Raw genomic sequence first — 55794 nt, forward strand, 5'->3', positions numbered from 1 at the left:
GAAAGCCCGGTGGCAGGCGGATATCCAGGCCCTGGCCGATAAAAATGCTTCCCCGGAACAGCGGGTTTCCCGCGGCCGCCACGGCCTGAGCATCCTGGACAAGCCTGCCCGCTTCCTGCTGTTCGAAGTGCCGGCGCCAGTCTCAGCAACGCCCGCCGCGGCAGGCAGCACCGTATTTCCCAACCCCGCCGTCAGCACCGCCCAGCTGGAGTTTGCCGTTAAAAAGGCGGGCCCCGTGACGGTGGAAGTGCTCGACGGGCGCGGCACCGTGCTGCGGACCCTCGTGCAGAACGAGCCCCGGGAAAAAGGCCTGCATACGGTATCCACCAGCGTGGAGGAGCTGCCCGCGGGCACGTACTTCTACAAAATCACCACCCGCACGGGCGTCGAAACCCAGCGCTTCGTGCGGCAATAAACTGCGCGGCTCCGGCGTAGTAAGCCAGTCCCGCGGGGCTGGCTTTTTTGTTTTGGGCCCGTAGTAAAACCCGGCCGGCCGGTTCCCTTATCTTTACCGCCGTATGATGCGCACCTTGTTTCTCTGGATTTTACTTGTCGGCACGGCAGTGGCCGTGGCAGCCTGCTGCGGCAGCGTGGCCTGCGACTGCGACGACAGCGCCGCCGACGCCATTACGCTGCGCTTCGAGGTCGACTCGCTGGGCCAGCAGTACTTCCCCTCCGACGTAGACTCGGTGTATATCCGCCGTACTCCACTCCGGGTGGCGCAGCAGCAGCTCAAGCCCGACTCGGTGCTCCTCGTACGGACCCGCGCCAACGCTGCCCAGCCCATTGTCATCAACAACGCCCAGCCGCTGGCCGCCAACGGGACCCGCAAGCTCAACGCCTACCGCTACGACCTGCGCCTGGCCAGCAAGCTGCCCAACAAGGCCCGCCCCACCCTGCGCAAGTTTCCGCAGTACGTGCTCGACTCGGTGAGCCTGAGAGGCAACTTCCAGGGCGACGGCTGCTGCACCTGCTACCAGAACACGCGCAAGGTGGTGTTCTTCAACAACGCGACCTACGACCAGACGATTGCCGGGCAAAACGGGCTAGTTCTGCGCTTTAAATAGCCTTGGCCCCCGCGGCAGGCAGCCGCGCAGTGTCGGGCTTCGTATAGAGGAAATGACAACGCATTCTGCCTGAAATCAATTGGGCGGCGCGTCTGTTGTGCCAGCACCTATGTTGAAAGAACCCGTTGTCCGCCCCGTGTCGGTGGATTTCCCCTTTAAAAGTACTCTGAGCCTCGAGCCAATCATTGCGTATTGGCAGTCGCGGGAGCAGGACTCCAACCCGGGCCTGGCCCTGCTGGCGCGCTCCATCGGCGAGCAGGTGGAGGCCGCGCCCTGGTGCCGCGGCCCCATTGCCGACATGAGCGTGCTCGACTGTAGCTGCGACCTGGTCGAGACGCTGATGATGGCCGTGTTTCCGCCCGCTTCCTTTGCCTTCGATATCAGCGGGGCCGTGCCGCCGTTTCAGCGGGTGAGCTTCTACCAGACGCCCCGCTTCGCCGAGGTGCTGCTCAACGCCAACAAGGCCGTCAAGCAGCCCCTGAACTTCGACGCCCGCACCATGGACATCTACATGGCGCGCATGGTGTACCAGCTGATTCTGGAAAAAATCTACGGCGTGCACCTGCCTCTGCAGGGCACCATCATCTTCACCATTCCCGACTACAACATCGGCTCGTACCGGCACTACGGCGTGGCCTACAACTCGGCCTTCGTGGCCGTGCGCGTGATAGGCGAAAAGCCCCAGCTCACGGCCGAGCAGATCGAGCACCTGAGCCACAACCTGCACCGCGCCGATTTGTGGAAGGAATTGCTGCCCCCGGAGAAATTTGAGCTTGAGGGCTTCAACATTCTGCACCTGGTCGACGTGACGGAGCAGGAAATCCTCTCCGAGCTCAAGTACGACCTGCTGGAGCGCGACGTGCTGCAGGCCTCCGACCGACTCGAGCAGATTCAGGAAAAGCTGCGCGTGCTCTTCGGCCGGCCGTTTCTGCAGCTTGGCATTGCCGCCTACGACGAAAAGAAAAAGGCCTTTGTGGACTTTGGCCGCAAAATCAACCACAGCTTCCTGACCAAGCAGCTCAATAATCAGGATGCCACCTCGGGCTTCCGCCAGATCTACAACCAGCTGCTCCAGGACCGCCAGCCGCTGGTTATCAGCGACGTGGAAAAGGCCGACCTGCCCGAGGACCTGCGCCAGCAGATTCTGAGCCTGGGCATCCGCAGCACCATTCTGGCCCTGCTGCCTTATGGCGACGATACGGTAGGCCTGCTCGAGCTGGGCTCGCCCAACGTGGGCGACCTGGACGAGTTCAGCGTGGAGAAGGTGCGCGACTTTGTGCCCCTGTTCGCGGTGGCCGTCAAGCGCAACGCCGAGGAAATCCAGACCCGGGTGCAGGCCATTATCAAGGAGAAGTTCACGGCCATTCACCCCACCATGGAATGGCGCTTCACCGACGCGGCCCGCAACCTGCTCGAAAAGGTGGAGGACGGCAACAAGAACGCCGAGATGGAGGATATCGTCTTCCACGACGTGTACCCGCTGCACGGCGCCAGCGACATTCGCGGCAGCAGCGTGGCCCGCAACGAGGCCATTCAGGGCGACCTGATTGAGCACCTCACGCTGGCCAACAAGGTGCTCAAAAAAGCCTCTGACTACCAGGAGCTGCCGATTCTGGACGAGCTCAAGTTCTACGTCAACAAAAACCTCAAGCGCCTGCGCCAGGGCATCCTGACCGGCGACGAGGTCAGCATCTTCGAGTCGCTGCGGACCGAGGTGGAGCCACTGTTTGAATACCTGGGCGCCAACGCCCCCGAGCTGCGGCCGGTTATTGCCAAGTACTGGGCCAACATCGACCCCGAGCTGGGCATTGTGTACAAGCGGCGCAAGGCCTTCGAGGAAAGCGTGATGCTGCTCAACGACACGGTCAGCGACTACCTCGACGAGGAAGAGGAAAAAGCCCAGCAGATGTTTCCGCACTACTTCCAGCGCTTTAAAACCGACGGCGTGGAGCACAACATCTACGTGGGTGCCTCCCTGGTCGAGGACAAGCCCTTCGACCTGGTTTTCCTGAAAAACCTGCGCCTGTGGCAGCTGCTGGTGACGGTAGAAATTGCCCGCCGCACGGCCGCGCTGAAAAGCCGGCTGGCCGTACCGCTCGAAACCACCCAGCTGATTCTGATTCACGGCCAGTCCCTGAGCATCCGCTTCCGCCAGGATGAGCGCCAGTTCGACGTGGACGGAGCCTATAATATCCGCTACGAAATCATCAAGAAGCGCATCGACAAGGCCACAGTGCTCGGCACCGGGGAGCGGCTCACCCAGCCCGGCTATATTGCCCTGGTGTATGCCCAGGTCCGGGAAGCCGCCGAATACATGGAGTATATCGACTACCTCCAGGACCGGGAACTGCTCGAGCCCGAGGTAGAGGAACTCGAGCTAGAAGAACTGCAGGGCGTGAAAGGGCTGCTGGCGTTGCGGGTGAAAGTACGCCTGTAAATGTCCTCTTTACTGCCGGAAAGCCTCGCTGCACTCCTGCGGCGGGGCTTTTACATTTGTTCGGCTTACCCTTCCCGGTCAATAACCTGAGCTTCGCGCCACCACAGGCGCAGGGCCATCCGCAGCAGAATCAGCCAGCCCAGGCCCGCGGCAAAACCGGCCAGCACGTCGGTGGCGTAGTGCACGTGCAGGTAGATGCGGGTCAGGCCGATGAGCACGGCCCAGAGCAGCAGCAGGGCCGCCCAGGCCGGGTGCCGGCCGTGCCGCCACAGCAGCCAGGCCAGGCAGCCGTAGAGGGCCATACCAATCATGGCGTGCCCGCTGGGAAAGCTCAGCCCGAACTGCTGGAGCAGGGCCGACTCGGGCCGCAGGCGGTGAAAGTGCGTTTTCAGGGCTTGGTTCAGGAGGGAGGCGCCGGCCAGGGCGAGAAAAACTTCCTGGGCCTCCCGCTTGCGCCCGCGCCAGGCCAGGCCCGCGGGCAGCAGCACGGCGCTGCCTACCAGAAACGGAGCCGAGGCAAAGAACGTGACGACCTGCACGGCAGTGGTCAGGCCCGGCAAAGCCCCGCGCAGCGCGTCCATCTGCCGGAAAGCCCAGGTATCGAGCTCCACGGAGTGCTCCACAAACACGACCCGGGTCAGGTAGAAAAATCCGGCGAAGGCTCCCAGGAATACCACCAGCACCACGACCAGCTCGGCCGTCAGAAAGCTCAGGCGGTTGAGCAGCCGCGACCAGACCGTTTTCATAAGCGCGTAGTTTATCCCGCCCAAACGCAGCCCGTGCCACTTCGTTGCGCCCGGCCGGAACCGACGGAAAACAAAAAAGCCGGTCCAAATGGACCGGCTTTCGGGGTGCGCTCGGAGAGACTCGAACTCTCACACCTTGCGGAACTGCCGCCTGAAGACAGCGCGTCTACCAATTTCGCCACAAGCGCAACTCGTATCAAACTTCAACTACCCGAGTGGCGGTGTCGTTTTGATGATGCAAAGATACGGGGCACTTTCACTTTTCGGCAATGTTAAGGCGAAAAAAATTCCGAGAAAAAGCACCCAACACGCTATTCAGGCTGTTTTTCAGTTAATTGCGGCTCATATTTTATTCGTTTTTTTACGGCTTGCTCGATTTTCTGCAGCAGCGGAATGGCAATAACGAGCCAAACCAGGCCCGCCGCGAAGCCGGCCAGCACGTCGGAGGCGTAGTGCACGCGCAGGTAAACGCGCGTCAGGCCGATAAGCAGAATCAGCAGGCTCAGCGCAATGGTAAGTAGCCAGCGCAGGGTCTGGTGGCGACGCATATGGGTCTGGACCAGGTAAATCAGCAGGCCGTAGAACGAGGCGCTGATCATGGCGTGGCCGCTGGGAAAGCTCAACCCCGAGGCCGACACGAGCGGCAGCAGGGGCCGGGGCCGGTTAAACGTGCTTTTCAGCAGCAGATTCAGCGTGATGCTACCCAGCGCCACCACGGGTACCAGCAGCGTGTACCAGCGGTGGCGGCGCAGCACCAAGAAATAGCCAATCAGCACCAGCCCGAGGGCCGTAATCCAGTTGCGCGACGCCAGGAAGGTTACCGACTCCACCCAGTTGCCGGTATTCTCGCCCAGCAGCCGGTGGGTCCAGCGGAAGGCCTGGGCATCGAAGGCCGCCGCCGACTGGGCCAGCACGGCCCGGCCCAGGGCCAGAAAGGTCACGATGCCGAGCAGCCCCACAACCAGCGTAACGGCAAATTCGGCCGCAAAAAGAAGGAATCCGGCGACGAGGCGGCGCAGGTGGTTGGTCATGGGCGGGAGGTCTTTTATGAACAGCAAGTGAATTATCCGGCGGTTCGGGAAGTTACCAAGCGGCCTTTCTTCTCCCCGATAAGCTTGCTCCAAGCCCGTCAGGCGGAGCGGGGGCGCCGGAAAACGTATTTCTTTGCAGCATGCCTAATGCGCTGAGCTATGTCTGAGGGTGGATTTGACCGGGTAGCGGCTTTTTACGACCCTCTGTCCCGGCTGGTGTTTGGGCAAGCCCTGCAGCAGGCCCAGCAGCGGGCCCTGGATGCCCTGCCCCCGGGGCATCCGTACGTACTTATCATCGGCGGAGGTTCGGGCCGGGTGCTGCTCGAGCTGCTGGCCCGCCGCCCCAACGCCCGGGTGCTCTACGTGGAAGCCTCCCCCATGATGCTGGTCAAGTCCCGCGCGACCCTGCTCCAGCACGCCCCCCGGCACGCGGGGCAGGTGGAATTCCGGCTCGGCACCCAGGCCTCCCTGCAGCCCACGGAGTCCTTCGACGCCATTGTCACCTTTTTCTTTCTGGACCTGTTCGGCCCCGCCGAGCTGGCGGCGGTGCTGGCCCCGCTGGCTGCCGCCCGCCGCCCGGGCGCCCCCTGGCTGCTGGCCGACTTCCGCCCGGCCCGTCGGCTCTGGCAGCGCGCCCTGCTGGGGGCCATGTACGGCTTCTTTCGGCTGACTACCGGCATCAGTGCCTGGCAGCTGCCCCCGCTCCACGCCGAGTTGGCCCGCCTGGGCTTGTACCCGGCCCAGCAGACGCTTTTCTACGGGGAGATGGTGGAGGCTACCGTGTTTCGGGAAGCAGCGCCGCCGGCCGCCGGGCGGACCTAGCCCGGCCGCAACGGGAGATGCCGGCAAAAAACAATCCGGCGAAACGCGGGAACGGCGGGAAAGGGCTCTATTTTTAAGCGTCCTATTCCACTTCCCTCTCCCCTGCTTATGCGGAAATCCGCTGCTACTCTCCTGCTGGCCGCTGCCCTGCCGCTGGCGGCCCTGGCCCAGGCGCCGGTGCACTACTCCCTGGCGTTTCCCAACGCCGTCCACCACGAAGCCCGCGTCACGGTAAGTTTCTCCGAGGTGCCCGCCGGCCCGCTGCAGGTGCGCATGTCCCGCAGCTCTCCGGGCCGCTACGCCCTGCACGAGTTTGCCAAGAACGTGTACGACGTGCAGGCCACCGACTCCAAAGGCCAGGCCCTGGCCGTTTCCCGCCCCGACCCCTACGGCTGGGACGTGAGCGGGCACGACGGCACGGTGCGCTTCACCTACACGCTGTTTGGCGACCGGACCGACGGCACCTACGCCGGCATCGACGCCGTGCATGCTCACCTGAATATGCCCGCCACCCTGGCCTGGGCCCGCGGGCAGGAGCAGCGCCCGGCGGAGGTGAAGTTCGACCTGCCCGCCGGCTGGCAGGTGGCCACCCAGCTGCGCCCCGACGCGGCCAAGGGCACCTACTACGCCCCCCACCTGCAGTATCTGATGGACAGCCCGACCTCGCTCGGGGCCCAGAAAACCCGCTCCTGGCAGGAACTGGGCCGCACCATCGAAATCAACATGCTCTACAACGGCACCGACGCCGAGGTAGACGACTACACGGCCAAGACCAAGCGCATTGTGAAAGAGGCCGCCGCCGTGTTCGGGGGCCTGCCGTCCTACGACTTTGGCCGCTACACCTTCGTGGTCAACTATCTGCCCCAGACCAGCTCCGACGGCATGGAGCACCGCAACTCGACCTCGGTGACCAACAGCCGGCAGCTGCGCGGCGACGACGTGATGAACAACCTGGGCACGGTCTCGCACGAGTTTTTCCACAGCTGGAACGTGGAGCGCCTCCGCCCCCGCGACCTGGAGCCCTTCGACTTTGAGCGAGCCAACATGAGCAACTCGCTCTGGTTTGCCGAGGGCTTCACCCAGTACTACGGCGACCTGGTCATGCGCCGGGCCGGCATCTTCACCGACGACCAGTACTGCCAGTACACGCTCAGCGGGGTGGTGGGCGCTATGCTCAATTCCCCGGGCGCGGCCCGCTACTCCCCGGTGCAGATGAGCCAGCAGGCCCCCTTCGTGGACGCCGCCGCCGCCATCGACCCCAACAACCGCGGCAACACCTACCTGTCGTACTACTACATCGGCGCGGCCAACGCCCTGGCCCTCGACCTGATGCTGCGCCAGGAGCACAAAACCACCCTCGACGCCTACATGCGGGCCCTGTGGCAGCAGCACGGCGAGCCCCAGCAGAACTACGCCCCCGCCAAGCCCTACACCATCCCCGACTTGCAGCGCGTGCTCGGGGAGGTCAGCAAGGACACGGCCTTCGCGGGGCAGTTCTTCCGCCAGCACATTCTGGGGCATGAGCTGCCCAAGTTTGAACAATTGCTGGCCCCGGCCGGCCTGCTGGTGCGCCGGGCCCGCGCCGGGCAGGCCAGCCTGATGGCCCGCCCCGTCTACAACGCCGCCGACAGCACCGCCACGCTGGGCAGCACCCTCGTGGGCAGCCCCCTCTACCAGGCCGGCCTCGACCGGGAAGACGTGCTGCGCAAAGTCGATGGGCAGCGCCTGACCAGTGCCAAAACCCTGACCGAGCTGGTAGCCGCCCACAAGCCCGGCGACGTGGTGGCCGTGGAGTACCGCACCCGCGGCGGCATCCGCACCGCCCAGGTGACGCTGGCCGAAGACCCCAGCCTGGAAGTGGTGACCTACGAAGCCGCCAAGAAGCCCGTCACGAAAGCCATGAAGAAGTTCCGCACCGAGTGGCTGAGCGGCAAGGCCAAGTAGCCAAGCCCGGAGCCAAACAGAAAGGGGACGCCAGCAGCTGGCGTCCCCTTTCTGTTTGGCTTCACTTGGTGCGACTTACCGCCGGCGGCCGAAGATGCGCAGCAGGAACAGGAACAGGTTGATGAAGTCCAGGTAGAGCGAGAGGGCGCCCCAGACGGCCGTTTTACGGTCCAGGTCGTCGTTGCCCAGGCCCATAAAGGCCATCATCTTGATTTTCTGGGTGTCGTAGGCAATCAAAGCCACGAACAGCAACACGCCCACGAAGGTAGTAATCCAGTACAGCGTGGAGTTAAACCAGAACATGTTCACGACCGAGGCAATGACCAGCCCGATCAGGCCCATCAGCAGCAGGCTGCCCCAGCGGCTCAGGTCGGCGCCCGTGAAGAAGCCGTACAGACTCATCACCCCGAAGGTGGCCCCGGAAATAAAGAACGTGGAAGCAATGGACTCCTGGGTGTAAATCATGAAGATCAGGCCCAGGGTAATGCCGTTGAGCAGGGCGTAGCCCGTAAAGGCGCCCACGGCCTGATTGACGCTCATCTCCAGCAGGTTGCGCCCCAGGTAGCCCACCACCAGCAGCTCGGTGATGATAAGCCCCCAGAACACCAGGCGGTTGCCGAAAACCAGCTCCTGAATTTCGGGCGAGGCGCCCACTATCATGGCCACGCCGCCGGTCAGGGCCAGGGCCCCGGCCATCCAGCCGTAGACCTGGGTCATAAACCGCACCTGAATCTGGGCGGCCTCCTCGGGAGAAATCTGGAGCGCCTGCGGCTCTTCGGGTAAGAATTCGTTCATCGGAAAGGAAATAGGAAAGGTGAGAACAATAGGTTTCGGCCTAAAGTACTGGGTTGGCGCAATAAAGCCAATTCCGCGGCGGCTGTCCTCGCCCGCAATTGCGGCGTACCTTCGCCCCCGATGCCCCCCGACCGCCGCCTGCTGCTGATTTACACCATTATCCTGCTCGACGTCGTCGTGGGCGCGGCCATTGGGCCCAGCATGCCGGAGTTTGTGCGCGGCCTGCCCCAGCCCCAGCTCTGGCTGTCGGTGGGCACGGGGCTGTTTCTGGGCGTGCAGCTGTTTTCGGCCCCGGTACTGGGCCGCCTCTCCGACGGCTACGGACGCCGCCCCATCCTGATCCTGGCGGCCGTGGGCACGCTGCTGGCCAACCTGCTGCTGCTGCCCGTGCGGGCGGGCTTCCTGTTTGCCAACCGCGTCAGCGACGGCCTCACCAACGGCATGTACGCCACCATCCGCTCGGCCATCACCGACATCTCGCCCCGGGAGCAGCTGTTCAAGAACCTGGGCATCGAGGGCGCCATCATCTCCCTGGGCTTCGTGCTGGGGCCCATGACGGCGGGCCTGCTGCTGACCGTGCTGGCCGTGCCCCCGGGCCGGCAGGCCCACGCCATTGTGGCCCTGGCCGTGGCCCTGGCCGCCCTGAACGTGGTGCTGAGCCTACTGCTGCGCGAAACTCACCAGCAGCGCAACGGGGTGCGTGGGGCCGAGCTGCGCGCCGAGCTGAGCCGGGCCCTGAACGTGCTGACGCTCTGGTCGCGCCTGGCCGCCAAAGACACGCCCCGGCGCGGGCTGCGCACTATCGTGCTGATGCAGGTGGCCCTGACCCTGAGTACGGGCTACTACTTCTACTTCGTGGCCTTCGCCAGCCTGGGCCCCCTGCGCCTCGACGCGCGGATGCTGTCCTACTACTTCATGTTTTTTGGCTCGCTCAGCATCGGCATCAATTACGTGTTCTACACCTTCCTGGCCGATAAGATCAACCAGCAGAAAGCCATTTTCTGGCTGGCCCTGGTGGGCGTGCCGGTGCTGGCCGGCTACGGGCTGGTCGGCCACTCCCTGCTCCGCCTGGGTGTCCTGACCGTGCTCGACTGCTTCACGCTGTCCTTGATTCAGGGCCTGCTGGAGGGGCTGCTGGCCCAGCGCACCACCGACGAGGACCGGGGCGAAATCTTCGGCCTTAATCAGGCGTTGCAGGGGCTGGCCAGCTTCGCTACTACGCTGGTGTTCGGGGGCCTGTCGGTGCTGGACCTGCGCCTGCCCTTCGCCTGGTTTGCCCTCTGCCTGGGGGCGGTGGCCTGGCAGGCCCGGCGCGGCCTGCGCCCCGAGTAGCCTGCGCGCCGGCCCTCCCGGCCAGCTCCCCCGGCCGTAGCGCCCTTTCTTTCACGACCTAAGCCGCCCGCTGCCACTGCTCTCCCCCCGCCGGAAAATGGACATTTCCCATATCCTGGCTTCGTCTTGTCTTCGCGCTGCTTCCGGGTTTCCTTCGGGTTGCGTTCGGGTTGGCTTCGGGTTAGCGGGTAGTCAGGTAGCTTCTGGCGAAATAGCACGAATCAGAGAGTGACTTCCAGGTGGCCGGTATGCCCGGGGTAGTCGGTGGCGGTGGCCGTGATGCGCAGGCCGGACAGCACGGGCACGCGGGTAGTGGTGCAGTAGCACCACTGGGTTACGTCGGGGCCGGGCGCGGCGGGGCCTTCTTCCACCGCCCGGCCGGTGGCATCGGTCAGGCTGACGTGCACGCCGGCCACGCCGTAGTTGTCGGTGGCCGTGACGTAGAGCAACTGGCCGGGCTCCCCGGAGTAGCCCGTTAGGTCGAGGGCCTGCACGGTGGGCGGGCACAGGAAGTCGGCGACGAGCATGGTGTGCAGGCCACCGTGGGGCTTGTGGGGCCGGCCGGCGAAGCGGGCCTGGGTGGCGGGGTTGGCGGCCTGGGCCCGGGCGTAGCAGTTGGCTTCGGCAAACAGGGCCTGCCGGGCCAGCTGCCGGGGGCTCCGGGGCTTTTCGGACTTGGCCGGGGCCATGCTCACGATGGTATCATTGCCGACCTGCCGAAACGTGAGCTGCTTGCCGAGCGTGCCGCTCAGGCCCTGGAGCAGCAGGTTGTTACGAACTTTAGCCATAGGAATAAGAGTTAGCGGTACGGCAGCCAATATACCTATTGGCGGCTTCCGGCCGAGGCCCGCATTGCCGACACTTTGCGTACCTTGGTCAAAGCAAATCCGGTCTTTATTCTTCCTGGCTATGTTCCGAATCCCGCTTAGTCTGACGTTGTTGCTGGCCCTGGCCGGTACCGCCGCGGCCCAAACTACGGCCCTGCCTACCACCGCGCCCCCGGCCACTCCGGCCACTCCGGCCCTGGGCTTGTCGGCCCCGCGGGTGTCGTACAGCCTGAACGCGGGCTTTATCACGGCGGGCCGGTTCGGGTCGGCGTCGTACCTGACCCCGCTGGCTTCTTATCAGCTCACCAAGCGGGTGTCGGTATTTGCGGGCCTGACCTACCTGCATATTGCCCCCGGCCTGGGCATGGTCACGCCCGAGGCGGCCCGCACCCTGGGCACGGCGGGCCTGAACCGCTACGTAATCCAGATGGGCGGGGCCTACGCCCTCTCCCCGCGCACCACGCTGGTAGGCTCAGCTTGGAAAGACCTGACCCCGGCCTCGTTCGGGGCGGGCGTCAGCCCTTACGCGGGCTTCACCACCCAGGGCTCGGGCGTGAATATGCGGGCCGACTTCAAGGTCTCGGAGCACATGACCCTGTCGGGGGGGGTGCGGGTTTCCAACGGGGCCGCCCCGGGCTACTCGCCGTTTGCCATCGGGCCCTTCGGCTACTAGCCCTTTCTTGCCGCAGCTTTTTACCGGCCCCGGGACATTTCCGGGGCTTTGCTGTTTCTTTGGCCCCCGCACTTCTCCCCTTTTTCGCTCCCATGGCTCCCCGTATCACCTACGTCCGTAACGAAGCGCTTCGCACCGTCAAGGCCGGCGACCCGGGCAACAAGCGCTTCGGCCGCCAGTTTGCCAATGGCGAGGAGCTGTATACCCCGGAGCTGAGCAACGTCTTTCGCTGGAAGTTCCTGACCGAAAACCCGCAGAAGGCCGAGAAGAAGCAGGACACCTGGGCGCCGCCGGTGGTCGACTGCACCGCCTTTCTGCAGGGCCAGCAAGACGGGCTGGTGTGGCTGGGGCACGCCTCGTTTGTGCTGCGCTCGGGGGGCGTGACGCTGCTCTTCGACCCGGTGCTGTTCGATTCCACCTTCCTCAAGCGCCGCCACCCGCTGCCCTGCCGGCCCGAGGCCCTGACCAACATCGACTACCTGCTGCTCAGCCACGGGCACCGCGACCATCTCGATGAAGCTTCCTTTAAGCTGCTGGTCCGGCAAAATCCCACGATGCAGGTGCTCACGGGCCTGGGCATGACGCCGGTGCTGCACGGCATGGCCCCCGGGGTGCCCGTGCAGGAAGCGGGCTGGTGGCAGCAGTTCGACCTGCACCACGCCGCCCCGCTGGAAATCTACTTTCTGCCCGCCTCCCACTGGTACCGCCGGGGCCTCAACGACCTGAACCGGGTGCTCTGGGGCAGCTTTCTAGTCCGGGCCCAGGACAAGCTGCTCTACTTCGGGGCCGACTCGTCCTACGCCGGGCACTTCGAGGACATTGAGCGGCAGTTTGGTCCCGTGGATATCAGCTTCCTCGGCATCGGGGCCTACAAGCCCGCCTTTATGATGCAGCACAGCCATACCAACCCCCACGAGGCGGCCAAGGCGGCCAACGTGCTGCGCGCCGGCCACGTGGTGCCCATGCACTACGGCACTTTCGACCTCAGCGACGAGCCCGCCTCCGAGCCCATCCGGACCCTGCAGGACGTGGCCGCGGGCGGCATGCTGCGCGGGGAGCTGCACGTGCCCGCCGTGGGCGAGGTGCTCAACTGGCCGGCCTGGGAATAGCCTACCGGCCCTGGCGAGTCCGGCCGGGGGCCGTATCTTTACCCACCCATTTCGCCTTCTATGTCCCCGACCCTGGTTTTAAGCCTGATTGCCGGCTACTTCGTCATTCTGATCATCATTGCCCTGCTCACCTCGCGCAAAGCCACGAGTGAGAGCTTCTTCGTGGCCAACCGCAACGCGCCCTGGTACATGGTGGCCTTCGCCATGATCGGGACCTCGCTGTCGGGAGTCACCTTTATTTCGGTGCCGGGCATGGTCTACTCCCAGAGCTGGAGCTACATGGCCGTGGTGGCGGGCTACGTGGTGGGCTACCTCGTCATTGGCACGGTGCTCATGCCGCTCTACTACCGGCTGCGGCTGGTGAGCATCTACACTTACCTCGAGCAGCGGTTCGGGTTCTGGAGCTACAAGACCGGCGCCTTTTTCTTTCTGCTGAGCCGGGCCATCGGCGCCTCGTTCCGCCTGTTTTTGGTGGCCGGGGTGCTCCAGCTGGCCGTCTTCGACGGCATGGGCGTGCCGTTTTCGGTCACGGTGTCGGTAAGCATCCTGCTGATTTACCTCTACACCTTCCGCGGGGGCCTCAAAACGATTCTCTGGACCGACGCCTTCCAGACCATGGCTATGCTGCTGTGCGTGGGGGTGAGCATTTACCTGATTTCCTCGGAGCTGAACCTGGGCTTTAAGGAAATGGTGGCCACGGTGAAGAACTCGGAGATGTCGCGCATCTACTTCTCCGACCTCAAGGACGACAAGTTCTTCTGGAAGCAGTTTGCCTCCGGGGCCTTTATTACCATCGTCATGACCGGCCTCGACCAGGACCTGATGCAGAAGAACTTGAGCTGCCGCAACCTCGGCGAGGCCCAGAAAAACATGTTCTGGTTTACCATCGTGCTGGTGTTCGTCAACATCTTCTTCCTGACTTTGGGCGTGCTGCTCTACCAGTTTGCCGCCGCCAAGGGCATTGCCCTGCCCGTGGGGCCGACCGGCAAAGTCATCGGGGACAACGTGTTTCCGCTCCTGGCCACCGAGCACTTCACGCTCTTCGCCGGCATCGTGTTCATCCTGGGCATCATTGCCGTTACCTACGCCTCCGCCGACTCGGCCCTGACGGCCCTGACCACCTCGTTCTGCGTTGACTTCCTGGTTATCGGCCGGTTTCCGGAAAAGCGGCAGGCCACGCTGCGCAAGCTGGCCCACTTTGGCTTCTCCATCATCCTGATTATCATCATCCTGATTTTCAAGGCCATCAACGACCAGAGCGTTATCACGGCCGTCTTCAAGGCCGCCGGCTACACCTACGGGCCGCTGCTGGGCCTGTACTCGTTCGGGCTGTTTTTGCAGCGCGGCGTGCACGACCGGCTGGTGCCCTACGTGTGCGTGGCGGCCCCGCTGATTACCTATTTCATCAACATCAACTCCAAGGCCTGGTGGGGCTACGAGTTCGGCTTCGAGATTCTGATTCTGAACGGCGTGCTCACCTTTCTCGGGCTGCTGGCTATTTCGCGGCCCCGCAACCTGGAATTGAACCCGGTATAAGTCCCGGGATGTTAGAGCTCAGGCGGTAGGCACGGGGTTTCTGTGCGTACCTTTGCGCGTTCGTCAATGATGGCGCAGCGCGAACCTAGCTTCCCTTTGCCCGTGAAACATCTGTTTTTCATCTTGCCGGCCGTAGGTTTGGCCCTCGGGGCCCAGGCCCAGCAGCCGGCGCCGGCCAAAGCTCCCGTGGTGCTCAAGTCCGGCCACATGCAGGCCCAGCGCACTCCCGCCGCCAACCGCCCCGACGTGGCCCCGCAGTTTCCGGGCGGCGCCACGGCCCTGAGCGAGTTTTTTCAGCAGAATGTAAAGTATCCCGAGGCGGCCCGCGTCAACAAAGTGACGGGCAACGTGCTGACCCGGTTCACGGTCGAAGCCGACGGCCGGGTGAGCTCCCCGCTCGTGGTGCAGGGCCTGAGCCCGGAGTGCGACGCGGAAGCCCTGCGGGTGCTGGCGTTGCTGCCGGCCTGGCAGCCCGCCACCCGTAAGGGCCAGCCCGTGGCCATTCAGGTGCAGCTGCCCGTCCCGTTTGGCAACAGCGCAAATCTGCAAGTCGAGAAATCGAAGACGAAAGTGAAGTTTGAATAAAGGTTGTAGGACGTAAGGCGTGGAGGTTAGAGGTCATTCAATAGTACAGAGTGGTACAGAAATGATTGCTACACCCTGCGCCCCAAGGCCCTAAGCCCTAACGAAGAATATGGCCAGAAGTGGAATGAATACCAGCGGCACGACCCTTGATCCGGACGGGCCCAAGAAGAAGTTAACCAAGGAAAGTCTGCGCCAGGGCCTGCGGATTTTCCGCTTTACCCTGCCCTACCGTACCAAGTTTATCATCGGGCTGGTGCTGCTGACCCTGTCCAGCGCCACGACCATGACCTTTCCCTGGATTATCGGCAAGCTCGCCGATACGGCCAGCGGGCACCCGGTGGTATTGCCCACCGGCGCCGTGGTTAGCATCAACCAGATTGCGCTGGGCTTTTTCGTGCTGATTTTGCTCCAGGGCTCGTTCTCCTTCGGCCGCATCTGGCTCTTTACCCAGGTCAGCGAGTTCACCGTGCGCGACATTCGCCAGGGCCTGTACCGGAAGTTCGTCTCGCTGCCGATTCCCTACTTCGAGAAAAACCGCGTGGGCGCCATCACCTCCCGCATCACCTCCGACGTGGGCGTGATTCAGGACTCGTTTTCGCTGACCCTGGCCGAGCTGTTCCGGCAGGTGATGACGCTGGTAGCCGGCATCGTGTTTATCATGGTTGTGTCGGTGAAGCTCTCGTTGTTTATGCTGCTCACGTTTCCGCCCATCGTGGTGCTGGCCATGGTCTTTGGCAAGAAGATTCGGGTGCTGGCCAAAACCACCCAGGACGAGCTGGCCAAAACCAACGTTATCGTGGAGGAAACCCTGCAGGGCATCAACACGGTGAAAGCCTTCACCAACGAGCAGTTTGAAACCCAGCGCTACGGGGCCTCGCTCACCCGCACGGTGCAGGCGGCCCTGCGCAGCAACCTCTACCGCGGCGGCTTCGTGTCGTTTGTCATCATCGGCTTGTTCGGGGGTATCGTGCTGGTGCTCTGGCGGGCGGCCACGCTGGTGCAGGCCGGGCAGATGACCATCGGCGACCTAACCCAGTTTGCCCTCTACACTATGTTTATTGGGGCTTCCGTGGCCGGTTTGGGCGAGCTCTACGGCAAGGTGCAAAGCACGCTGGGCGCCTCGGAGCGCATCCTCGAAATCCTCGATGAGCCTTCCGAGCCCAGCCACCAGCCCCGGGTAGCCGGCACGGCGCCCCTGCAGGTACGCGGCGACATCGACTACCGTCACGTGGCCTTCTCCTACCCTACCCGTCCCGATTTGCCGGTGCTGCAGGACATCAGCTTCGACATTCAGGCCGGGGAAAAGATTGCGCTGGTCGGCCCCTCGGGCGCGGGCAAGAGCACCATTGTGCAGCTGCTGATGCAGTTCTACGAGCTCAGCGGCGGCAAAATCCTCATCGACGGCCGCGACGTGCGCCAGCTCGACCTGACCGAGCTACGGAGCCACATCGGCATCGTGCCCCAGGAAACGTTGCTCTTCGGCGGCACCATTCGGGAAAACATTGCCTACGGCAAGACCGACGCCACCGATGAGGAAATCATTTTGGCCGCGCGCAAGGCCAACGCCTGGCAGTTCATCTCCACCTTCCCCGAGGGCCTCGACACCATAGTCGGGGAACGGGGCGTGAAGCTCTCGGGCGGACAGCGCCAGCGCGTGGCCATTGCCCGGGCCATCCTGAAAAACCCCGCCATCCTGATCCTGGACGAAGCCACCTCCGCCCTCGACTCCGAGAGCGAGAAGCTCGTGCAAAGCGCCATGGACGAGCTCATGCAGAACCGTACCAGCATCATCATTGCTCACCGCCTGAGCACCATCCGCAAAGTCGACAAGATCCTGGTCATCGACGGGGGCCGCATCGTGGAGCAGGGTACCCACGAGGAGCTCAGCCACAGCGAAAACGGGCTCTATGCGAATCTGCTTAAGCTGCAGTTTGAGCTGAGTTAAGGGCTTCTAGTTACTGTATTTGAGTTAGAGCATATCGCTTCAAAAAACTATATGAATGGTATTTGGCTAGCGTTATCATCTGCTCTTTCATCCTTTGCAGCAAGCAATGCTTACAGCCAAGCTAAGCCAGCGGTGTATATAGTATTGACTATTGAGGAAACTTATAGGTTCACACAACACGGCAAGGATACATACTACTGGATAATTCCAGCTGACTCGATAGGAAAACAAGGAAATTTATCTCCCTTGCTGACCCATGGGTTTTCCAAGGACAAATTTGACTCTTGCTGCAAAGGGGAGCCAATTGACCTTTTCTCTGTAACTCCGAAAACTTCTTACGATTTCACCACGCAGTATCTTGCTGGAATAGATAGTCTGAGAAACCTAATTTCAAAAAATAGGAGCCGCCTTCAGATAGTCCATAAAAAATGGTCAACAGGACAGAAAAAGAAAGTAGAGGTGTTTGCGACGCCAATCTTCGGAAAATTTTGCCATTCTGCTTATAGCCAAACATATGGCTTGGAAACAAGCTATACTGGTGTAGTCTATTTTCCCATTTCTAATTTTCAGTTTAAATCTGATTTGTGGAATACAATAGATGTAAGGCAAATTCCGGATGACTTACCTGGATTAGAATTCAGTGCCTTGCAGCGGTTAAGCCGGAAACCTTAATCCGCGTTGCCTTTCAGAACCTGCCCCTCCCGCAGGTTTTGCTACTTTTACCCCGTCCAACCTCACCTTTCCCCTTTTCATGACGACGAACATTCTGGTTAAGACTTCCCGCGCCCTAGGCGCTACCTTGCTCGTCAGCGGCCTGCTGCTGACTGCCGCGGCCCAGGCCCAGATCAGCACGCCCCAGCCCAGCCCCAAGAGCACCATCACCCAGCGCGTGGGCCTGACCGACATCACCATCACCTACTCCCGTCCCGGCATCAAGGGCCGCACCATCTTCGGCGACTCCACGTCCAAGGCCCTGGTACCCTTCGGTAAGCGCTGGCGCACGGGCGCCAACGCCACCACGACCATCAAGTTTTCGGATGACGTGGTGCTGGAAGGCAAGAAAATCCCGGCCGGCGAGTACGGCCTCTACACCATTCCGGGCAAGACGGTCTGGACCGTGGTGCTGAGCAAAAACACCAAGCAGGGCGCCGACGTGGCCGGCTTCAAAGCGGCCGACGACGTGGCCCGCATTTCGGCCAAAGCTTACAAGCTGCCCAACAAGGTGGAGACGTTCACCATGAACTTCGCCGACCTGACGCCCTCGACCGGCAACGTGGACATGCAGTGGGAGCTCACCGGCGCCAAGTTTAAAATCACCACCGAAGTCGATGCCAAGGTAATGGCCCAGATTGACGAGAAAGTGGTGAAAAACGCCGCCGCCTCGGCCAACGACTACGCCGCCGCCGCCGTCTACTACCTCGACAACGACAAGGACCTCAAGCAGGCCCTGACCTGGATTCAGAAGGCCAATGAAAAGGACCCCAAGTTCTGGAACGTGCTGACCGAAGCCAAAATCCGCATGAAAATGAAGGATTACAAGGGCGCCGTCACGGCCGCCGAGCAGTCGAAGAAGCTGGCTCTGGAAGCCAAGAACACTGATTACGTCAAGATGAACGATGAGCTGATTGCCGAAGCCAAAAAGGCCAAGTAAGCTCAGCCCGCCGCCGCCCATTGCTGGCCGGTGGCTAGCGCATACTACCGTAAAAAGCCCCGTCGGACGTATTCGACGGGGCTTTTTGGATTGGGAGCAGTAGGCTAAGCCGTGCCTATGCTCCGGCGGAAGCGGCAGAATCCGCTTCGGGAGCTGCGCGTTGCAACAGCCAGCCCAGGGCCATCACCAGAAAGCAGCCGATGATATTGTACCAGAGGTAGGCAATGCTGGTGAAGGCAAACAGGGCGAAGATGATAGCCTGGGTGAGAATGGCCGCCCGATACACGGCCCGGCCGCCGATGCTTTTCTGGAAGAAAGCCACCACGAAAATGCCTAGAATGGTGCCGTAGAACAGTGAACCCAGGATATTGACGGCCTGAATCAGGTTTTCGAGCCGGGCGGCGAAAGTGGCGAAGCCGATGCCGAGCAGGCCCCAGGCAATGGCCGAGAAGCGCGACACGCGCACGTAGTGCAGGCCACTATGCTCGGGCCGGCCGGGCTTGTAGAGGTCGATAACGGTAGTGCTGGCCAGGGCGTTGAGGCCGGCGGCGGCGGAGCTCATGGCGGCGCTCAGCACCACGGCAACCAGCAGCCCGACCAGGCCGGAGGGCAGGTAGCGCAGCACAAACGAGAGGAACACGTAGTCGGTGTCCTTGGCTTCGGTAGCTGGCGAGGCCTGGCGGAGCAGGGTCAGGGCCTCGGCGTGCAGCCCCCGGGTGGCGGCCTGGGTGGTTTGCAGGCGGGTCTGGGCCGCGGCCAGCAGTTCGGCGCGGGCGGCTCCGGCGGGCTGGCGCAGGACTTCGACCAACTCGGCATTGGCGGCGCGCTGGGCCTCGAACAGGGTGGTCTGCTGCTGCTCCAGGGCCCGAAGGCGGGGGCCAAACTCAGCGCTGCGGGCCACGCGCTGATAGGCCGGCCGGTTGAAGGTCAGCGGGGGCTGGTTGAACTGGTAGAACACGAACAGCAGCACCCCGATCAGCAGAATACCGAACTGCATGGGCACCTTCACCAGCCCGTTCATGAGCAGGCCCAGCCGGCTTTCGGTCACGCTTTGGCCACTGAGGTAGCGCTGCACCTGACTCTGGTCGGTGCCGAAGTAGGACAAGGCCAGAAACAAACCGCCGGTGAGGCCGGTCCAGACGTTGTAGCGGTCCTGGGGGTCGAAGTGAAAGTCGACCAAATTCATTTTGCCGTGGTAGCCGGCCACCTGGATGGCTTCGCGGAAGCCAATGCCGGCGGGCAGGTAGTGCACCAGCAGGTAACCGGCCGTGACCATGCCCACGAAGATGACGGCCACCTGCCACTGCTGGGTGACGGCCACGGCCCGGGTGCCGCCGGCCACGGTGTAGCTGATCATCAGCCCGCCAATGAGCCAGACGGTCAGGTTGATGTTCCAGCCCAGAATGGCCGACAGCACCAGGGCCGGAGCGTAGAGGGAAAGGCCGTTGCTCAGGCCGCGCTGCACCAGAAACAAGACCGAGGCCAGGGTGCGGGTGCGGCGGTCGAAACGGGTTTCTAGGTACTCGTAGGCCGTAAAGACGCGCAGGCGGTGGTAGATGGGCACGGCCACGGCGGCAATCAGAACCATGGCCAGGGGCAGGCCGAAGTAGAACTGAATAAAGCGCATGCCGTCGTCGTAGGCCTGGCCGGGGGTGCTCAGAAAGGTGATGGCCGAAGCCTGGGTGGCAATGATGCTCAGCCCGATACCCCACCAGCGCGCCTGCCGGTTGCCGAGCAGGTAGGCATCCAGGTCGCGGCTGCCGCGGGTGCGCCAGGTGCCGTAGCCGACGATAAAGAGCAGGGTGCCGGCCAGCACCAGCCAGTCGAGGTGGCTCACGCGAAAAACCGGGTCAGCAGGGTGAAGAAAACCAGCTCAGCGACCAGCGCCCCCAGCACCAGCGCGTACCAGGCCCGCCAGGAAGGCAGCAGCGGGGGCTTGTCAGTTTCGGGGGCGGGCACGGGCAGCGGAGTTAGCAGTCGGAATCAGTCGGCAAGATAGGCTCCCGCCGCCGGATGTCGGCACTGCAGGCGCCTAACTGCGGGCCAGCACGAGCTGGGGCCCGCCCACAGCCCGCACTTGCACCAACTGCCCACTCAGAAACGTGAACAGCACGGTCAGCCACACCGAAAACAGCACGTCGGAGAGGTAATGCATGTCAAGCACCAGACGACCCACGCCGATGAGCACCGGCAAGGCCAGCAGCGGCAGACGCCAGCGGGGCAGCGCCACGGCCAGGGGCAGCAGCAAACTAAAGTACACGGCCGTGTGGGTAGAGGGAAACGAGCCGGTGTCGGGGGCGTGGTAGCCGAAGCCCAGGTCGGAGTAGGAGCCGGCAAACAAGGCCGCGGGGCGCAACCGCAGCAGCACCCCCTTGAGCACCTTGGCGGCCACCATGCTTAGCTCGTGGGTGAGCAGCAAAACCAGAAACAGGCCCGCGCCCGGGCTCCGCAGCGCCCAGCGGCACCCCACGTAGCCCAGGCCGAGCAGCAGAAAAATCAGCGGAATGCCCGCCCCGTGCACCATGCTGGCGTGGTGCAGCGCGTCGGCCGTGCTGGTGAGCGTGGCAAAGAACGGCCGCGCGGCAGCCGCGTGCCGGTGTACCCACCAAGCCAGGGGCTGGTCGAAAAACGGAATCAGCAGGGCGCAGGCGGGCAGCAGCAGACTGGTTAGAAGCAGAAACTGGCGCAGAGTCAGAAACTGAGGATTGGGCATAGGCAGGCGAAGCTACGAATTAGCGGCTATGTTCCGCAACCCCGCCCACGGCCTGGTTCGTTCACTGTCGCCCAGCAGTCGACGATTTTTTACTTACCTAGCGAAATCATGTTGGTCAGCAGCCGGTAGGCCCCGGGCACGCCGGCGGGCAGCTCCCGGAACAAGCTCAGGCCGGTGTAGATGTAGTGGCCCTTGCCGTAATCGGCCACGAGGATGGCGCTTTCCTTGGCCGTTTCGCCCGGGTCGTGGCTGCTGATAATGGTCTGGTACTTGGGGTCCCACTGGCTGGGATAGTACAGGCCCTGCTCCTGCTGCCAGCCTTCGAAGTCCTGGGCCGTAATCTTGTTGGGCACGTTGAGCAGCGGGTGCTGGGGCTTCAGAAACGTAATGGGCGCGTTTTCCACCGTCACCCGGTCGGTGCTGAGCGTGAGCGGGTAGGGCCCGATCTGGGGCAGCACGGTGCCGCGGTTGACCACGTACTGCACAATCAGGTTGCCGCCCTGCTCCACGTACTGCAGCAGATTGGGCTGGAGCGTTTTAAGCCGGTCGAGGGTGTTGTAGGCCCGGATGCCGAGCACCACCGCGTCGAAGCGTCGCAGGTTGTCGGCGGTCAGGTCGTCGGTTTTGAGCAGCGTGACGGTGTAGCCGAGCTGGCGCAGGGCTTCGGGCACCTCGTCGCCGGCCCCCATCAGGTAGCCGACTTGCTGGCCCCGACGCTTCACGTCGAGCTTGACGAGCGGGGAACCGGTTTCCGGGAACAGCAGCTGGGTGGGAATATGCGGGTAGGCAATGGTTTGCACGCCCCGGTAAAACCGGCGCGCCTGCTCCGGCCCGTCCACGCACTCCACGAAGGCATTAACCGTGGCGTAGGCTCTGAGCTCCGTTTTGCCGGCCGGCACGGCCGCCCCGGGCTGAATCCGGAAATTCACCGTCTGCTCCTCGTCCCGGTTTTTCAGCTCAAACGAAGCCGACTTGGGCTCGACGTTCCACCCTTCCGGCGCCTTGAGTACCACGGTGCCGGTCAGCCCGGCCCGACCCGCGCGTACGGTCACCGGCACCGTTTTGGGCTCCTGGCTGGCAAAGACGTAGGCGCGGGCAGCGGGCAGATTGACCATAACGATGGGCACGGCCGCCAGCGGTTGGTACAGCTCCCCGAGCGTGGGGTCGGTGTGCTTGTACTGCACGGGCACGGTGATAAGCATGGGTGCGCCCGGGCCCACTTGCACCGTCACGGATACGGCGGCCACCGCCGGATTTTCGGGCTGGCCCAGGTACTGCCGCAGCGGCGTTTCTCCCAGGTGAAACTCGTGGTCCTGGTCGTACTGGGTTACCAGCGTCTGCGGCGCGTCGGGGTTTTCGGTATTGCGCACCAAGCGGTTGAGGGCAAATGACTCCGTTAAGGCATACATGCCCACGTTGTCGCTAGGATTGCGGAGCCAGTAGGGCTGGGAAAGCGGACCGCACTTGCGCATCTGGTAGCGGGGCCGCAGCACCAGCGGCTTGTCCTTGGTCAGCAACGGAGTCCAGGCCGTGTCGCGCGACAACCCCGGCGTGGCCCCGTCGAGCGATACTTCCTTGATGATGACGGGCACGTCGGAGCGGTTGAGCAGCTCAATCCGCAGGCGGGTGGTTTCGCTTTCGCCCAGGCTGGCCGTGGGTGCCAGCGCCTCAATCGTCAGGCCCAAACAGCCGCGGATAAGCTGCTCTACTTCCTGGGCTTTCTCGGCGGCCCAGAAATACTGCGGGCTGCCCTGGGCCGGAAACCCACCGGCGAGTCGGTCTTTTTCGGTGGCCAGAATGGTCCGAATCGTTTCGCGCACCTTCAGTAGCCCCGCCACGCTCGCACTCGGGTTAGCGGAGTTGTACTTGCGAATCACCTCGTCGAGCTGCTTGCCCACGGCCGCGCCGCCGGGCACCCGGTTCCAAGTCATATCCACGCCGTCGAACAGGTCCTTGTCGGCCCTAGCGCCTTTCACCAGCTGAAAATACTCCGGCGCTTCCCCACGCTGGGCCGCCGAGCCGAAGCCCTGACTGCGGTGCTGGGAGCGGCTGCGGGCCGCAATTTCGCCGTAGCTCTGGCCCAGCAGCGGGTTGAAGCCGCCGGCGTCGAGCTTGAGGTAGCCGTCCATGTTTTCGCCGGGCTTCACGAAGAAAGAGCCGGTGTTCCAGACGAGGCGTTTCGGGCTCCAGACCTGCACGTACTGCAATTGCTCGGGAAACCGGTTCGGGTTGCCGGCGGCGTCGAAGGCCTCGGCGGCCAGGATGGCGCTGGCCTGGTGGTGGCCGTGGCCGGCGCGGGCGTCGGGCGGGAAGCGGGCAATGAGCACGTCGGGCCGGCGCTGCCGGATGACCCAGACCATGTCGGAGAGCACCTGCTCCTTGTCCCAGATGGTAAAGGTCTCGTCGGAAGTCTTGCTGAAGCCGAAGTCATTAGCCCGGGTGAAAAACTGCCGGCCCCCGTCGATGCGCCGGGCGGCGAGCAGCTCCTGGGTCCGAATCACGCCGAGTTGCTCGCGCAATTCGGGCCCAATCAGGTTCTGGCCCCCGTCGCCGCGGGTGCAGCTCAAATAGCCGGTTTCGACGAGGCGGCCGTTGGCGAGGTAGGCAATCAGGCGGGTATTTTCGTCGTCGGGGTGGGCGGCCAAGTAGAGCACCGAACCCAGCACGTTGAGCTTTTTGAGGCCCAGCAGAATTTCCGAGGAAGTAGTGGTCTTGGGCGCCTGGGCCGGGGCCAGCAGCGGCAGCAGCACGAGCAGCAACGCGGCCCGCAGGCCGGAAACGGGAAAACGCATAACGGGAATGAGTAAGGCGTAGGGCCCAAAGATACGGGCGTCTGCCACAGGTAACAGTTAACGGCCGCCTTGGGTGGCGCCCCGGCCCGCTAAGTTTTCCGCGCCCGGCGCCAAGCCGGCCCCCACGAGGCATGGGGCACCAGCAGCTTCAGCGGGCCCGTAGCAGCCTCTGGTCTGACACATGCTACATTATATAATTTTAATACAATTAAAGATTTGAATAATTAATTCTATTGAAATATTATATAATGATTCACATAATTTATATTTCTTTATAAATCCACCTAAGCACCGCACCGATGAAGCACGTTACAAAATTTATACTGGGCTGGCTCCCGGTATGCTTGTGTCTGGCTACTCCGCTTCCGGGCCGGGCCCAATACCAGACGGCCGTTCAGGACGGTGTAATTACCGCCAGCGAATACGGCAACACCCAAAACCAAGTGACCAACGACTGCACCTGGTACATGACCTGGGACGCCAACTACCTCTACGTGGCCATCAGCGGCAACCGGATGACGCTGCCGGCGGTGGTGTTTTTCGATACCGACCCCGCCCTGCCGGTCAACACCAGTGCGGGCACGGGCGCGGGCATCACCTTTTCCAGCGACGCCCAGCAGGCCAACGTCACGCCGCCCTTCCAGGCCGACCGCGCCTTTTTCTTCGACAATGAGAAGGTGTATTACTACACCGTCAGCGCCGGAGCCTGGACCAGCCCGGCCACCATTATGAGTACCACGCCCAACCCGCCCCTGGCCCCGGCCATTGCCGACCTCGTGACCAAAACCACCGGCAACACCAGCGTGCGGGAGCTGCGCATTGCCCGCAGCGCCCTGAACCTGTCGGCTACGGCGCCCTTCAACTGGCTGGGCTACCTGCTCTTCACCCCCTCGGGCAACTACCGCACCACCGACGGCAGCGTGCCCACCAGCAACGAGGGCGGCTACCTGGCTTCTTCCACGGCGGCCCGCTACGCCCCGTACTACTACACCGTGTCCAGCTCCGGCAGCGGCACCGATGCCACCAAGCCCTTCAGCCAAACCAGCTTCATGGCCCCCAGCACCACGGCGCCGGGCGGCCTGAGTATGGATATCGGCAGCTTCAGCACTTACGACTTTGCTCTGAACTCGCCGGGCGTGACCGTGCGCAACACCGGTTCCTGGACCATCAACGGCACAATGATGATTCAGCAGGGCACGCTCGACATGAACTCCAGCTCCAGCAACGTGACCGTGAAGCGCGACTTTATGGTGGGCAGCGGGGGCACGTTCAAGCACTCGACCAGCAACTCCAACCTGGCCATCAGCGGCAACATGAGCGTGGCCGGCACCTTCGTGCCCGGCGAGGCGCGCGTCACGCTCGACGGCACCGGGGCCCAGCAGCTGGCCGGCGGTACGTATTACGACCTGTTTATTCCGGGCACCGGCACCAAAACCATCACCGGCGACGTGACGGTGCTTTCTTCCCTCAACCTAAGCGGCGGCCTGCTTGAAACTGGCGGCAGCAAGGTGATTCTGGCCGCGCTGTCGTCGGTGCCGGGCAACATCGTGCTGCGCGAAACCGGCATGGGCTACGTCCGTGGCACGGTGCAGGCCACTGGCAACGTGACGGGTCCCAACAACTACCAGTTTGGGGGCATCGGCCTGACGCTGACGCCGAGCGTGAACTCCCGGATGCTGGGCACCACCACCGTCACGCGCTATACGGGCGCCTACAAAACCGGCGCCGCCTTTGGCGTGGCCAGCAACGCCTTGAGCCAAAGCGCCCTGCGGCAGTTTTTGGTGCAGTCGACGGCTACCACCAACCTCAACTACAAGGTTATCTTCGAATACCACGACACGGCCCCCAGCGAGCTGAGCTACTCCTACCTCGACAACAGCGTGCTCAAAACCTATACTTTGGACGAGAATACCCTGGAGCTGTTTCGCACCACCGTCCCCAACAGCGGCATCTGGCAGAACCTGCACGCCACTTCCCGCGACGCCAACGGCAACAGCATCACGGTCACGGGCATCACCGAATTCACCAACGGCACCTTCTTCACCCTCGCCGACAAAGCCCGGCCCCTGCCTGTTTCGCTCACCAAGTTTACGGCCCAGGTCGTGCCGGCCGGCGTGCAGCTCACCTGGGCCACCGCCACCGAGCTGCTCAACAAGGGCTTTGCCGTGGAGCGCCGCACGGCCCTGAACGAGAACTGGCAGGAGCTCACCTTCGTCGTGGCCAAGGGCAGCGGCACCCAGGGCGCCACCTACGCCTACCTCGACGCGGGCGTGAGTCCGGGCACTTGGTACTACCGCCTGCGCCAGCGCGACACGGACGGCGCCGAAACCCTGCTGCCCGCCACGGCCATCAAAGTGGGCGAAGCTTCCAGTGTGGCCTTGCAGGCCAGCCCCGTGCCGGCCCACGACCAGCTCACGCTCACCGGCCTGCTTCCGGGCCAGCCCCTGCTCATCTTCGACGCCGTGGGCCGGCGCGTATTGCAGCTCACGCCCGAGGCAGCAGCCCTGCAGCTCAGCGTGGCGAACTTGAGCCCGGGCTTTTACACAGCCCGGGTGCTCAATGGCCGCCAGCCCCTTACCGTGCATTTTGTGAAGGAATAAGCCCCCGGAAGCAGCAACTGACCGCCGCTTTGGCCGCTTCTCCGTGGGGCGGCCGAAGCGGCGGCTTCTTGCCGGGCCACCCCGGCGCGGGAACATATAGAGCCCCGCCGATGGTTTGCGGGGAAACAAACCCAGGTTTGGGGCAACGGTTTCCGCTGAATTGCGTCTGTGTCCTACTTTCCGGTCGTATTCTTTCTGACTATTTCTGCATGAGCGTATTTCCCCGGCCGTTTCTGGCCCTGTTAGGCGTGGCGTTGCTGCCCGCCACTTCCTTTGCCCAGGCTGTTTCGGCCTCGGCGCCCCCCGCCAAAGTAGTGCAGTGGACCAACCTTGACCCCGAAAAGGACAAGGTGATGGGCATCAGCACCCAGCGCACCTACGCGGAGCTGCTCAAAAACCGCATTCCGACGCCCGTCATCGTGGCCGTCATCGATGCCGGCGTCGACACGACCCACGAGGATCTGAAGCGGGTGCTCTGGAAAAACCCCGGCGAGATTCCCGGCAACGGCATCGACGACGACAAGAACGGCTACATCGACGACGTGCACGGCTGGAACTTCCTCGGCAACAGCAAGGGCGAGAACATCGATGTGGACCTGTATGAGGAAACCCGCCTGGTGGCTAAGCTCAAGCCCCTCTACGAAGGCAAGTCCCGCACCTCGGTGCCCGCCGCTAAGCGCGCCGACTACGACCTCTACCAGAAGGTGAAGAAGGACTATGCGGCCAAGGTGAAGGAGGAAAACGAGCAGTACATGCAGCTGGCTCCGCTGGTCGGGCAGCTCGACGGCATCAACGAGCAGCTCAAGCAGGTGCTGGGCGTGGCCAAGGTCGATACGGCCGTGCTGCGCAACCCACCGGGCGCCAGCACCAATCCCCAGCTCCTGCAGCTCACCTCCCAGCTCTACGCCAACCTGAAATCCTCGGGCCTGCCCGACATGGACGCCGTGGTGGAGCAGGTCAAGCAGGGCGCCACTGAAACCAAGAAGCACCTCGACTACTCCCTGAACCTGGACTTCAAGCCCCGCGCCATTATCGGCGACGACGAGGACAATACCAAGGACCACAACTACGGCAACGCCGACATCACTGGCCCCGATGCGCTGCACGGCACCCACGTGGCCGGCATCATCGCCGCCGACCGGGACAATAACCTCGGCGTGCAGGGCGTGGCCGGGCCGCTGGTCCGCATCATGGGCGTGCGGGCCGTACCCAACGGCGACGAACATGACAAGGACGTGGCCAACGCCATCCGCTACGCCGTCGACAACGGAGCCAGCATCATCAACATGAGCTTCGGTAAGTACTACTCGCCCCAGCGCAGCGCCGTGGATGCCGCCATCCGCTACGCCGAATCGAAAGGCGTGTTCCTGGTGCACGCGGCCGGCAACGAGTCCAAGAACATCGACGTGGTGGTCCACTACCCCGCCCCGGTGTCGACGACGGGCACTACGTACGCTAACTTCATTACCATCGGCGCCTCGGGCAGCACCAACGATAAGAACCTGACGGCCGACTTCTCTAACTTCGGCAAGCGCGTCGACGTGTTTGCGCCCGGCGTGGGCATCTACTCCACCCTGCCCGGCAGCAAGTACGGCACCGAAAGCGGCACCAGCATGGCCGCGCCCACCGTGGCCGGCATGGCCGCCGTGCTCAAGTCGTACTTCCCCCAACTCACGGCCGTCGACCTGAAGCGTATCATCCGGCAGTCGGCCACCCCGCAGCACACCAAGGTGCCCGAGCCCGACAACAAGAAAACTGTGGACTTCGCAACGCTGTCGGGCACCGGCGGCGTGGCCAACCTCTACCGGGCCGTGCAGCTGGCCATCCAGCAGAGCGCCGGCACCCCGAAAGCCAGCAGCGTGGGCGGGCAGTAAGCTTCCGGTCCGGATTTCTCCCTTCGCAAAGGCAACGGCTTCGGTCGTTGCCTTTGTTGCGTTTGGGCCCCGCCGCCCGGTCATTTGCCCGGATGGCTAACGCCCAAGCCCCGCGGGCCGTATCGGGACTACCGTTAAGCTCCACTGCTATGCTGATACCGCAACTCATCCTGATGGACAAGCTCCGTAAAAAACGTCCGCCGGCCCGCCGCCGCTTTCGCCGGCCGCCCACCGGCGGCACGGTGCCGCGCACGGCCCGCTGGTGGCGGCAGCAGGTGATGAGCGTGCTGTTTCTGGTGGCGGGCATTTTCTCGGCTGCACTGGGTTTGAAGGGATTTTTGCTGCCCAACGAGTTTATCGACGGCGGCGTGACGGGCATCTCCCTGCTACTCACCCAGGCCCTGGGCAAGCAGTATCTGGCCTTGCTCATCGTGCTGGTCAACGTGCCGTTTATCATCCTGGGCTACTTCCAGATCGGGCGGGGCTTCGCCCTGAAAACCCTGCTGGCCATTCTGGGCCTGGCCGGGACGTTGCTGGTCATCTCCTTTCCCATCCTCACCCAAGACAAGCTGCTGATTTCCGTTTTCGGGGGCTTTTTCCTCGGCGCCGGTATCGGACTGGCCATGCGCGGGGGCGGTGTGCTCGACGGCACCGAGATTCTGGCCGTGTTTCTGAGCAAGAAAACCAGCCTCACCCTGAGCGACATCATTCTGCTGCTCAACATCCTGATCTTCGTCGTGGCGGCCTACGTGCTGTCGGTTGAAACGGCCCTGTACTCGATTCTGACTTACCTGTCGGCGGCCAAGACTATCGACTTCGTCATCGACGGCATCGAGGAGTACACCGGTGTTACCATCGTCTCGGGCCGCAGCGACGCCATCCGCCGCATGATAACCGAGCAGCTCGGGCGCGGGGCCACCGTCTACAGCGGCAAGCGCGGATACGGCGGCCGCGGCGAAACCCCGCAGGCTATTGACATCGTCTTCACCGTCATTACCCGCCTCGAGTTGGGCCGCCTGACCGCCGAAGTCGAGAAAATCGACCGGCAGGCATTCATGGTCATGCACAGCGTGAAGGAAACCCGCGGCGGCGTCATCAAAAAACGCCCCCTGCATTAGTGGTGAACTTGTCAGGTGGTGAAATGGGGAGTTTTCGTCCTGCTGGCGTCATGGATGCAATTCCGCGCCGGCCGAACATCACCTCACAATTTCACCATCTCCCCATCTCGCCGCTCCGTACCTTTGCGGCATGGCTGCATCCCTGACCCTCTCTGAGTTATACATTTATCCCGTCAAATCCCTGGGTGGCATCCGCGTCACGGAAGCCGAGATTGAGCCCCGGGGCCTGCGCCACGACCGCCGCTGGCTGATTGTGGACGAGCGGAACCAGTTTATGACCCAGCGGCAGCTGGCCGACATGGCCCACCTGAAGGTGGCCGCGGCCTACAACGGCTTTCTGCTCACCCACGCCGCCCGCCCCGAGCTGTTGCCCCTCTACGTGCCTTTCGCTGCCACGCCCGAGCGCACCCTGTTCGTGACCATCTGGGACGATATGGTATTTGCCTGGCGCGGCACGCCCGAGGCCGATGCCTGGCTGACGGAAGCTCTGGGCCGCCCCTGCAAGCTGGTCTATATGTCGGACATGGTGATGCGGGCCACCGACGGTGGGGCTGCCGACGGGGAAGTCAGCTTTGCCGACGCCTTTCCCTTTCTGGTTATCGGGCAGGCCTCGCTCGACGACCTAAATACCCGCCTCGCCGCTCCCGTGCCCATGGACCGCTTCCGGCCCAACCTCGTGGTAGCCGGCGGCGCCCCTTACGAAGAGGAAGCGTGGCGCGACTTCGCCATTGCCGGCCAGCCCTTCGTAGGCGTGCGGCCCTGCGGCCGGTGCGTGGTCACTACCATCGACCAGCAGACCACCCAGAAATCTGCCGAGCCCCTGCGCACCCTGGCTACCTACCGCACCCTCGACCACAAGGTGATGTTCGGGCAGAACGTCACCGGTCCCGGCCGCGGCACCCTGCGCGTCGGCGACTCGCTGGCCGTGTTCAACCGCGGCTAAAAAACGCTCTTACTGTCGAGTATGGCGCGTCAGCACACCTACTCTGAATTAAGTAGGCATGCCTACTTATCCGTTGCACTTTGCTTATATCCTGAATTCACCCTAGCTTTGAATAGTAATTTTAAACACAAATAATACAATAATAGTATCTACTGATACCGCTTACGCTGCTCTGTTTTTGCCCTTCTACTGCCTTTTGCACATGTTTCTTCACCCAAATTTCCGCTGGCTACTGCTGCTGCTTGCCGGCCTGGCCTTGGTGCAGCCCCGGGCGCTGTACGCCGATAGCGCCAGTGCCCGCCGCCTGCACGAGCCCTGGAATGCACTGCTGGCCAAGCACGTCACCCGCGAAGGCTACGTCGACTACACCGGTGTCCTCGACGACGAGGACAAGCTGGGGGCCTATCTGCAAACTATCCGAAAAACGCCGCCCGACGAGCAGCAGTGGAGCCGCCCGGAGCAGGAAGCCTACTGGCTCAACGTCTATAATGCCGCTACTGTGTACATGGTCCTGCAGTACTACCCGGTGCAGAGCATGAACGAAATCAAGGTTAAGGGACTCAAGGGCAGCAAGTCGGCTTGGGAAGCGGCCAGCGTGACGGTGGGCACCCGCGAGTACTCCCTCAACCAGATCGAGCGGGAAGTGCTGCGCAACCGGTTCCAGGACCCGCGGGTGCATTTTGCCCTGGTCAGCGCGGCCCGCAGCTGCCCGCCCCTGCTCAACGAGGCCTACGACGGCACCCGCCTCAGCCAGCAGCTCGACGAGCAGGCGCGGCGCTTTTTGCGCACGGCCGGGCTCAACCAGCTAACTCCCGACCACCTGCGCCTGTCAAGCCTCTTCGACTGGTACTCGGCCGAGCTGGGCGAGGGTGAAACGCTCATAACCTGGCTCAACCACTACGCCGACGTCAAACTTGCGCCCACCGCCACGGTGGAGTTCCTGCCCTTCGACTGGACGCTCAACGACCGGGTGCGGCAAACCGAAAACCAGGCGCTGAAGTAGGGAAATCTGCTTTGGCGGGCATCAAATTGGCTCCGGCGCTGTTATTCAGGGCCGGAGCTTTTTTCATGCCCGGGCCCACGCCGGCCGTTTGGATCGGGCCGCCTACGCTTTTCTATGGACCACAAATTTCTGCTTGACTTTCTGCGCAACCTTGCCGCCAACAACCACAAAGCCTGGATGGACGAGCACCGGGCCGACTACCACCGCGCCCGCGCCGTGTTCAGCGGCTTGGTCCAACAGGTGCTCACCGGCACCCAGCGCTTTGAGCCCGAGCTGCTGGGCCTGACGGTGCCCGAAACGATGTTCCGCATCAACAAAAACGACCGGTTTCAGCAAAGCAATGAGCCGTATAAGCGGCACATGGGCGCCAGCCTCACCCAGGGCGGCCGGCACGCGCCGCGGGCGGGCTATTTTCTGGCCGTGCAGCCCGGGGGCCAAACCTGGATTGGGGCCGGCAAATGGCATCCCGAACCCGCGGCGCTGGCCCGCATCCGCCAGGAAGTGCACTACAACGGCGCGGCGTTTCACGAAATCCGGCAGCACGCCGAGTTTCAGCAGCACTTCCCCGACGGCCTGGAGGGCGACAAGCTCCAGCGTCCGCCCAAGGGCTACGACAAAGACGACCCCGATATCGAGTGGCTCAAGCTTAAGGATTTCGTCGTGACCCGCTCCTTTACCGACGCCGAGGTGCGCCGCCCCGACTTCGCCGACCGGGTGGTCGAGACGTTCCAGGTAGCTCAGCCCTTCGTGCGCTTTCTCAACGAAGCCCTGGACGCCCCCGAGTAGTGGCTGACCCGCCCGCCCGCAAGACGGCCCGCAGCGCATGCTGCGGGCCGTCTTGCGGGCGGGTCCTTTGCTGCCAAGCCTAGAACAGGCCGAACAGGGTGCTGTTGATTTTTTCGATGATGATGCCCAGGTCCTCGGGGTTGTTCACGTAGTCGAGGTTGTTCACGTCCACGATGAGCAGCTTGCCATACTTGTAGTTGCTGATCCAGCGCTCGTAATTCTCGTTGAGGTTTTTGAGATACTCAATCTTGATGTTGTTCTCGTAGTCGCGGTTGCGCTTGTCGATCTGCTGAATCAGCTTGGGCAAATCGGCTTTGAGGTAGAGCAGCAGGTCGGGCGCATCCACCATGCTGATCATCGACTCGAACAGATTCAGGTAGTTCTGGTGGTCGCGCTCGGTCATCAGGCCCGAGTCGTGGAGGTTGGCCGCGAAAATGTGGGCGTCCTCGTAGATGGTGCGGTCCTGAATGACGCCCTTACTGGCGCTTTGCAGCTTCTTGATCTGCTGGGTCTGGCGGAAGCGGCTGTTGAGGAAATACACCTGCAGGTGAAACGACCAGCGGGGCATGTCGTCGTAAAAATCCTTCAGATACGGGTTGTGGTCGACATCTTCCAGAAAAACTTCCCAGTTGAAATGATGGGCCAGCTTGTTGGCCAGGGTGGTTTTGCCGGCGCCAATGTTGCCAACTATTGCAATGTGCATGTGGGAGAGCAGGAAGGGACGAAGGAAAAAATAGCCTGCAAAAGTAACGGAAAGCAGTGGAAACCCGGCAGCAAAAAATGCAGGCTGGGCCAAGCCCAAGCGCTGGAACGTAGGCAAGAATTAATTTGATTTGCCGGTCTATATTCAGTAAATTAAATACTGATTCAGCCCGCCCTTTCCTACTAGGCCGTTTGGGGCCGAATCCTCGCTTCGCGCCGCCACTCCGCTTTCCTTCGCCCATTGCAGCTCCTGCTTTTTCCATCGTCCGGTCCCGACCCTTCCGCACCCTCTGCCGCTGCCTGCTTATGCCCGCTCTTTCGTCTGCCTTCGTCGAGCTTGAATCTGTGTTTGATGAGCACGACCGCCTGATTGCTACTTTTCGGCACTATCCCGAAGAACAGCTGCTCTACATCCGCTGGACCGGCAACCTGACGGGCAAGGAGGTTATTAAAGTGGCCAAGGCCGGGGGCGCCATTGAGCAACGCCTGCACTGCCCACTGCTGCTCAACGACAAGACCGACTCAACCGGCGACTGGTCGGAAGCCCTGCCGTGGCTGGAGTACGAGTGGCTGCCGCTGGCCATCGAGGCGGGTCTGCGGGCTTTTGCCTACGTTTTCTCGCCCGATATGCGCAACCAGTTTATCAGCGTCGAGTTTGCGGAGCGCGTGGGCCAGCAGTTGCCCATCCAGCTGTTCTACGACACGGCCACGGCCTGGGAATGGCTGCGCCGTCAGCGGGCCGCGGCCTAAGCTCACGACCCACCGACGGCGCAGGATATTGATGCGGAAGAAGCGCGAAGTTTACTTCTCGTTTACTATGTCTTTCACGTCGCGGGCTTTTTCCAGAGTCCGGAACTCGGCCTGCAGGGAACGAACCCGCACCCGGTCGTCGAGGCTGAGCTGCTCGCGCACCTGCTCGTAGCGCACGTTCAGCTTTTCGAGCACGGCGCTGGCCGAGCTCCAGTCGGCCTGGCTCCACTGCCGACGATTGTCGCGGGTGTGTTCGAGCAGGCGGCCGTAGAGGTCGGGCAACTCCGTAGCCCGGGCCGAGCTGATAACCACGTTTTCGTTGAGCAGGCGGCGCTGAGCATCGACAGCCGTGGCAGGCCGGCGCGTCACGGCGTCGATGCTGTCCTGCTTGGAGGCCCACTTCTGGTAACGCACTTTCTGGGTGGTGTATTCGCGCTTGGAAGTGGAGGAAAGGCTATCCACGGCCGAGTCGAGGCGGCGGCTCTGGCGTTCGAAGTCATCCTTGATGCGCGGCAGTTCGCGGCGGACGGTGCTTTCGGCCTGGCCAATGCGCTCATTCACCCAGGTGCTGAACACGTCCAGGTCGCGCTCCAACGATTTGGGCGTGGTCAGGATGGGTTCCGACGCTTTGGTCGTGGTTTTGGGCTTGGTAGTGGTTTGGGCGGCGGCCGTCTGGGGGCTGGCCAGCCAGCTGAAGGCCACGAGGCTCAAGGGAAGCAGAACGGGTTTCATGGGTCAGGGGCGAGTAGGTGATGGAACAACGAGCGGCACGGTGCCGGTCGGATGGCGGGAGCACGGCAATTTCTGGCCCAAAACGCAGCCATTGGCCGGCGGGGTTCGTTTTATAGCCAAAAAAACGCAACTTTTGTGGCCTATGTCGTCCTCTGCTACTGCTCCCGTTACCATCAAACCCGCCACCCTGGCCGATATTCCGACTATCATTGGGCTGGCCGAGGCTACCTGGGAGCCGACGTACCGCTTTATCGTCTCGAAGGAGCAGATTGAGTACATGTACCGCGTCATCTACACCCCCGCCTCCTTGCAGCGGCAGATGGCCGACGACGGCCACGCCTTCCTGCTGCTGTACGTAGAGGGACACCCGGCGGGTTATGCTTCCTACGCCGCACTGCCCCAGGAAGCCGGGGTTTTCAAGCTCCATAAGATTTACATTCTGCCTTCTCACCAGGGGCAAGGCCTGGGCCAGCACGTGGTGCGGGCCGTGGAAGAAGCCGTCCGGGCCGCCGGGGGCCACACGCTGGAGCTAAACGTGAACCGCCGCAACCCGGCCATTTCATTCTATGAGCACCAGGGCTTCCACCGGCACCAGGAAGTCGACATTCCCATCGGGCCTTACTGGATGAATGATTACGTGATGCGCAAAGAACTTGCGTAATTGCGGAGCGGTTGGCTTGCCGCGCTTTCATTTCTGCTGATTTATCCGCGTATGCGTCTTTCTAGTTCTGCCGCCGCCCGCCTGGGCGTGGGCACCCTGCTGCTGCTGCTGAGCCACGTGGGCTTTGGGCAAATCATGAAGCAAAAGCACCTGGAGCTAATTCAGGCGCGCAGCGCTTCCTGGAACAAGGCTTTCAACAGCCGCGACACCACCGCTTTGGGTGGGCTGCTGCACCCGGGCTTCACGCTCAACACCGCCACGGGCAGCCAAACCACGGCCGCCAGCGTGCGTCTGAGTTTCCGCCAACTGTTTCGCCAGCGCCCCGACATCACCTGGATGAACCGCAGCTTGGCCACCGAAATCAGTGACCTGGGCAACGTGGCCTACGAAACCGGGGAGTGGGCCGAGGCCTGGACCGACCCGCAGAGCAAAACCAAAAACCGCATTATCGGCAAGTACTGGCTGATGTGGAAGTACGAAAACAATGCCTGGCAGATGTTTTCGGCCATCTACACGCCCATGAACTGCTCCGGCAACGCCTGCCGCTAAGGCTTCTTTTTCGCTTTAATTTCACCACCAACACCTTTTTTTATGGCCGCTACCAAACTTACCGTGCTCAGCAACGGCTCCCTCCGCGTGGAGGGCGACTTCGAACTCGTTGATGCCCAGGGCCAGCCCTACGGCTTGGCCGGCCGGGAGCGAATCAGCGTCTGCCGCTGCGGCCTGTCGAAAAACAAGCCCTTCTGCGACGGTTCCCACAAGGGTCACTTCGAGCACAATGCCGAAGCCTTCGACCTGCCTGCCCCCAAGGTTTAGCTCGGTCGCTTAGGCAGCCGCATCCACAGAAAAGCCCCGTCGTAGCGCTACGACGGGGCTTATTGCTGCAAGACAGTTTTCGGCTCAGGCGGCAAAATCTGACCTAGCCGCCGGAGCGTTGCTTGCTTAGGCGCACTGCTCGAACAAGGAGTTGACCAGCTTCACGTATTCCTGGCGGGCGTCATCCTGGCTTTTGCCGCTGAGCTCGGCCCAGGCGTCGTACTTGGCGATGCCCTTGAAGTCGAAGCCCCCGGGCCGGTCGCCGCTCACGTCGCCTTCGGAGGCCTGCTTGTAGAGGGCGTAGAGCTGGAGTAGCACCATGTTGCTGGGCTTGGAGGGCAGCTGCTGGGCCCGGGCGGCGGCAGCTTCAAATTCTTCGGTGGTAGCCATAAGGCAGGATTTAGGTGGTTAGACGGGTGTCCGCCCTCATACGCGGGCGGCAGCGGGAAGGTACAGATTCCGCCGCATACTACGCGGCATGCAGCGTTTATTTCGCCGGGCCGCGGGCTTGTCGAACTGCCGCGCCGGGGCTTATTTTTGCTTTCCTCCGCTTCTAAATCCTGCTGTTCTGGCCTCTACTCCTGCTGCCCCCGCCCGTTCCTCCCGTTTGCTGCGCCTGCTGGGCCTGGGATTTGGTCTGGCCGTGGTGGTAGGTGGTACCACCGGCACGGGCGTGCTTCGCTCCCCGCGCGAGGTGGCCGAGGCCGTAGGCTCACCCTCCGGCGTGCTGCTAGTGTGGCTGGCAGGCGGCCTTTATGCCCTGCTAGGGGCCAACGCCATTGCCGAGTTGGGCGCCATGCTGCCCCAGGCCGGGGGCTGGTACGGCTACGCCCACCGGGCTTTCGGCGAATTTGTGGCCGTGGTGGTGGCCTGGGGCGACTGGGTGAGCAGCTGCGTAACCGGAGCCCTGGTGGCGCTGATGATGAGCACCTACGTGGCTCTGTTGGTACCGGCCCTGGCCGGGCACGAGCGGACGGTGGCACTGGCCTCGGTGGCGGGCCTGGGCTTGATTCAGTGGCGGGGACTGCGCGAGGCCAGCCGGGCCCAGGAAATTACGGCCCTACTGGTAGCTGGGGCCCTGCTGGTGCTGCTGGCCGGCAGCTGGTGGCTGCCCGCAGCTCCGGCGCCGACCAAAGCCCTGGGCGGCACTGGTATCGGGAGCCTGGTGGTGGCGTTTCAGGCCGTCATCTTCGCCTACGACGGCTGGTACGCGGCCATTTACTTTGCCGAGGAAGACCACGACCCCGCCCGCGCCGTACCCCGTTCGATGCTGGGTGGCGTGGGGCTGGTGATTCTGACCTACGCTTTACTCAATGCGGCTTTGCTGCACGCTCTGCCCTTTGCCGAGCTGACCAGCGCCGAGCTGCCCCTTGCTGAGGTGGCCGACCGGCTACTGGGCCCCTGGGGCCGGCGCGCCATGCTGGCCGTAGCCGTGCTGGGCCACCTGGGCGTGCTTAATTCGGTGCTGCTGATGGCCACGCGGGTGCTCTTTGCCCTGGGCCGCGACAAACTCTTGCCCCAGCCCCTGGCCCGGGTGCACACGGCCGGCACGCCCCGCCCGGCCCTGCTGGTGGCCGTAGCCCTGACGGTGCTGCTGCTGGCCACGGGCACCGCTGAGCAGCTGCTGGCCGTAACCAGCATTCTGTTCGTGAGCTATTACGCCGTCGGGTTTGCGGCGGTGCTCTGGCTGCGCCGGACGGCCCCCGAGCTGCCCCGCCCCTACCGCACCTGGGGCTTCCCGGTTACGACCTGGCTGGCTCTGCTGGGTTCGGCAGCCTTTCTGGTAAGCAACGCCGTGGCCGAGCCCGCCAACACGCTGCTGGCCGCGGGGCTGGTGGCCGGCAGCTACCCGGTCTGGCGGCTCGTGAAACGGCGGGAGGCAGCCTGAAAAAGCTGGTTTCTACGGTTCTGCTAGTGGTTCAGCTTGTATTTTTTTGTTGACTCCCTCCCCTTTCGGAACGCAACCCCGGCCGGGCCGGGCGGCGTATGCGCAGCAGATTTCCTGCCCTGCTTTTCGCCTTTTTCCTATGAAAACGCCCGATCTGAACGCTCTCATCAAGCAATTTTTACAGCACAAGCTCAAGCTGGCCCTGGCCGAAAGCTGCACCTGCGGCCTGGTGGCGGCGCAGCTGGCGCCCACCGAAGGCATCGGGGAAGTGCTGCTGGGCTCGGTGGTGACCTACCACTCCGAGGCTAAGCAACGGCTGCTGGGGGTAAAAAAGAAAACCCTGACCGAATATTCGGCCGAAAGTCAGCAGACCACGAACGAAATGGCCCAGGGTCTGCACCGCCAACTGCCTACGGCCGACGTGTGCGTGGCCATCACGGGCTTGTTTGGGCCCGGCGCTTCCGAGCAGGCCGATAAGCCCGTGGGCACCATTTTCGTGACCATCCTTTTCGAGGGGCGGGCCCACGAGTACCGGGAGCAGCTCAAAGGCAGCACTGATAAGCTCGGTCTGCTGGCCGCCGACTTCATCTACACCCAGCTCGGCCACCTGCTCGACCAACGCCAGCAGCTGGCCCTCAATACGCCGCTGTCGACGAAAGCAGCCAAGTAAGCCCGCTTACTTAGGCGGGCTCAGCATCAGCATCAGGTTCAGGCGCACCACGTCGCCCATACTGTCGCAGCGGTTGAAGATGGTGGTCTGGTGGTGCTGGTTGAGCTCCGCTTTCAACTGGTCGACCTTAGCCGTGGGGGCCAGTTCGTCGTGGCGCATGCAGTCCATCAGGGCCTTGAGGCGGTAACGTTCCAGACGCACGCGCCGCATCATCAGCACCCGCTCTTCGGTCTGGTACTGGCGGATGGTTTCGGGCTTCAAAAACTTGCTACACATTTCAATGACCGGCAGATTGTCCTTGAAGTACTGCGGCAAGTACATGGTTTTGCGACCCTCGTAGCTCTGCTGGTCGAAGTCGATGGCTCGCACGCGGTACTGGTCGTCCTCGAAGTCGGGCGTGACGACGATGACGTAGTTGTAGGAGCGCATGTCGCCGAGCAGGCGGGCAAAGCACCGCTCGTTGAACTTGACGAACTCCTTGGCAATGCGGACCTGGTTGAAGTGCTGCTGGGGCAGGCGGGTGCGGATGAAGTCGTCACCGGGAATGCCGGCAATGTGCTCTTCCACCAGCGTGTCGCCGCTGACCAAGTAGCTCAGGCGGTTGGGGGAAAGCAGGTGCTCCAATTCCAGCCCGTACACCCGGGAAGCATCGGCCTGCTTGACGTAGAAATAGTCGTGGTTGTCGTTGAGCAGGTTCACCACCCGCACCCGAAACGGGTTGGAGTTGCCGAAGCGGCAGTAGTCGATGCGGTCGGCGAGCAGGTGCTCGGTGAAGGACAAGTCGCTGCCGGTCTTGAGCTGGGCGTACACCTGGGTCAGGCCCACGCTGAGCTCGCGCAGGGCCTGGGGCTCATACGACACGGTTTCCCAGAGCGTATCGTGGCCCTGACGGTCGAACAAGGGAAACGAGCCGCTCATCTGGCGCAGGTCGCGGTAGCTGACGGGCAGCTCCGTTTCCCGGTCGTAGTGCTGCAGGTAGTCGCGCAGGGGCTGGCGGATGGAGTAGTGCAGCTTCTTTTTGGAAATAAGGGCCATGCGGGGTTCGATCGTGACGAGTGGCTTGTAGTACTGGCGGCCGGCTTTTCGCGTTGCCCGCAAGCCGAGGGCGTTAAGCTAATGCATAGCCCGGTGCGTCGGCCATTTGAAACCGGCCCCGACGGGCCGCCGAAAAACGAGCCGTCAAAAACCAAAAACGCGCAACAATTTCCGAACTTCGCGGACCCACTTTCGGCTGCTTACCGCTTCAACATGAAAAAACAGTTATTTCTTCTGGTTCTGATCCTGCTGTGCCCGTTTATGTCGCCGGGCTGGGGATTTTTCGCCCATAAAACCATCAACCAGATTGCGGTGTACGCGCTGCCCAAGACGATGCAGGGCTTTTACTTTCAGCACCTGCCCCAGATAGTGCGCCTGGCCAGTGCCGCCGATGAGCGGCGCGAGGACGACCCGACCGAGGCCAACAAGCACTTTATCGACATGGACCACTTCGGCGAGGACCCCTTCGGCATGATGCCCAAGGCCTGGGAGAAAGCCACCGCCAAGTACTCGGCCGACACGCTGCGCAAGTACGGCACGCTGCCCTGGGTGGTCGTGGACGTGAAGGACAAGCTCACCGAGGCCTTCCGCCAACGCGACACCGTGGCCATTGTGCAGCTTTCCGCCGACCTGGGCCATTACGTGGCCGACGCCTTCGTGCCCCTGCACACCACCATCAACTACGACGGGCAGCTCACCAACCAGCAGGGTCTGCACAGCCTCTGGGAGTCGAAGCTGCCCGAGCGTCACTTGGCCGAGTGGAAGCTCGACTCGGACAAGGGCGAATACCTGAAAGACCCGCAGCGGGCCATCTGGCAGGTGATTCAGGAGTCCTATGGCTTCCTGGGCGCCACCTACGACATGGAGGAGAAAGTCACGCGCACCTTCACGCCCGAAACCAAGTACGTCTTCTCCCACAAGTACGGCAAAACCCGTCGCTCCTACTCCGACGCCTTTGCCGACGCCTACAACAAGGAAGTGGGCGCCCACGTGGCCTACCGCCTCAAGCAGGCCCCGACCATGGTGGCCTCGATGTGGATTACGGCCTGGCAGGACGCGGGCAAGCCCGACCTGGAAACCCTAATGGCCAAGAAGCCCAGCAAGGAAGCCAAGGAGCAGCTCGAAGCCCAGCTCAAGGCCTGGAACAAAATTGAGCTGATTCCCCAGGATTTGCTGCTGGCCCTGCACAAGGAAAAAGCCGTGGAAAAGGCCGACCAGATCAACTCGGCCCAGGACATGGCGCCAGTGCCAACGGAAGAAGCCCCCGCCGCGGCCCCGGCGGCAGCCCCCGCCCCGGCACCCACGGCCCCGTTCACGCAGCCCGAGAAGCTGAAGGTGAAGTCCAAGACCGCCGAAGGCACTACCAAGCAGAAAGACAAGAAAAAGAAGGAAGCCAAGAAGGACAACGACGGCTGGAACTAGCCTGACTCCTTTGTTCGGCGCGCTCTTCTTGCACGAGGCGGCATCCCGGCGGGGTGCCGCCTCGTTTCGTAATAAGCTGCCCGCCCGGGTGGCGGCCGGGCCGCGCTTGGTTTTTTCCCGTTCTTTTGCCCTATGAAACTTCCCGCCCTGCCCCTACTGCTGGCACTGCTGCTCACGGCGGCCTGCGGCCAACCGGAAAAGCCAGTAGAAACGGCCCCACCCCCGCCGCCCCCGGTACCCGGCCCTGACCTTTCAGCCCTCACCGACAGCAACGCGGCCGCGCTGCTAACCCAGTACGGCCAGCAGTATCCGGGCTCGGAAATCATTGTGCACACCCGCCTGGGCAATATGCGGGTGAAGCTCTACGACGACGTGCCGGTGCACAAAGCCAATTTTCTGCTGCTGGCCCGCAAGGGCGTGTTCGACGAAACGGTTTTCAACCGCGTGGTAAAAGGCTTTGCTATTCAGGGCGGCCGCTCCGACCATCGCACCATCCGCATCAACCGCTACCACCTGCCGCCCGAAATCGTGCCCCAGCACTTTCATAAGCGCGGCGCCCTGGGCATGGCCCGCTACGACGACGACCAGAACCCGGGCAAGCTGTCGTCCAACTCCGACTTCTACTTCGTGCAGGGCGAAAAGCTCACGCCGGACCAGTCGGCGGCCATGGCGGGCCGTAAGCTGACGCCGGAGCAGCAGCGCGTGTACGCCACCCAGGGCGGCGCCCCCTCCCTCGACGGCAAGTACACCGTGTTCGGGGAAGTCGTGGAGGGCCTCGACGTTATCGACAAGATTGCCGCCGAGCCCGTGGGCACCGACAAGTGGCCTACCAAGGACGTGGATATCAAGATTGAAGTGTTGCCCTAGCCTACAGGCGCATCAGTCGGCGCGGCGCACCTGCACCAGCTGGGCGTGGTTCACGTCGCCGGCCTGCTCCTGGAGCAATTCGGCCAGTTGGGCCTTGGTGTACAGCATCGTGTTGGCCGAGGGCTGGAACTCGGGCTGGCTCAGGTCGGCATCGGCCGTGGCGGCGTCTTTGCTGGCCGGGTGCAGGTAGGCGCTGTCGGGCGTGGCCCGAAACACGTGGTAGAAGAAATACCGCTTTTCCGTGGTGCCCGGGGGCTGAAACTGCACCACGTACACGTCGCCCACCCGCGGATTCGCTACCTGCTCCCGCAGGCTGGGTTTGTTACAGCCCGCCGCTCCCAGCAGGAGCAGCAGCGCAGTCAGAGGCAGCAATTTTGACATGAAGGCAAACTAAGGTTGAGCTCAAAGATACCGGCCAAACGCAAAAAGGCGGCCCGCCGAGTGCGGGCCGCCTTTTTTAAAGGTGAAGTTGTGAAATGGTGAACTGGTGAGTTGTCGTTCTGGCGGCGTGGTTTTGCGCCATCTGCGCCGTTAGCGCCGGCCGAACCATAACTCACCAGTTCACCAGTTCACCATTTACCGCTACCAGATCTTGGCGCGGGCTTCCTGCTTGCGCACCATCTTGGCGTCTTCCTTGCAGCCGAAGGCCTCGTAGAACTGGGGCATGTTCTGGAGCGGGCCGTTGGTGCGGTACTGGGCCGGGGAGTGCGGGTCGGTCAGCATCTGCTGGCGCATGGCCTCAGGCCGCTGGTTGGTGCGCCACACCTGGGCATACGACAGGAAGAAGCGCTGCTCGGGCGTGAAGCCGTCGATCTTGGTTTTGGGCTTGCCGGCCAGCGTCTTTTGCAGGGCAGTATAGGCAATGTTGAGGCCCCCGAGGTCGGCCAGGTTCTCACCCATGGTTAGCTTGCCGTTCACGTGTACCGAGTCGAAGGGCGTGAAGGCGTCGAACTGCTGGCCTACCACGTCGGCGCGCTTGGTGAAGTTTTCGGCGTCTTCCTTGGTCCACCAGTCGCGCAGGTTGCCCTGGGCGTCGTACTGCCGGCCTTCGTCGTCGAAGCCGTGGGTCATTTCGTGCCCGATAACGGCCCCGATAGCGCCGTAGTTGACGGCGTCATCCGCCTTGGGGTCGTAGAACGGGGGCTGCAGAATGCCGGCCGGAAACACGATTTCGTTCATCGGCGGGTTGTAGTAGGCATTCACCGTGGGCGGGGTCATGCCCCACTCGTTGCGGTCAATGGGCTGGCCGAGCTTTTTCTCCTCGTCCTTGGCAGCCCACTCGCGGGCGGCCAGCACGTTTTTCAGGTACGACTCGCGCGAGATGGTCAGGGCCGAATAGTCCTTCCACTTGTCGGGGTAGCCGATTTTGACGGTGAAGGCATTGAGCTTTTTGAGGGCTTCCGCCTTGGTGGCGGCGCTCATCCAGGCGTTCTGCTGAATGTGCTCGGCAAAGGCGGACTTCAGGTTGTTGACCAGCTCCAGGGCCTTGGCTTTGGCTTCGGGCGTGAAGGCGCGCTCCACGTACACCTGTCCGAAGGCCTCGCCCAGGGCACGGTCCGTCGAGCCCAGCATGCGCTTCCAGCGCGGCTGCATCTGCTTGGCCCCGGTCAGCGTCTGGCTGTACTTGAAGCTCTCATCTACGTACGCCTTGGGCAGGGCGCCGGCCACCGACGACACAAGGTGCCAGCGCAGGTAGGTTTTCCAGTCGCTGAGCGGCTCCGACTTCAGCATCGTGTTGGCTTCTTTCAGGAAGGCGGGCTGCCCCACAATCACTTCCTTGGCCGCGCTCAGGTTAGTCTGGGCCAGCACCGTCGGGAAGCCGAAGTTCGGATACTGCTTCTGCAGCTCCGCCACGGTCATCTTGTTGTAGTTGGCGTAGGGGTCGCGCAGCTCCACGGGGCCCTTGGAGGCCTTGGCCAACCGGGTTTCGAGGCGCATGATGGTCGCCGCGTTTTTGGCGGCAGCGGCCGGGGTTTCGCCCATGAGCTTGAACACGTTCGTGATGTAGTTCACGTACGCGGCCTGCACGGCCTTGGTGCGGGGGTCCGTTTTGAGGTAGTAGTCCCGGTTGGGCAAGCGCAGGCCGCCCTGGCGGATCTGCACCGCGTACTGAGTGCTGTTCTTGTCGTCCTGGCCCACGCCCATGCCGAACACCGAGCCGGTGCTGATCTGCTGCTGATGACCCAACTCGCGCTGCAGGCCCTTCAGGTCCTTGATGGCGTCGATGCGGGCCAGCTCGGCCTTGAGCGGCGTGATACCGGCCTTTTCAATGGCCATCGAGTCCATGGCCGAGGCGTAGAAGTCGCCGACTTTCTGGGCGTTGGAGCCCTTGGCGGCGCCAGTGTTGGCCACGGCCTCCTCCAGAATCTGGCGCTGCACGGCCTGGTTCTTATTATAGAGCTCGTTGAAGCTGCCCCAGCTGGTTTCGGCGGCCGGAATTGGGTTGTTCTTCAGCCAGTTGCCCGACGAATACTGAAAAAAGTCGTCGCAGGGCGCCACCGAGTTGTCGATGGTCGTCACGTCCAGCCCAATGCCTTTCACAACGGGCTCTTCCGTGACGGCGGCCGTCGGGGCCGCGGCAGCGGAAGTGGTGGCGGCGGCGGGCGTTTTGCTCGAGGCGCAGCCGGCCAGAGTCAGGCCCGCGGCGGCCACGGCAGCCAGGGTCAGACGGTTGGTGTTTTTCATAAAGTAACGGTTGAGTAGGGAAGTGCGTTTGGATTGGAAAGGTAAGCGAAAATGTAAAGTATCGGCCTGTTTATGGCGTGACGGCCACCAACCGGCTCACAATTGTGCCGCCGACGGTAACCAAAAGGCAGGGCGGGTAGTTAGGCTCAGCCCGGGACTTGCCGGGCGCGGAAGCTGGTCCGCCGCCGGTTTGGGGGGGTAGGGCTGCCGCCCCGAATTACGTACCTTGCCGCCCATGCCACCGCTGTTTAATCGTCGCCCGGAGCCGGGCCTGCCCGGTTCGTTGCCCCCCGCCCCGCTGCCGCTGGCCGAGCTGCTGGTGCGCGTGCGGCAGACGCTGGAAACCCGCTTCGCCGACTCCTACTGGGTGGTGGCCGAAATTGCCGACCTCACCCTGCCCCGCTTCGACGGCGCCCACTGCTACCTCGTGCTCACCGACCAGCACGTGACGGGGCGCGGGGCCCAGCTCAAGGCCCAGGCCCGGGCCACCATCTGGAGTCAGCGCTACCAGCAGCTGGCCCCGGCCTTCGCCGAGCAAACCGGGCAGGAGCTCAGCGTCGGCCTCAAGCTGATGCTGCGCGTGCAGGTCAAGTTTCACGAGCAGTACGGCCTGAGCCTCGACGTGCTGACCATTGACCCCACCTACACCGTGGGCGAGCTGGCCCGGCAGCGCCTCGATACCATTCGCAAGCTCGAAGCCAAAGGCCTGCTCGAACGCCAGAAAGCCCTGCCCCTGGCGCTAGGGCCGCAGCGCCTGGCCATTATTTCGTCGCCGATGGCCGCGGGCTTCCAGGATTTTGTGCAACACCTGAGCGAGTCGCCCTACGACTTTGCCGTGACCCTGTTTCCGGCCACCATGCAGGGCACCGACTCGCCAGCCAGCATTCTGGCGGCCCTGGACCTGATCCGGGCCCGGCGCGCCACTCTGGATGCGGTGATTATCATCCGGGGCGGGGGTTCCAAAACCGACTTGCTGGCCTTCGACGACTACGGGCTAGCGGCGGCCATCGGCGCGTTTCCGCTGCCGGTTATCACTGGCATCGGCCACGAGCGGGACGAGGCCGTCATCGACCTGACGGCCCACATAGCGCTGAAAACCCCAACGGCGGTGGCGGCTTTCCTGGCCGAGCGCCTAACCCGGCTCGATGCGGTATTCGGCGGCTACGCCGAGCGCATTCAGCAGGTGGCCACCCAGCACCTAGCCCAGGCCCAGACCTATCTGGCCAAGCTGACCCGCTACGCCCACCAAGCTGCCCAGGACCAGCTCGAGCAGCACCGCGCCGATTTAGCCCAGCAGTTGCGGGCGGCGGCCGCCGGGCCGCGGCGGCTGGTGCGCGAGCAGCGGCGGCAGCTAGCCCGCTATAGCCACGCTCTGCCGAGGGCCGCGCGCCGCAACTTAGCCACCCACCAGGCCGGACTCCGGACCTTAGGGCGGCAGCTTACCCAGCGGTTTCGGCGGCTCCACCGGCGCCGCCGCGAGCAGCTGCTGCGCCACCACTATCATCTGCAGCTAGCCGCCGAACGGCTCCTGCACCGCGCCCGGCTGCGCCTGCTGGAGCTCGATGCCCGCGCCCTGCCCGAGCCCGCCACCCTGGCCCGGCACGGCTACGTGCAGCTGCTCACCACCGATGGCCGTGCCGCCGCCGCGCTCCGTCCCGGCGACGCGGTTCAGCTACTGCTGCCCGCCGCCACGCTGCGGGCCCAGGTCACGGCCACCCAGCCCGTAGTGGTTCCCTTTTCTGATTCTGCTTCTCCCTTTCTTTCCGAATGACAAACGATACGACTTACCGCCAGGCTATTGAAGAGCTGGAAACCATCCTGCGGGCCCTCGAAACCGACACCGTGGACGTAGACGATCTGACGGCGCGCGTCCAGCGCTCCGCCGAGCTGATCCGCCTGTGCCGGCAGAAGCTACGCCACGCCGAGTCCACCATCGACCAGGTATTTGAACGGCTGGAGGACGAAGACGAAGCCGAAGAGTTCGAGGACGGCGAAGCTCACTAGAGCCCATCAGTAGCCGATGTCGGCAAAACGGCCGTTCAGGCCCTACCAGCGCCCATTATGGACAAAGCGAGGTACGCTGCTTGCATCCAAATTTGATTGCGCTATATTTGAATGTCGCATAGCCGACGTCAGATTTATCCAATCCGCTCTTCCTTTTTTTCAACCTTCTGCACACCTGTATTATGCCTCTGTATCCCACTGCTGGCGAAGAAATTGACATCAAAACTGCCTCGACTGCCACGGCCCGCTACCGCTTGGAGCAGGGCAGCACGTTCAAAGCCCAGTTCTTTGGCACTACCCAGCTGATGAAGCTGCTCAACGAGCCCAACTGCGTGGGCATCCGCATTTACAACGCCATCGACAGCCTGGGCCAGCGCGGCTTCGTGCTGGTAGGCGCCAAATCCGACGGCACCGACATGTACGACGCGGAGTTGATGCAGAAAATCATTGCCAACGGTCCCGACTGCCCCTCCACGTGCGCTATGGGCAGCGTGCTGAACGAATAACTCGCCCTGCGGTCTTTTGGAATGCCAACGCTGGATAGCACTTTACTGGTCGGTATCGCGAAGGCGCTGAATATCTTTTCAGTGCTTACCTACCTGCTGCCCCTGCTCATCTGCCTCTGGCGTTGGCATTCCCTGCAGCCGGCCTACCGCCAGCTGATTCTGGCCGGCCTGCTCACGCTGGGCAGCCTCAACGTGCTGGCCGAAGTCGGCCGGGTGGTGTATCACAACAACCTGCTCTGCAACTACCTCATCATCTGGGCCGAAACCCTGTTTCTGGGCTGGGCTTACCACCAGGCGCTGCACAGCCGCCGGAGCCGGCAGCTGCTGCTGGCAGCCCTGGTTTTTTTCGCCGGGGTAGCCCTGGCCGAGTTTCTGTACTGGCACGGCATTTCCGGCGCCAAAACCTACACCCGCATGGCCCGGGGCATTGTGCTGGTGGGCGCGGCCCTGCTGTACTTCGAACAGACCCTGCAGGAGCTGCGCAATATCCACCTCGAGCGGGACCCCATGTTCCTGGTCAGCGTGGGCGTGACGCTCTACTACTCCGGCACGCTCATGGTTTTTGCCATGGAATACGCCACCGTCCGCCGCCACCAGTTCGACCAGGTCTGGATGATGTACAGCATCCAAGCGGTACTGATGACGGTCCTCAACACCCTGATTGCCCTCGCCCTGTGGCATACCAGTCGCGCCGAAGCCAAGGCTGAAACTCCCATCCTGTACTAACGGCGCCGGCCGTTTCCTTTCGTGCTGCGTATGCCTGCTCCCGATTTTGTGTGGTGGGCCGGGCTGGCCAAAAAGCTGAATCTGCTGTCGGTGGCCACTTCTTTCGTGCCGCTGGCCGTAGGAGCCTACCGCTGGTCCCAGCTGCGCCCGGGCACTTACCCGCTGGTGTGGGTGGCCCTCGTGCCGGGCTGCCTGCTGGGGGTGCTGTCGGAAATCGGGCGCCACGTGTTTCACAACAACATTGTGTATCAGCACCTCATACCGCTGGCCGAAACGCTACTGCTGGGTTGGGCCTACTGGTACGCGCTGACAGGGCCCCGCAACCGTCGGTTTCTGGTGGCATCACTGACCGTATTTGTGCTGGTGTTCGTGGGCGAATCAGTGTATTGGGGTGGGTTTTGGCAGGGCGAAAACCCCTGCTCCCACGCCGTGCAGACCATTGTGCTGCTGTCGTTCGCCCTGCTGTATTTCGAGCAGCTGCTCCGGGAACTGCGCACCATTCAGCTCGAGCACGACCCGATGTTTCTGGTCAGCGTAGGCGTGATGCTTTACTACGCCGGCACCATTGTCGTGTTTCTGCTCGAGGTCGGTATGCAGCAGCAGCAGCAAATCGACCAGATCTGGACCATGTTCATCATTCAGGCCGTGCTGCTGATGGTCTTCAACGCTTTTCTAACCCTGGCCCTTTGGAATACCCGCCGCTGACCCGGCCTAGTTTGGTCCGGAACCCGCGTGGGTACTGGCCGGCTTAGAATTACGAGGCGGGCGTTGTTATCTTCCGGTATATAGTTGTATACTACTGTTCTATTGCCGATTCGTCCCACCTGCTGCGCCCCCGCCCGACCTGCCCATGCCCATTTCCCCGTGGCTAATCACCTTTGCCGAATACCTGGAACGCGCTTCCAATATTCTGGTACTGGTTCCGCTGGGCATGGCCGGGTGGCGCTGGCCCCACCTGCCGTCGGCGCTGCGGCTGCTGGCATGCTACCTGGTTTTCACCGAAGCCACGCTGCTGGCGGCGGCCCTTACCGAAATGTACTGGCCCCGCTGGCACCTGCTGGTCTGGCAAGCCTTTACCATCACCGAAACCCTGTTTTTCTTCCGCATCTACTATCTTACCCTGCGGGTGCCGCTCTGGCGGCGTTTTATTGTGGTAGCCGCCCCCCTGTTTGCCGCCTTCGCCCTGCTCGACACGTTTTACCTCGAAGGCATGCACCAGGTCAATGCCTTCACCCACGTGCTGCAGAGCGCGCTGCTGATTGGGCTGGCCCTGCTTTATTTCGAACAGTTGCTCAACGAGTTGGAAGTCGTGCGCCTGGAGCACGACCCTTTATTTCTGGTGAGTACGGCCGTCGTGCTGTACTTTTCGGGTACGGTACTGATGTATGTCTTCATCAATCACTTTCTGACGGCCAAGGATTACGCGAGTAACCAAGTTGTCTATACCATCAATTCTATTGTGAATCTGATTCAGTACAGTCTCTTCGCCCTGGCTTTCTGGTACGCCGACCGGAAGCCGCAAGCTCCGGTGCACTCATGAACGGCTGGCTGCTGCCCGTAATGTTGGCCACGCCGGTGCTGCTGCTGCTGGCCCTGGGCATCGTAGCCTTTGTGCTGCGCTACCAGCGGCGGCTGCTACGCCAGCAGGAACAACTGCGCCAAGTGCGCGACGCCTCCCAGCAGCAGGCCCTGGAAGCGGCCCTGCTGGCCCAGGAAGAAGAGCGCCGCCGCATTGCCGCCGACCTGCACGACGGCGTGGGCACTACCCTGGCCATCGTGAAGCTTCACCTCAGCACCTTGGGCCAGCCCGACCTGACTCAGGAAGCCACCGCCCTGCTCGATCAGGCCATCAGTGAGGTGCGGCGTATTTCGCGCAACCTGCTGCCAGCCGCCTTGCAGAAGTTTGGCCTGCCCTTCGCCCTCGACGCGCTGGCCCGCACCGTGCCCGCCGACGGCCCCACCCAGGTGCTCATTGAGCAGCGCGGGCAGCCCCGCCGCCTCGACCCCAAGCGGGAGCTTATCGTTTATCGGGTGGTGCAGGAGTTGCTTGGCAACGGCCTGCGCCACGCCCACGCCGACTCCATCAGCGTTAGCATCGACTTCGGGCCCGACTACCTTTCCCTGCAATACCTTGATAACGGCGTGGGCTTCGACCCGGCCGCCGGCGACACCCAACCCGCGCCCGGCTCCCGCACCGGCCTGGGTCTGACCAACCTGCGCAGCCGCGTGGCCGTACTGCGCGGCACGCTCCGCCATGAATCGGCGCCCGGCGCGGGCAGCCGCATTTGGATTTCCTTCCCGATTCCGTATCTTCCTGCCGATCAGGCTCCTACCCTCGTTTCCGCCCTATGAGCAACCCCAACATTCGTCTTGCCGTGGTCGATGACCACATTTTATTCCGCAAAGGCTTGCGGGCCCTGATCAGCGGTTTTGCGGGCATGGAAGTTCTCTTCGAAGCCGGCGACGGGCAGGAACTTCTCGAACACCTCGACCAAGGCATCGTACCCGATGTGGTGCTGATGGATCTGCAAATGCCCGTGCTCGATGGCCTGCAAACCGTACGCTTGCTGCGGGCCCAGTACCCGCGGGTGCGCGTGGTTATCATCTCCATGCACGACGAACCCGAGCTCATCGACAGCCTGCACACCGAGGGCGCCCACGGCTACCTGCTCAAAAACGCCAACCCGGAGGAAGTGCGCGGGGCCATCATGGCCGCAGCCGCTCCGAATGCCAAGCTGGCCACGCTGTAAGATTTCCGCCCCGGCGCAGTAGCGCTCAACGTTGGTACTGATACCTAAAAAAGCCGGCTCCCATTCAGGGAGCCGGCTTTTTTTAAGTTTAGCCGCGGGCCGGTTGGCGCTGCTTACAGGGCCAGCGACATACCGGCCGTGAAGGTGCGGCCGCGGTTGAAGAAGGCCTCCAGCGAGTTCACCTGGGTGGGGTCGACCACGCTGCGGGTCGGCACGTCGGTGATGAAATACTGGTCGAACACGTTCAGGATGGATGCTTTAAACGACAGGCGGTACCGCTCCCGGATTGGCTTCACGTCGTAGCCGAAGTGAATGTCGAAGTTGCGGCTGGTGGGCAGGCGGTAGGTGTCGGTCCGGTTTTCCTCCGAGCGCAGGTTCACCGGGTCGAAGTTGGCGTAGTACTTCGAGAACACCAGGAACGAGGGGCGCACGTAGACGCCCGTCACGGGCTCGTAGCGCAGGCCCAGCTGGAACTGGTTCTGGGCCGCGTCGCCGACGTGCACGCCCTTGATGAAGATGGGCTCGTCGTTGATTAGGACCTTACCGCCTTCATCTACCTGAGTGATGCGGCCGGTGGAGCTCCAGCGCCAGTCGCCGATGGAAATGGCGGCGTTCAGCTGCACGCGGCGGCTGATTTCCTGGGCCACGTCCAGCTCGACGCCCATGTGGCGGGCATTCACGTTGCGCACGTTGTTGAACACGGGCACGCCGTCGACGGTGCCGGTGGTGGAGCTGCTCTTGTTGGTCCAGTTCGTGAAGTAGCCGTTCAGGTTGGCCTTCAGCGACGGATACGAAATGCCGTAGCCCAGCTCAAACGAAGCAATGCCCTCGTTGCGGATGTCCTGGAGCTTGCGGCCCGAGTTCTGGTCGAATACGAAGTTGAAGAACGGGACCTTGCTGATGTAGCCCACGTTGGCAAACAGGTTGTTGTGCTCGGTCAGGTTGTAGTTGGCGCCGGCTTTCACGCTGTAGCCGGTCAGGCGGGCCCAGTCGGTTTCCACGCGTTTGCCGTCGGCGTTGGTGTAGGACTTGCCGTTCAGCGTCAGGGTGTAGGGGCTGGCCGAACCCGAGGGGTTGATGGTGTAGGCCGGCACGTCGTAGTTGATACCGTCTACGTTGACCTGCTTGGCTTTGAAGTAGTCGATGCGCTTGTAGCCGATCTGCGAAACCGTCCCGCTGAGCACGGCCGACAGCACCGGGGTCTTGTATTCCACCTGGCCGTAGCCACCCAGCCACTGCGTTTTGCCGTCGTAGTTGTAGCCGAGTTTGTCGCCCAGGCCCAGGCGAGTGGTTGGATCGGTGTTGCGGTTGGCTGTGTTGGTGGCGTAGTCGCCGCCCAGCAAGTCCCGGATTTCCTGGTAGTGCTCCCCGTAGTAGGTGCGGCCGTCAACGCCGGCAGCGAGGGTCACGGCATCGGTGAGTTTGTACTCGGCGCCGGTGATGAAGCCGTACCAGCGGTGGTTGTTCACGCTGTTGCGCAGGTAGGTATTGGCCCGGCGGGTGGGGTTCGAAGCGTTAGGCAGCTCGTTGGTGTTCGTGTCGAAGATGCGCTGGAAGTCGGCCTGCCCGTTGGCATCCAGGGGCAGCGTGGCGCTGGCGCCCGAGCCACCGCCCGAGCCGATGGAAACGTAGGCCACCGTGGAAATGAACAGCCGGTCGGAGGCGTTCCAGTAGTGGTTGAGGTTGATCTGGGGCTTGTGGTAGTAGTTCACCCGCTCGTTCACGACCTCGGCCTTGTCGGTTTCGTACACCCGCTCTTTGCCTTCGAGGTGGTAGCGGCGCAGGTAGCCCCAGTTCGGGTTGTAGGCAAAGCCCTTGTCGCCGTTGATAACCTGATTGCCGCCCAGCTCGCGGGCCTTGGCGTTGCTGTACACGCCGATGCGGCTGGCGAAGCTGCGCTGACCGTGGCTCTGCGGCGAGCCCAAGCCGGTCAGGGACAGGCGGTGCTTGCCGAACTTCTTGCTCACGTTGCCGAAATAAGTCCAGGCGTCGTCGAAGGTCTGGTCAACCCAACCGTCGGACACCCGGCGCGAGGCGAAGCCCGTGAAAGCCCAGTCGCCCTTGAGCGTGCCGCTGCTCATCATCAGCGAGGCCTTGCGGTAGCCGTTGGAGCCGCCTTCCACGCGGGCCATGACGCTTTTCTTGTCGTCGAAGCCGCGGGTCAGCACGTTGATAGTGCCCCCAACGGATGGCACGGCGATGCGCGAAGCCGACAGGCCGCGCTGCACCTGCAGCGACTTGGTCACGTCGCCCAGGTCCCAGTTGGACCAGAACACCGAGCCGTTTTCCATGTCATTGACCGGTACGCCGTTGACCATCACGGCCACGTTGCGCTGGTCGAAGCCGCGGATGCTGATGCGGGAGTCGCCGGTGCCGCCGCCACTCTGGGTAGCGTACACGCCGGGCGTCTCGTTGAGAATCATCGGCAGGTCCCGGTTCGACAGCGTTTCGCGCAGCTTCACCTCGTTCACGGCCGAGTAAGCCACGGGCGTTTCGCGCTCCACGGCGATGCCGAGCGAGCCCACTACCTGCACTTCATTCAGGGTGGCGTTGTCGGCGTTGAGCGAGAAGCTCGCCGTAGCGTTTTGGGTGGTGATGACCACGCGCTGCTCGGTGATTTTATAGCCGATAAAGGAGGCCTTCACCGAGTATGTACCCGGCTTCAGGTTTGGCACCAGGTATGTGCCGTTGGCCTCGGCCCCGGCGCCGGTATTGACGCCGTTGCCGGTTACCTGCACTGTGGCGCCGGGCAGGGCCTCGCCGGTGAGCTTATCCAGCACCCGGCCTTTGATGGAGAATGTGCTTTGGGCGGCGGCCGTCAGGACGGCCAGGCAAGCGAGCAGAAAGGTGAGTAAGGTGTGTTTCATGCAGTACAGTGGGAATTACAGCGTTTGCGCTAAGCAAAGATAAGGGATTGGCAGGTAGCCGGAAAGCCAGCCCGAGAGTTTCGCGGCCGCGTGCTTTTTGCCCGTATCTTGCGAAAAATCAGCCCCGCCCGTCCCCAGACAATTCCCTGCGTCGCGTCACCTTGTTATGGCGCCGGCGCTGGCCGCGCTGATGTATTGCTAGCTTCTTATCAGCCTGCCTTTTACGCTTATTTCATTCCATGATTTCGCTTCTTCGCGGCGGCCTGTTGGCTGCCTTGGTTGGCGTAGCTAGCTGCCCTAGCGCCCGCGCTCAGCTGTTTTACACCGTCAAGCTGTCGGCGGAGTCGGCCTGGGCCACGAACCCGCGGCCGGTGTACGTGGCTCAGGTCGTAGATGCCCGCCTCACCCGAAGCGGCCTGGGCTGGCTGAGCAGCGGGGCGGAAAACATGCGCCGGCTGGCCCGCTTTCCGCAGGGTCTGGAACACGAGCTAACTCATTTCTACGGGCAGGTGCCCCGCTCCCCGCAGGCGCTGCCCCTGGTGCTGGTGGTACGACGGCTGAGCCTGGCCGAGCAGGCCGCCAACCTGCAGGAAGTAGCCCAGGCCGAAGTGGTGGCCGACTTCTACTACCAGCATGCCGACGGCTACCACCGGGTGTACCACGCGGCGGAGCTGACAACCGACCAGGCCTTCGACGTCACGGGCCGGCACGACTCCAACATCAGCCGGGCCCTGCTCATGGCCCTGCCCCCGATGGCCACCCTGAGTTCGGAGCAGGCCGCTGCCGGTCCGGCCCTGACCTGGGCCCAGGTGCTGCATGCTCCCGCCCCGGAGCCCTACCCCGTCCAGACGGCGGCCAAGCTGCACCCCGGCGTCTACCGCACCGTGGCCGACTTTCAGCAAAACACCCCGCTGGCCGGCGTGGAATGGGAAGCCAAGGAGGGCGTTATGTTCGGGACCCGGGCAATTGTCGGCACCCAGCCCACCGGCCTGAAGCTGCGCGGCGACACGCCCACTGGCCAGTGGCACGATGGCCGCGACTACTGGGGCTTCTGCGACGGACGCCAGCAGTACGTCCGCTACGGCGGCGCCTTTTACCCCTTGCAGCGCACCGCCGCGGGCTATGAATACCAGGCCCCGGTTTACATCGACCCGCGCCAGCAGAGCCAGACTATGCTCTACACCCCGGCGGGCACGCTGGCCCTGCAAAAGCCCTGGTGGACGGCGGCGACCCTGCAGCTCTGGCCCGACACGGGCTTTTCCAGCGAGAAGCTTCCGCTCACCGAACGGGCCGATGCGCCGGCCGCCGTGGCTACCGTGGTGGTGTACCGCCGGCCCGACGCCGCCCCGGACCGCCCCGTGCAGGTATCGCTGAACGGGCAGGTGATGGGCACGCTGCGCGGCGGGGAGTACCTGACCCTGCCCATGCCGGCCGGGGCCCCCGCCGAAATCAGCGTGTGCGGGCAGGCGGAGCGCGAGGCCTGTTTCCGCTTCCGCCCCGATTTGCGGGCGGCCAATTACCTCGACTGCCACCTAGGCACGGCCACCCAGCCCGCACCTTCGGTCCGCCTCGTGTCGGTGGATATCGGCGCGGCGGCCCTGCAGGAATGCGCGGAAGCAAAATGAGCGCCCCGCTACTGGTTTATAGTCACTCCACGTTATGATGAAGACTGCTTTTCTGTTCCCGCTGCTGTTCTCGGCCCAGGCCGCGGCCGCCCAGGTTTTTGCCATTGACCTTCCCGCCGCCAGTGCCCCCGCCAGCCCGTTTTGGGTGGAGCAGGTTGTGGATGCCCGCCCCGACCGCACCATGCTCGGCTACGTGCAGCAGGGCCTCGACAACCATCTGGTACCCGCTAACTTTGCTCACCGTCTGGAAGAGGAAGTGCTGCATTTTGTCGGCCCGCAACCAGCCGCCAGCGGCATGCGGCCCGTGGTGCTGCGAATCCACCGGCTTAAAATTGCGGAGGAAACCCGCGCCAGCTCCGAGCGGGCCAATGCCGAGGTGATGGCCGACTTCCTGCTCCGCGACGGGCAGCAGTTCTACCCGCTGCTTTCCGTGAGTCTGGGGGCTGAGTCGAAAGGGTTGGACGTGACCAAGCAGCACGCCGGCAACCTGGCCAAAATCCTTACCAGCGCCCTGCTGCAACTGGCCGCGCTGCCGCCCACCTCCCAACCCAGCGCAGGAACTGCCCCGCTCACCCTGGCCCAGGTACAGCAGGGCGCGGGCTTCCAGCCCTATCAGTTCCCGATTCAAAAAACGCTGACGCCCCAGCGGGGTTTCTACCGCACGCTCGAGGAGTTTCAAAACAACAGCCCGAACCCGGATACCGCTCCTTTCGAACTAATCCGGAAGCCCCGCACCGGCAAGCAGTGGGCCGGCCAGCC

52 protein-coding genes and 1 tRNA gene (2 of these 53 running past the window's edge) are annotated in these 55794 nt (G+C 63.0%); 37 read left to right on the plus strand and 16 right to left on the minus strand.

Features of this window, described 5'->3' with window-relative positions; genetic code table 11:
* From EWM57_RS21760 to EWM57_RS04995, 3 genes are all read left to right on the plus strand, one after another.
* Positions 1-415, plus strand: partial view of a T9SS type A sorting domain-containing protein gene (locus EWM57_RS21760; RefSeq protein ID WP_129920035.1) — the 3' end only. It extends 434 nt beyond the left edge of the window; the window shows 415 of its 849 coding nt (coding positions 435-849); its start codon lies beyond the left edge, outside the window; the stop codon is at positions 413-415.
* Positions 416-518: 103 nt separating this feature from the next.
* Positions 519-1067 carry a hypothetical protein gene (locus EWM57_RS04990; protein ID WP_129920036.1) on the plus strand — a complete coding sequence of 183 codons (549 nt, stop codon included), beginning with the start codon at positions 519-521 and terminating at the stop codon, positions 1065-1067.
* A gap of 109 nt (positions 1068-1176) precedes the next feature.
* Positions 1177-3504, plus strand: a complete 2328-nt coding sequence (locus EWM57_RS04995) for a GAF domain-containing protein (RefSeq protein ID WP_129920037.1) — start codon at positions 1177-1179, stop codon at positions 3502-3504.
* A gap of 65 nt (positions 3505-3569) precedes the next feature.
* Here EWM57_RS04995 and EWM57_RS05000 read toward each other — a convergent pair whose 3' ends face one another.
* From EWM57_RS05000 to EWM57_RS05010, 3 genes are all read right to left on the minus strand, one after another.
* A complete protein-coding gene (locus EWM57_RS05000) occupies positions 3570-4250 on the minus strand; it encodes a phosphatase PAP2 family protein (RefSeq protein ID WP_129920038.1) in 681 nt (226 codons plus the stop codon).
* 106 nt (positions 4251-4356) lie between these two features.
* Positions 4357-4438, minus strand: a tRNA-Leu gene (locus EWM57_RS05005).
* Positions 4439-4561: 123 nt separating this feature from the next.
* Complete coding sequence (locus tag EWM57_RS05010) at positions 4562-5281, minus strand: phosphatase PAP2 family protein (protein ID WP_129920039.1); 720 nt, start codon at positions 5279-5281, stop codon at positions 4562-4564.
* 159 nt (positions 5282-5440) lie between these two features.
* On the opposite strand from EWM57_RS05010, the gene EWM57_RS05015 reads away from it, so the two are divergent.
* Together EWM57_RS05015 and EWM57_RS05020 are read left to right on the plus strand one after the other, a co-directional pair.
* A complete protein-coding gene (locus EWM57_RS05015; protein WP_129920040.1) occupies positions 5441-6103 on the plus strand; it encodes a class I SAM-dependent methyltransferase in 663 nt (220 codons plus the stop codon).
* A gap of 108 nt (positions 6104-6211) precedes the next feature.
* Positions 6212-8047: a M61 family metallopeptidase gene (locus EWM57_RS05020; RefSeq protein ID WP_242509985.1), complete on the plus strand. Its 1836-nt coding sequence runs from the start codon at positions 6212-6214 to the stop codon at positions 8045-8047.
* Between the two features lie 75 nt (positions 8048-8122).
* Here the strand turns inward: EWM57_RS05020 and EWM57_RS05025 are convergent, their stop codons facing one another.
* Positions 8123-8842: a Bax inhibitor-1/YccA family protein gene (locus EWM57_RS05025; protein WP_129920041.1), complete on the minus strand. Its 720-nt coding sequence runs from the start codon at positions 8840-8842 to the stop codon at positions 8123-8125.
* A gap of 120 nt (positions 8843-8962) precedes the next feature.
* Here EWM57_RS05025 and EWM57_RS05030 point away from each other — a divergent pair, with 120 nt between their 5' ends.
* Positions 8963-10174 (plus strand): MFS transporter, encoded by a 1212-nt coding sequence (locus EWM57_RS05030; RefSeq protein WP_129920042.1) that lies wholly within the window; start codon positions 8963-8965, stop codon positions 10172-10174.
* Positions 10175-10395: 221 nt separating this feature from the next.
* On the opposite strand, the gene EWM57_RS05035 is transcribed toward EWM57_RS05030, so the two are convergent.
* A complete protein-coding gene (locus EWM57_RS05035) occupies positions 10396-10962 on the minus strand; it encodes a hypothetical protein (RefSeq protein ID WP_129920043.1) in 567 nt (188 codons plus the stop codon).
* Between the two features lie 121 nt (positions 10963-11083).
* Between EWM57_RS05035 and EWM57_RS05040 the strand changes: the two genes are divergently transcribed.
* The 7 genes from EWM57_RS05040 (at position 11084) to EWM57_RS05070 (ending at position 18500) form a co-directional block, all read left to right on the plus strand.
* Entirely contained in the window at positions 11084-11674 is a 591-nt protein-coding gene (locus EWM57_RS05040) for a hypothetical protein (RefSeq protein WP_129920044.1), read from the plus strand.
* A gap of 92 nt (positions 11675-11766) precedes the next feature.
* Positions 11767-12783, plus strand: coding sequence for an MBL fold metallo-hydrolase (locus EWM57_RS05045; RefSeq protein ID WP_129920045.1), 1017 nt, complete (start codon positions 11767-11769; stop codon positions 12781-12783).
* Positions 12784-12843: 60 nt separating this feature from the next.
* A complete protein-coding gene (locus EWM57_RS05050; RefSeq protein WP_129920046.1) occupies positions 12844-14319 on the plus strand; it encodes a sodium:solute symporter in 1476 nt (491 codons plus the stop codon).
* A 102-nt stretch (positions 14320-14421) separates the two neighbouring features.
* Complete coding sequence (locus EWM57_RS05055; protein ID WP_165370416.1) at positions 14422-14904, plus strand: energy transducer TonB; 483 nt, start codon at positions 14422-14424, stop codon at positions 14902-14904.
* A 109-nt stretch (positions 14905-15013) separates the two neighbouring features.
* Entirely contained in the window at positions 15014-16849 is a 1836-nt protein-coding gene (locus EWM57_RS05060) for an ABC transporter ATP-binding protein (protein WP_242509986.1), read from the plus strand.
* 51 nt (positions 16850-16900) lie between these two features.
* On the plus strand, positions 16901-17521 hold the full coding sequence (locus tag EWM57_RS05065) for a hypothetical protein (RefSeq protein WP_129920048.1): 621 nt from the start codon (positions 16901-16903) through the stop codon (positions 17519-17521).
* Positions 17522-17600: 79 nt separating this feature from the next.
* The gene (locus tag EWM57_RS05070) at positions 17601-18500 is read left to right on the plus strand and encodes a DUF2911 domain-containing protein (protein ID WP_129920049.1); all 900 of its coding nucleotides are present in this window, start codon (positions 17601-17603) and stop codon (positions 18498-18500) included.
* Positions 18501-18615: 115 nt separating this feature from the next.
* Here the strand turns inward: EWM57_RS05070 and EWM57_RS05075 are convergent, their stop codons facing one another.
* From EWM57_RS05075 to EWM57_RS05085, 4 genes are all read right to left on the minus strand, one after another.
* Positions 18616-20337, minus strand: a complete 1722-nt coding sequence (locus tag EWM57_RS05075; RefSeq protein WP_129920050.1) for a sodium:solute symporter — start codon at positions 20335-20337, stop codon at positions 18616-18618.
* Positions 20334-20459 carry a hypothetical protein gene (locus tag EWM57_RS21765; protein WP_262708230.1) on the minus strand — a complete coding sequence of 42 codons (126 nt, stop codon included), beginning with the start codon at positions 20457-20459 and terminating at the stop codon, positions 20334-20336. Before EWM57_RS21765 ends, EWM57_RS05075 begins: the two co-directional genes overlap by 4 nt.
* A 73-nt stretch (positions 20460-20532) precedes the next feature.
* Entirely contained in the window at positions 20533-21213 is a 681-nt protein-coding gene (locus tag EWM57_RS05080) for a phosphatase PAP2 family protein (RefSeq protein ID WP_129920051.1), read from the minus strand.
* An 89-nt stretch (positions 21214-21302) separates the two neighbouring features.
* Positions 21303-24005 (minus strand): PIG-L family deacetylase, encoded by a 2703-nt coding sequence (locus EWM57_RS05085; protein ID WP_129920052.1) that lies wholly within the window; start codon positions 24003-24005, stop codon positions 21303-21305.
* A gap of 344 nt (positions 24006-24349) precedes the next feature.
* Between EWM57_RS05085 and EWM57_RS05090 the strand changes: the two genes are divergently transcribed.
* The 6 genes from EWM57_RS05090 to EWM57_RS05115 all read left to right on the plus strand — a co-directional run bounded on the left by EWM57_RS05090 (position 24350) and on the right by EWM57_RS05115 (position 32329).
* Positions 24350-26605, plus strand: a complete 2256-nt coding sequence (locus EWM57_RS05090) for a T9SS type A sorting domain-containing protein (protein ID WP_129920053.1) — start codon at positions 24350-24352, stop codon at positions 26603-26605.
* A gap of 209 nt (positions 26606-26814) precedes the next feature.
* Positions 26815-28479 carry a S8 family peptidase gene (locus EWM57_RS05095; RefSeq protein WP_129920054.1) on the plus strand — a complete coding sequence of 555 codons (1665 nt, stop codon included), beginning with the start codon at positions 26815-26817 and terminating at the stop codon, positions 28477-28479.
* Between the two features lie 149 nt (positions 28480-28628).
* Complete coding sequence (locus tag EWM57_RS05100) at positions 28629-29597, plus strand: YitT family protein (protein ID WP_129920055.1); 969 nt, start codon at positions 28629-28631, stop codon at positions 29595-29597.
* Positions 29598-29727: 130 nt separating this feature from the next.
* Positions 29728-30540 (plus strand): MOSC domain-containing protein, encoded by an 813-nt coding sequence (locus tag EWM57_RS05105; protein ID WP_129920056.1) that lies wholly within the window; start codon positions 29728-29730, stop codon positions 30538-30540.
* Between the two features lie 202 nt (positions 30541-30742).
* A complete protein-coding gene (locus EWM57_RS05110; RefSeq protein ID WP_129920057.1) occupies positions 30743-31543 on the plus strand; it encodes a DUF547 domain-containing protein in 801 nt (266 codons plus the stop codon).
* A 114-nt stretch (positions 31544-31657) separates the two neighbouring features.
* Positions 31658-32329: a DUF2461 domain-containing protein gene (locus EWM57_RS05115; protein ID WP_129920058.1), complete on the plus strand. Its 672-nt coding sequence runs from the start codon at positions 31658-31660 to the stop codon at positions 32327-32329.
* A gap of 79 nt (positions 32330-32408) precedes the next feature.
* Here the strand turns inward: EWM57_RS05115 and EWM57_RS05120 are convergent, their stop codons facing one another.
* Positions 32409-33032, minus strand: a complete 624-nt coding sequence (locus tag EWM57_RS05120; protein ID WP_129920059.1) for a deoxynucleoside kinase — start codon at positions 33030-33032, stop codon at positions 32409-32411.
* Between the two features lie 305 nt (positions 33033-33337).
* Between EWM57_RS05120 and EWM57_RS05125 the strand changes: the two genes are divergently transcribed.
* A complete protein-coding gene (locus EWM57_RS05125; protein WP_129920060.1) occupies positions 33338-33781 on the plus strand; it encodes a hypothetical protein in 444 nt (147 codons plus the stop codon).
* A gap of 51 nt (positions 33782-33832) precedes the next feature.
* On the opposite strand, the gene EWM57_RS05130 is transcribed toward EWM57_RS05125, so the two are convergent.
* Positions 33833-34513 (minus strand): DUF6565 domain-containing protein, encoded by a 681-nt coding sequence (locus EWM57_RS05130; RefSeq protein WP_129920061.1) that lies wholly within the window; start codon positions 34511-34513, stop codon positions 33833-33835.
* Positions 34514-34655: 142 nt separating this feature from the next.
* On the opposite strand from EWM57_RS05130, the gene EWM57_RS05135 reads away from it, so the two are divergent.
* Genes EWM57_RS05135 through EWM57_RS05145 form a run of 3 tightly spaced genes read left to right on the plus strand, consistent with a single transcriptional unit; the run spans position 34656 to position 35990 of the window.
* On the plus strand, positions 34656-35174 hold the full coding sequence (locus EWM57_RS05135) for a GNAT family N-acetyltransferase (protein ID WP_129920062.1): 519 nt from the start codon (positions 34656-34658) through the stop codon (positions 35172-35174).
* 51 nt (positions 35175-35225) lie between these two features.
* A complete protein-coding gene (locus tag EWM57_RS05140; protein WP_129920063.1) occupies positions 35226-35723 on the plus strand; it encodes a nuclear transport factor 2 family protein in 498 nt (165 codons plus the stop codon).
* 42 nt (positions 35724-35765) lie between these two features.
* The gene (locus tag EWM57_RS05145) at positions 35766-35990 is read left to right on the plus strand and encodes a CDGSH iron-sulfur domain-containing protein (RefSeq protein ID WP_129920064.1); all 225 of its coding nucleotides are present in this window, start codon (positions 35766-35768) and stop codon (positions 35988-35990) included.
* Positions 35991-36116: 126 nt separating this feature from the next.
* On the opposite strand, the gene EWM57_RS05150 is transcribed toward EWM57_RS05145, so the two are convergent.
* Positions 36117-36380, minus strand: coding sequence for an acyl-CoA-binding protein (locus tag EWM57_RS05150; protein ID WP_129920065.1), 264 nt, complete (start codon positions 36378-36380; stop codon positions 36117-36119).
* Positions 36381-36597: 217 nt separating this feature from the next.
* On the opposite strand from EWM57_RS05150, the gene EWM57_RS05155 reads away from it, so the two are divergent.
* Together EWM57_RS05155 and EWM57_RS05160 are read left to right on the plus strand one after the other, a co-directional pair.
* Positions 36598-37878 carry an APC family permease gene (locus EWM57_RS05155; protein ID WP_165370417.1) on the plus strand — a complete coding sequence of 427 codons (1281 nt, stop codon included), beginning with the start codon at positions 36598-36600 and terminating at the stop codon, positions 37876-37878.
* A gap of 139 nt (positions 37879-38017) precedes the next feature.
* Positions 38018-38548: a CinA family protein gene (locus EWM57_RS05160; protein ID WP_129920067.1), complete on the plus strand. Its 531-nt coding sequence runs from the start codon at positions 38018-38020 to the stop codon at positions 38546-38548.
* A 6-nt stretch (positions 38549-38554) separates the two neighbouring features.
* Here the strand turns inward: EWM57_RS05160 and EWM57_RS05165 are convergent, their stop codons facing one another.
* A complete protein-coding gene (locus tag EWM57_RS05165) occupies positions 38555-39583 on the minus strand; it encodes a hypothetical protein (protein ID WP_129920068.1) in 1029 nt (342 codons plus the stop codon).
* A 213-nt stretch (positions 39584-39796) separates the two neighbouring features.
* Here EWM57_RS05165 and EWM57_RS05170 point away from each other — a divergent pair, with 213 nt between their 5' ends.
* Positions 39797-41005 carry a zinc dependent phospholipase C family protein gene (locus EWM57_RS05170; RefSeq protein WP_165370418.1) on the plus strand — a complete coding sequence of 403 codons (1209 nt, stop codon included), beginning with the start codon at positions 39797-39799 and terminating at the stop codon, positions 41003-41005.
* A 132-nt stretch (positions 41006-41137) separates the two neighbouring features.
* Positions 41138-41872: a peptidylprolyl isomerase gene (locus EWM57_RS05175; protein ID WP_129920070.1), complete on the plus strand. Its 735-nt coding sequence runs from the start codon at positions 41138-41140 to the stop codon at positions 41870-41872.
* Positions 41873-41884: 12 nt separating this feature from the next.
* On the opposite strand, the gene EWM57_RS05180 is transcribed toward EWM57_RS05175, so the two are convergent.
* Both EWM57_RS05180 and EWM57_RS05185 read right to left on the minus strand, forming a co-directional pair.
* Positions 41885-42253: a hypothetical protein gene (locus EWM57_RS05180; protein ID WP_129920071.1), complete on the minus strand. Its 369-nt coding sequence runs from the start codon at positions 42251-42253 to the stop codon at positions 41885-41887.
* Positions 42254-42454: 201 nt separating this feature from the next.
* Positions 42455-44557 (minus strand): M13 family metallopeptidase, encoded by a 2103-nt coding sequence (locus EWM57_RS05185; protein WP_129920072.1) that lies wholly within the window; start codon positions 44555-44557, stop codon positions 42455-42457.
* 235 nt (positions 44558-44792) lie between these two features.
* Between EWM57_RS05185 and xseA the strand changes: the two genes are divergently transcribed.
* The 8 genes from xseA (at position 44793) to EWM57_RS05225 (ending at position 50543) form a co-directional block, all read left to right on the plus strand.
* Positions 44793-46328 (plus strand): exodeoxyribonuclease VII large subunit, encoded by a 1536-nt coding sequence (gene xseA, locus EWM57_RS05190; protein WP_129920073.1) that lies wholly within the window; start codon positions 44793-44795, stop codon positions 46326-46328.
* Entirely contained in the window at positions 46325-46561 is a 237-nt protein-coding gene (gene xseB / locus EWM57_RS05195; RefSeq protein WP_129920074.1) for an exodeoxyribonuclease VII small subunit, read from the plus strand. The genes xseA and xseB overlap by 4 nt, the downstream gene beginning before the upstream one ends.
* A 182-nt stretch (positions 46562-46743) precedes the next feature.
* Positions 46744-47067, plus strand: a complete 324-nt coding sequence (locus tag EWM57_RS05200; RefSeq protein WP_129920075.1) for a hypothetical protein — start codon at positions 46744-46746, stop codon at positions 47065-47067.
* A gap of 81 nt (positions 47068-47148) precedes the next feature.
* On the plus strand, positions 47149-47793 hold the full coding sequence (locus EWM57_RS05205; protein ID WP_129920076.1) for a hypothetical protein: 645 nt from the start codon (positions 47149-47151) through the stop codon (positions 47791-47793).
* Between the two features lie 30 nt (positions 47794-47823).
* A complete protein-coding gene (locus tag EWM57_RS05210; RefSeq protein WP_129920077.1) occupies positions 47824-48498 on the plus strand; it encodes a hypothetical protein in 675 nt (224 codons plus the stop codon).
* 145 nt (positions 48499-48643) lie between these two features.
* Entirely contained in the window at positions 48644-49333 is a 690-nt protein-coding gene (locus EWM57_RS05215) for a hypothetical protein (protein ID WP_129920078.1), read from the plus strand.
* Positions 49330-50145, plus strand: coding sequence for a sensor histidine kinase (locus tag EWM57_RS05220; RefSeq protein WP_129920079.1), 816 nt, complete (start codon positions 49330-49332; stop codon positions 50143-50145). Before EWM57_RS05215 ends, EWM57_RS05220 begins: the two co-directional genes overlap by 4 nt.
* Positions 50142-50543: a response regulator gene (locus EWM57_RS05225; protein WP_129920080.1), complete on the plus strand. Its 402-nt coding sequence runs from the start codon at positions 50142-50144 to the stop codon at positions 50541-50543. Before EWM57_RS05220 ends, EWM57_RS05225 begins: the two co-directional genes overlap by 4 nt.
* 113 nt (positions 50544-50656) lie before the next feature.
* Here EWM57_RS05225 and EWM57_RS05230 read toward each other — a convergent pair whose 3' ends face one another.
* Positions 50657-53410, minus strand: coding sequence for a TonB-dependent receptor (locus EWM57_RS05230; RefSeq protein ID WP_129920081.1), 2754 nt, complete (start codon positions 53408-53410; stop codon positions 50657-50659).
* A 239-nt stretch (positions 53411-53649) separates the two neighbouring features.
* Here EWM57_RS05230 and EWM57_RS05235 point away from each other — a divergent pair, with 239 nt between their 5' ends.
* Entirely contained in the window at positions 53650-55035 is a 1386-nt protein-coding gene (locus tag EWM57_RS05235) for a hypothetical protein (RefSeq protein ID WP_129920082.1), read from the plus strand.
* Between the two features lie 34 nt (positions 55036-55069).
* Positions 55070-55794, plus strand: partial view of a hypothetical protein gene (locus tag EWM57_RS05240; protein WP_129920083.1) — the 5' portion only. Its footprint extends 661 nt past the window's final position; 725 of the gene's 1386 nt are visible here — the first part of the coding sequence; its start codon is at positions 55070-55072; the stop codon falls past the right edge of the window.

Source organism: Hymenobacter persicinus (assembly GCF_004167665.1).
GTDB classification, from domain to species: domain Bacteria; phylum Bacteroidota; class Bacteroidia; order Cytophagales; family Hymenobacteraceae; genus Hymenobacter; species Hymenobacter persicinus.

Bases quoted from the DNA above. Each gene is read 5' to 3' on its own strand.
- EWM57_RS04990 (WP_129920036.1), top strand. From the start codon at position 519: ATGATGCGCACCTTGTTTCTCTGGATTTTACTTGTCGGCACGGCAGTG.
- EWM57_RS04995 (WP_129920037.1), top strand. From the start codon at position 1,177: ATGTTGAAAGAACCCGTTGTCCGCCCCGTGTCGGTGGATTTCCCCTTT.
- EWM57_RS05000 (WP_129920038.1), bottom strand. From the start codon at position 4,250: ATGAAAACGGTCTGGTCGCGGCTGCTCAACCGCCTGAGCTTTCTGACG.
- EWM57_RS05010 (WP_129920039.1), bottom strand. From the start codon at position 5,281: ATGACCAACCACCTGCGCCGCCTCGTCGCCGGATTCCTTCTTTTTGCG.
- EWM57_RS05015 (WP_129920040.1), top strand. From the start codon at position 5,441: ATGTCTGAGGGTGGATTTGACCGGGTAGCGGCTTTTTACGACCCTCTG.
- EWM57_RS05020 (WP_242509985.1), top strand. From the start codon at position 6,212: ATGCGGAAATCCGCTGCTACTCTCCTGCTGGCCGCTGCCCTGCCGCTG.
- EWM57_RS05025 (WP_129920041.1), bottom strand. From the start codon at position 8,842: ATGAACGAATTCTTACCCGAAGAGCCGCAGGCGCTCCAGATTTCTCCC.
- EWM57_RS05030 (WP_129920042.1), top strand. From the start codon at position 8,963: ATGCCCCCCGACCGCCGCCTGCTGCTGATTTACACCATTATCCTGCTC.
- EWM57_RS05035 (WP_129920043.1), bottom strand. From the start codon at position 10,962: ATGGCTAAAGTTCGTAACAACCTGCTGCTCCAGGGCCTGAGCGGCACG.
- EWM57_RS05040 (WP_129920044.1), top strand. From the start codon at position 11,084: ATGTTCCGAATCCCGCTTAGTCTGACGTTGTTGCTGGCCCTGGCCGGT.
- EWM57_RS05045 (WP_129920045.1), top strand. From the start codon at position 11,767: ATGGCTCCCCGTATCACCTACGTCCGTAACGAAGCGCTTCGCACCGTC.
- EWM57_RS05050 (WP_129920046.1), top strand. From the start codon at position 12,844: ATGTCCCCGACCCTGGTTTTAAGCCTGATTGCCGGCTACTTCGTCATT.
- EWM57_RS05060 (WP_242509986.1), top strand. From the start codon at position 15,014: ATGGCCAGAAGTGGAATGAATACCAGCGGCACGACCCTTGATCCGGAC.
- EWM57_RS05065 (WP_129920048.1), top strand. From the start codon at position 16,901: ATGAATGGTATTTGGCTAGCGTTATCATCTGCTCTTTCATCCTTTGCA.
- EWM57_RS05070 (WP_129920049.1), top strand. From the start codon at position 17,601: ATGACGACGAACATTCTGGTTAAGACTTCCCGCGCCCTAGGCGCTACC.
- EWM57_RS05080 (WP_129920051.1), bottom strand. From the start codon at position 21,213: ATGCCCAATCCTCAGTTTCTGACTCTGCGCCAGTTTCTGCTTCTAACC.
- EWM57_RS05085 (WP_129920052.1), bottom strand. From the start codon at position 24,005: ATGCGTTTTCCCGTTTCCGGCCTGCGGGCCGCGTTGCTGCTCGTGCTG.
- EWM57_RS05095 (WP_129920054.1), top strand. From the start codon at position 26,815: ATGAGCGTATTTCCCCGGCCGTTTCTGGCCCTGTTAGGCGTGGCGTTG.
- EWM57_RS05100 (WP_129920055.1), top strand. From the start codon at position 28,629: ATGCTGATACCGCAACTCATCCTGATGGACAAGCTCCGTAAAAAACGT.
- EWM57_RS05105 (WP_129920056.1), top strand. From the start codon at position 29,728: ATGGCTGCATCCCTGACCCTCTCTGAGTTATACATTTATCCCGTCAAA.
- EWM57_RS05110 (WP_129920057.1), top strand. From the start codon at position 30,743: ATGTTTCTTCACCCAAATTTCCGCTGGCTACTGCTGCTGCTTGCCGGC.
- EWM57_RS05115 (WP_129920058.1), top strand. From the start codon at position 31,658: ATGGACCACAAATTTCTGCTTGACTTTCTGCGCAACCTTGCCGCCAAC.
- EWM57_RS05120 (WP_129920059.1), bottom strand. From the start codon at position 33,032: ATGCACATTGCAATAGTTGGCAACATTGGCGCCGGCAAAACCACCCTG.
- EWM57_RS05125 (WP_129920060.1), top strand. From the start codon at position 33,338: ATGCCCGCTCTTTCGTCTGCCTTCGTCGAGCTTGAATCTGTGTTTGAT.
- EWM57_RS05130 (WP_129920061.1), bottom strand. From the start codon at position 34,513: ATGAAACCCGTTCTGCTTCCCTTGAGCCTCGTGGCCTTCAGCTGGCTG.
- EWM57_RS05135 (WP_129920062.1), top strand. From the start codon at position 34,656: ATGTCGTCCTCTGCTACTGCTCCCGTTACCATCAAACCCGCCACCCTG.
- EWM57_RS05140 (WP_129920063.1), top strand. From the start codon at position 35,226: ATGCGTCTTTCTAGTTCTGCCGCCGCCCGCCTGGGCGTGGGCACCCTG.
- EWM57_RS05145 (WP_129920064.1), top strand. From the start codon at position 35,766: ATGGCCGCTACCAAACTTACCGTGCTCAGCAACGGCTCCCTCCGCGTG.
- EWM57_RS05150 (WP_129920065.1), bottom strand. From the start codon at position 36,380: ATGGCTACCACCGAAGAATTTGAAGCTGCCGCCGCCCGGGCCCAGCAG.
- EWM57_RS05160 (WP_129920067.1), top strand. From the start codon at position 38,018: ATGAAAACGCCCGATCTGAACGCTCTCATCAAGCAATTTTTACAGCAC.
- EWM57_RS05165 (WP_129920068.1), bottom strand. From the start codon at position 39,583: ATGGCCCTTATTTCCAAAAAGAAGCTGCACTACTCCATCCGCCAGCCC.
- EWM57_RS05170 (WP_165370418.1), top strand. From the start codon at position 39,797: ATGAAAAAACAGTTATTTCTTCTGGTTCTGATCCTGCTGTGCCCGTTT.
- EWM57_RS05175 (WP_129920070.1), top strand. From the start codon at position 41,138: ATGAAACTTCCCGCCCTGCCCCTACTGCTGGCACTGCTGCTCACGGCG.
- EWM57_RS05180 (WP_129920071.1), bottom strand. From the start codon at position 42,253: ATGTCAAAATTGCTGCCTCTGACTGCGCTGCTGCTCCTGCTGGGAGCG.
- EWM57_RS05185 (WP_129920072.1), bottom strand. From the start codon at position 44,557: ATGAAAAACACCAACCGTCTGACCCTGGCTGCCGTGGCCGCCGCGGGC.
- xseA (WP_129920073.1), top strand. From the start codon at position 44,793: ATGCCACCGCTGTTTAATCGTCGCCCGGAGCCGGGCCTGCCCGGTTCG.
- xseB (WP_129920074.1), top strand. From the start codon at position 46,325: ATGACAAACGATACGACTTACCGCCAGGCTATTGAAGAGCTGGAAACC.
- EWM57_RS05200 (WP_129920075.1), top strand. From the start codon at position 46,744: ATGCCTCTGTATCCCACTGCTGGCGAAGAAATTGACATCAAAACTGCC.
- EWM57_RS05210 (WP_129920077.1), top strand. From the start codon at position 47,824: ATGCCTGCTCCCGATTTTGTGTGGTGGGCCGGGCTGGCCAAAAAGCTG.
- EWM57_RS05215 (WP_129920078.1), top strand. From the start codon at position 48,644: ATGCCCATTTCCCCGTGGCTAATCACCTTTGCCGAATACCTGGAACGC.
- EWM57_RS05220 (WP_129920079.1), top strand. From the start codon at position 49,330: ATGAACGGCTGGCTGCTGCCCGTAATGTTGGCCACGCCGGTGCTGCTG.
- EWM57_RS05225 (WP_129920080.1), top strand. From the start codon at position 50,142: ATGAGCAACCCCAACATTCGTCTTGCCGTGGTCGATGACCACATTTTA.
- EWM57_RS05230 (WP_129920081.1), bottom strand. From the start codon at position 53,410: ATGAAACACACCTTACTCACCTTTCTGCTCGCTTGCCTGGCCGTCCTG.
- EWM57_RS05235 (WP_129920082.1), top strand. From the start codon at position 53,650: ATGATTTCGCTTCTTCGCGGCGGCCTGTTGGCTGCCTTGGTTGGCGTA.